The following is a 57,671-nucleotide window of genomic DNA, read 5'->3' as shown; positions in this document are numbered from 1 at the left end:
GTAACCACCCAGGGCAAAGGTGTGGAAGTGAAGTTCGGGAAGCCCGGCGAAGAGCAGATGGAACCGACCGTATTCGCATTGAAAGACTTCGCCGAATGCGTCAGGAACAAAAAGGAACCCGTTTCCAATGTCGAAACCGGTCGCGACGGGTCCATCGCTATTCATATGGGCAATGCAGCGGCGGATACGGAGAAGGTACAGTACTGGAAACCGGAATACTCGGTCTGATGCGTTGGGGGCGGCATAGACGAAACATTTCAATGGGGTTCATGTGCTTTATAACGAGTGCATTATCTCCCGTCAGAAGCCCTGAGGCCCATCGGATTGTCGGAGAGGCGCAAGGGACGACCTATGCCATTACCTATTATGCCGGGCAACAATTGGTTTCAAAAATGCAGATCGACAGCATTTTCAAAAGCCTCGACGCGTCTCTTTCGATCTACCAGCCGGGCTCGCTGATCAACCGGTTTAATGCGTCTCAGGAAGGCATCGAAATGGATCGGCACTTTGCACGCGTCATCGACAAGTCTAAACAGATTTACTACGAAACCGCCGGGCTTTTCGACGTTACCGTTTACCCGCTCGTACGGGCGTGGGGCTTTGGGGCAAAAGCCGCAGGGCCGATGCCCGACAGCGCTGCCATTCGCGAGTTGCTTAGATGCGTTGGGTCGGATAAATTACAGGTCCGCGGGACCAGACTTTTGAAAGCTATCCCTTGCGTACAGGTAGATGTGAACGGGATTGCGCAGGGCTATTCCGTGGATGTGATCGCCGGATTCCTGGAAGCGCATGGGATTGCGAATTACATGGTCGAAGTAGGAGGGGAAATCCGCACGAAAGGCCGTAAACTGCCTGGTAATGAGCCGATGAAAATCGGTATCGAAACGCCGTCGCTGACAGAATTCGATGCGCCGGTGATCCGCGAGGTGATCAGCATCGGCGATGGCGCCGTCACGACCTCGGGCAGTTACCGCAAGTTCAGGGACTCGGGCGGAATGCGGCTTTCCCACATCATCGATCCCAAAACAGGTTTCCCCGCCAGTCGCGAGATCATTAGCGCGACCGTAGTGGCACCCGAAGCGATCACCGCCGACGGCTTCGATAATGCGCTCCTCGCCGCCGGCGTCGACGGAGCGTTTGAAATACTCCGCGCCCACCCGGAAATAGAGGCTTACCTGATTTACAAGAAGCCGGATGGCACGGTTTGCGATACCGCTTCTGCGGGGTTTGGGAGGTTTTTGGGAGGCCAATGATCCGCGTTCGCTTTTCGAGAACGTTATCGGTATTATTTTCGGCTGTTATCATGGATACCTATTAAATTCATTGTAACATTGTTATAAATCAAAATTAAATACTGCCTGATGCTAAAAGTGCATCATAAATAACCTCGCAGCCGCATTGCGAGGAACGGGCTGCCATGTCTGGATTTTGATTTGCTTTCCTCTGAAAATCCATTTTCAATTCCTAACCATAATCTTATGTATGTAAAACTACCAACCCACCCGTGGGCCCGTATGCTCATCCTTTTGGCGTGGCTCAGCCCGTTTTGGCTCTATGGGCAAAATCTGAGGGATGTTACCGGCGTGATCTCCGACAGTCTGAACAAGCAGGGCCTGCCCGGCGTGACTGTCGTGGTAAAAGGCACTCAACGAGGTACTACCACTGATGCCGACGGCCGGTACGCCGTCCAGGCAGCAGCGTCGGATGTGCTGACATTCAGCTATGTAGGTTATGTAACGAAAGAAGTGGCGGTGGGCAACCAGTCGGTGATTGAAATAGCCCTGCAACCGAGCACGAATGCACTCGATGAACTCGTGGTGGTGGGGTATGGAACCATGAAGAAGAGTGACCTCACCGGCGCGGTGATCCGGATCGATTCGAAGACATTCAAAAACCAGCCGATGACCCAGCTCACCGATATGCTCACGGGAACCGTCGCTGGTTTCAATGCCAACCAGGCAACTTCGGCGGCTGGCGGAAGTTCGTTGCAGATTCGCGGACCGAAATCACTGACGGCCAATTCCAGCCCAATGGTAGTCATGGACGGGGTGATCTTCAATGGCAGCATCGCGGACATTAACCCTGCCGACATCGAAACGATAGACATTCTCAAAGATGCGAGCTCTGCCGCCGTTTTCGGGGCAAGGGCCGCGGGAGGGGTGATCCTGATCACAACCAAAAAAGGTGCGACGGGCAAGCCGGTGATCAACGTCTCGGCCAATGTAGGCACGGTGCAGACTGCGAATGATTTCAAACCGTTCGACAAGGACGGCTACCTCACTTTCCGCCGCGACCTGCTGCGGGCGACGAATCCCGACCGTCCTTCTTTTTACTATGACAATCCGGGTACGCTACCGGCAGGCGTTTCACTGGAACAATGGCGCACTGCGAGCAATAATCCGCAAGCCGACAACACCCAGGAATGGCTGAGCCGTCTACGTTTTTTTCCGATCGAAACCGAAAATTACCTCGCCGGGAAAACGGTCGACTGGTACAAGGAGGTGATCCGGACCGGTTTGCGCCAGAACTATGACGTCAGTATCGGCGGCGGCTCGCAAAACGTCACGTATTACTGGTCATTGGGTTATCAGAACAATGAAGGCATCTTGCGGGGCGATAAGTTTTCGACCATCCGCTCGCGCCTCAATGTCGATTTTAAAGTGACCGACTGGCTCAATGTGGGAGTCAACAGCCAGTTTGCCGACCGCGATGAAGGCACCGTTCCCGCGAACCTGCCACAGATGTTCATCATGAGCCCCTACGGCTCGATGTTCGATGAGGATGGCAATGCAATGTGGTATCCCAACAGCTTTGCCGTGGCCAATCCGCTGATCAATTATTATGGTCAGGAACGGATGAAGAAAGTAAATACGCTCTTTGCTTCCCTCTACGGAAAGATCAAGTTGCCATTTGGATTTGACTACAAAATATCTTTCCAGCCCCGCTACGAAGCTTCGAAGGACTACAATTTCTGGTCTTCCAATACGCTTGACGGCGGCTCCACGCGCTCGGGCGGGTATAGTACGCGTGCGGATGCGTCCACGTACGAGTACATTCTCGACAATCTTTTGCATTGGAACAAGCAGTTCGGCGTGCACCAGTTCGATGTGACGCTGCTTTACAGCGCCGAGCGGAACAGGGGTTGGTATTCCAGAATCGCAAACCAGGGTTTTGTACCGAATGAAAACCTGGGCTTCCACGGCTTGCAGTACGGCACCAGCCCGGCCATGGAAACGAACGATACCCAGATTACCGGCGACGCGGCCATGGCGAGGCTTAATTATACATTGTTCGATAAATACCTGATCACCGCGTCAGTCCGCCGCGACGGCTTCTCGGCATTCGGTACGAAGCAGCCGAGAGCAGTTTTTCCCGCCGCCGCGGTGGCCTGGAAAATCTCGGAAGAGAAGTTTTTCCATATTGATTTTGTGAGCCAGATGAAGCTCCGGTTGTCGTGGGGCGTGAACGGTAACCGGGATATCGGGGCATATTCGGCGCTTGCGCAGCTGCTTTCGGCCATGTATTACGATGGTACCAATGTGCAGGTAGGCGTTTATAACACTTCGCTCGCCAACCCGAACCTGGTTTGGGAGAAAACGAAGTCGATCAACATCGGTATGGACCTGAGTTTGTTTAAAAACCGCATCGACCTCAGCATGGAATACTATGATATGACGACGACAGACCTGCTAATGAAGCGTCTTTTGCCCGAGATCACCGGTTTTAAAGACATTACCACGAACCTGGGCTTGCTGGGCAACAAGGGTTTTGAAATGACGATCAACACGGTCAATACCGAGCAGGCGAATTTCTCGTGGCGCAGCGGGCTGGTATTTTCGTTTAACCGAAACAAAATCAAACGGTTATTCGGCGATTACAAGGAAGAAACGGTAGATGGTAAAACCGTCCGCACCGAACTTCCCGACTATTCCAACGAATGGTTTCCCGGCCAGCCCATCGATAGGGTGTGGAATTATAATGTGACGGGCATTTGGCAAACCGCAGAAAAGGATGCGGCGGCAGTTTACAAGCTGCAACCCGGGGATTTCAAAGCTGTGGATGTGGATGGTAACGGCAAATACGAGGCATTGATGGACAAGCAGTTTATCGGATACCGCCAGCCTCGTTTCCGGATTGGTCTGCGAAACGAGTTTACATTCTGGAAGAATTTCACTGCGAGCCTCTTCCTGCGAAGTGAACTGGGCCATATCGCTCCCTTCGCCGAAGGCCTGCGCACAGGCGGCTCCGACACCTATGACCGGCGCAATACCAACGATTTCCCTTACTGGACGCCCGAAAACCCGGGCAACGAATACGCGCGGCTCAACACCAATACCAATGTGTTCGGAGGGGGTATCAAGGTTTATAAGAAGCTGTCGTTCCTGCGCGTGCAGGACGTGAATGTGGGCTACTCATTGCCGGCCGATATTTCCAAAAAGCTGAAAGTGAATAGCGTGCGTGTGTTTGCGTCCGCACGTAACCTGCTCACTTTTACCAAGTGGCCGGGCTGGGACCCCGAAGCCTGGGATACCGACGGAAATAACGTTCCCATGCCCAGGAATTTCACAGTCGGACTCAACCTCTCATTGTAAACAGCCATTCATCTCAGCATTATGAAGAATTTCAAATACCTCATAGCATTTGCTTTGCTCATCAGCCAGTCGGCCTGCGACAAGGATTGGCTGAAACCGGAGCCGTTGTCGTTTTTCAGTCCGGAGAATGTATTTGTGGATAAAGCGGGCATGGAGGCGCTGCTGATTACCATGCGGAAAGACCTCAAAAACGAGAGTACCGGCACGATGCCGAACCTGACGATGGAATTTGCAGCCTCCGATCTGGCATCGCCCTGGTCGCAGCTCGATTTTTACAACCTCACGCCCAATACCGACCAGTACTACCGCTTCCTGACAATGTTTACGGTGATTTACTCCTCGATTAAAAACTGTAATGTGCTGATCACCCGGATCGACGACATTAAATGGGCGTCGGAGCAGGAGCGGAATGCGATCCTGGCCGAGGCGCTGTGGCACCGGGCTTACTGGTATTACCGCCTTGTGAATTCCTACGGAGACGTGCCGTTTCTCAGCGGAGAAATACAGGAGGCGAAGCTGGATTTTCAAACGCACAGCCGTTGGACAATTCTGGAAAAGATCAAAACAGATGTCGAGTTTGCGGCGGAATGGCTGCCTGTAACGGCCAAATCTGGCGTGATCACGAAAGGCGCGGCGAACCATTTGCTCACTAAAATCTACCTCGCGAACCTGGAATACGACAAGGCCATTGAGGCAGCCAATAAGGTGATCAACGGCCCATACGCATTAATGACCCAACGCTTCGGCCTCGACGCCACCAAAGGCTACCGGAACCTGATCTGGGACCTGCACCGTGCCAAGAATTTCAGTATTGCGCAGAACACCGAGACCATTCTGGCGTCCATCGATCGTTATGAGGCGCCGCCGGCAGCCCGTTCGGCAGGCCTGTATACGATGCGGCTCTACAATTGTCAGTGGTTCCAGCCGCAGGTGCTCGACAGCCAGGGCAAGCCGGGAATGGTCGCAAGCGGGCCTATGTACGATTCTTTGGGTAGGGGTAATGCAAATATCAGACTGACAGGCTTCTATCAGTATGATATCTGGTCGTACAAGGGTGCTAGCTGGCGCAACACGACCGACCTGCGCCGCGCGGATATCAACTGGGTGGATATTCACGAATTGAAATACAACAACCCGACCTCCGTCGATTTCGGTAAACCGATCAACACCAAATTCCTCGCCGCACAGGTGGATACTTTCAAACACGTGTACGCGATGCCGCATTACATTATGTACAACCCGCAGGATGACCCGAAAGCGACGCCGATGGGCGGCAATGGCGACTGGTATATTTTCAGGTTAGCCGAAACCTACCTGCTGCGGGCCGAAGCCTACCTTTGGAAAAACCAGCCCGCATTGGCTGCTGCCGATATCAATAAGGTACGCGAACGGGCGAAAGCATTACCGATTACAGCAGGCGAGGTGAGTATCGACTTCATCCTGCACGAGCGTGCGCGGGAGCTTTTTGCCGAAGAACCGCGGCATTCGGAGCTGGTGCGCATTTCCTACATCATGGCCAAAGCCGGCCTGAATGGGTACAGCCTCAGCAATTTCAGCGAAAAGAACTACTATTTCGACCGGGTGATGAAGTACAATAATACCTACGAAAAGAAGATCCAGCTCCTGGGCAATACGGCCAATATGGCACCATTCCATGCGCTGTGGCCGATTCCCTCGCTCGTGATTACGGCGAACACCAAAGGGGTGATCAACCAGAATGTCGGGTACGACGGGGCCAACCGGAATGTGCCGCCGCTGACGAAAATTGAGTAGGGGACTGATTTGCAGTAAAACATAAAACGGCCATCGCAATGTACGCGATGGCCGTTTTATGAATAATGGTCTTGCTAGAATAAGACTGGCTTTTTTGAAATGTAAACCGTGCCGCTTCGGTTGACCTGATCGCAATACTCGAATGTTTTTCCTTCGCTGCAAAGTGGTGCGGAACCGGTCACATACAGCCGCGATTTTTTATCAAAATACACGCTCACCAACTGGTGCCGTGCAGGGAGCGCGATTTTCCGGCCACTTTCGGATTTGATCCCGATCGTCTGCAGATATCCTTCTTCGTTCTGGATAAGGTCGATTTCGAACCGGATGCCGTTGCCGGAATAGGCGTAATTGATTGGTACTTTCCAATCGTCAAAATCCCGACGGGAGGTCGACCGTTCCCAGTTCAGCCCGCGGTTCATACTGAACCAGGTTGGCTGGATCCCGAATACATTATCGAAAACACTTGCGCCGGATCGCTGGCCTTCCAGTACGAAAAGCGTGTCTTCTTTTTCCAAAAACGCAAAAAGGCCTACACGTGCATTGTAGTTCCCTTTTGTCCAGCTTTTGCCTTTGTCAGTCGTCACGAAAATTTCAAAGCCGGTAGTGATCGTCAGCGTACCATCGATATCGCCGTGCACAGCCTTGATATCACGGTTATCCGGCGATCTGAGCATGTACCAGTCGGCATTTTCAAGCTGCGGCACGGGTGAGTCTTCTTTTTTACAGGAAAACAGCAGCAATAGGGCTGCGAATGCGAGTAGTAATTGTTTCATGGCTTATAGCAAGATGGTATTCAAATATTGTAAGACATCGGTTACAAGTTAAATCTAAATTCAATTCATTTTAAAATTGAATAGTAATTAATTGTAACCTTTTTACTTGAAAACCATCCTGCCTGGAAATTATTCCGAAGTAAGCCGCTGCAAATCCGAATGCGCTAATCGGTAATTTAATTGGGCCGCAAGCAAATCCGCCTCCGCCTTCGCCAACAGCGAACGCGTGTTGAGAATGTCCGCTTCAAGATTAAGTCCGGATGCCTGCTTGTCGGTTTGCACTTTCAGTTCTTCCGTCCGGTATTTCACAGCTTTCTCGGCAACGGCTATTAATGCAGTGGCCTGTGTAAGCTTGCGGTGGGTTTTGGCGACATCGTTTTTGACCTGGTTTTGGGTATTGCTCAGATTTTCACGGGCCTGCTGGCTCAGCAAATGCCGCTGGCGGATTACCTGCTTGTTGGCGACCAAATCCTGGATATTCCATTTGAACTGCGCACCCAGGAAAGGATTGTTGTTCGGAAAAAGCAGGTTGCCGGTCTGGTAGGAGTACCCTGCTACCAAACCGATGTCGGGCAGGTTACTTTGCTCGGCAGCACGAATAGCCTTTTTCGTTTTCAGTTCCGTCAGGCTAGCGATTTTAATATCGTTGTTGGCTGTGGCGGCATTGACCAAATAGCTATCCAATGTGCCTGTCGCCCCGGCAATGCTTGCATTGGCCACCGGCGCAAGCGTAATGCTGTCTGCTTCAATGCCCGTAAGCTGTTTCAAATCGGCCGTGTAGTCTTCCGTTTGAATGCGTAGTTTCAGCAAGTTTTGCTCCTCGTCGGCAATATTGGCTTGCAGTCCGGCCTTGTTTACATCAATGGTTTTGCCTGAAAGCAATGCACTTTCAACGTCATAGAGCCGCATTTGCGCCAGTTTGATCTTCGCATTGGCCTCGTCCTGCTGCTTTTGGGTGATCAGCAGACCATAGTACAACTTCTCGATCGCCTGCCGGATTTGCAGCGACGTTTTCGACTGCTCATGGCGTGCCAGCTCGGCGTCTGTTTGCGCCACTTCAATACCTGTTTTAATCTTTCCAAGCTGGGTAATAGGCTGGTAAAGCGTTACCCCGGCATTGAAATTATGATGCTTACCCAGGGGAAAAGTTTTCTCTTCGTTAGGCAACTGAATGGTTGTCCCGCCGAGCGGTAATGCGCCGAAAGAGCCCTGGTCGATCACCAGCTCGCCGAGGTTCGCATTGTATTGGTAGGCCGAGCTAACCGAAGCCACCGGGAAACGTTTAATGCGGTCTTCTGCGACTTTCGCTTCTTTTTCGGCGACTTGCAACTTCCTCACATTGAGCAGATGGTTGCTTTGCAATGCCATCTCGATAGCTTTTTCCAGCGTGAGCGGCTCCGCCTGCTGCTGCGCATACGAGGGTACCTGCGCAATTGCGAGGATCATGAATAGGGGAAAAAACAGCTTAGTTTTCATGGTGTTCAGCAACAGGTGTTACCATCAGGTCTTTTTTATCATGCGGTTTGATCATCGCGATGTACAGTACCGGCACGGTGAGCAGCGCCATGACCATCGACCATATCACGCCGACGGCGATCACGCTCGCGAGCGGGCTCCACATCGGCGAGCCGGAGAGGATCATCGGCAGTACACCTATGGCTGCGGCCATCGCAGTGAGGAATATCGGGCGTAAACGACGCTTGCCAGATTCGATAGCGGCTGTGCGGATGTCCATTCCGTGTCCGAGCAGCTCGTTGGTATGGTCCACCAGAATGATCGCATTCCGTACCACGATTCCCGAAAGGCTGATTAGTCCCACAAATGCCGTAAATCCGAAATTGTTATGGGTAATGTAAAGGCCTATCAACGCGCCGAACAGGCTGAGCGGGATCGTGAGCATGACGAGCGCGGCTTCTTTCAGGCTCCGGAACTGGAACAGCAGGATAAAGAATATCAGTACCAGGCTAATCGCCAGCACGACCATCATCTGACTGAATGTCTCGTTCTTGTTGAACTGCTCGCCGCCGTATTCGATACGGTAGCCGGCAGGCAACGGAATGTCGGCGATTTTATCCTTCACCTCCTTCACCAGGTCAGCCGGAAGTACATCGCCTTCGGTTTCGCTTAGGATGGTGAGTGTGCGTACGCCATTGCGGTGCATGATCTTGCCGGTTTGCCATTGCGGTTTCAAATCGGCGATCTGGCGGAGCGGTACATTGGCGTCGGTTACCGGCGAGGCCAGGTAAATGTTTTCCAGGTTATCGGACGACTGGCGGTTACGGGCGTCGAGACGGAAAACGATATCGAGCGGGTTGTTACCTTCATACATCGTCGAAACCGGTGCGCCATTGAAACCCGTGTACACCATTTGTGAAATGCTCCCGGTGGTGAAACCGAGCTTGTTGGCCTCGTCTTTCAGCTGAATGCTGATGCCGTAATAGTCCTCGCGGAAATCGGGGCGGACCATCGCGCTGCCTTTCGCGTTTTTAAGAATGTCCTGTACCTGCGTGCCGATCGCTTTCAGGCGGGAAACATCATCGCCCACAATGCGTACCTCCACGGGCGACTTGTAGGGCGAGCCCTGCTGCATCAGTTTCACCTGAGGGGAACCTTCGGGGATCAATGCGCCTACTTTTCCTTCCAGTTCATCAGCGAATTCTTCGGCAGTTTTATCGTCGGTGGTGTTAATCAGGATTTGGGCGTAATTGGTAACCGGCACCTCGGGTGAGAAGTTATAGTAAAATCTCGGCGCGCTCGTGCCTGTGAACGTCGCGTATGAGGTCACGCGCGGGTCGCCTTTGACGAGTTTTTCGGCTTTCAGGATTGCCTGGCCCGTTTGGTCGAGCTTGGTGCCGGTCGGCATCCACAATTCCACTACAAACTGGTTGCGCTCGGCGGCGGGAAAGAATTTTTGTTTGATTCCCTGATAAACAAATAAGGAAAGCGCTACTGTAACCAGGCTGACGCCGATAGTCAGTGCCGAATGCCTCACACACCATTCGAGCGCGGCATTGTAGCCGTTTTGCATGCGGTCGAGGAGGGTAATGCGCTTCTTTTTATCGGTTTCTTCTGCACTGTGGTCGTGCAGGCCTTTTTTGATAAAAGTATAACACAATAAAGGTGTCAGAATCATCGCTACGATGAACGAAGCTGCTAATGCGATGGCTACTGTTATCGGCAATGCGTGGATGAACTCGCCTACGGAGCCTGTCAGGATCACCATCGGCATGAACGACGCGATGATCGTTACGGTGGCTGCTAGTACCGGGATTACCAGATCGGTGGCGCTGCGCCAGGCGGCTGTCCAGCGGTCGATACCCTCATCGAGTAGTTCCACATAATTATCGGCGATCACGATGGCGTCGTCGACGACCATACCCAGCACGACGATCAACGCTGCAAGCGATACCTGGTGCAGCTCGATTCCAAATGCATTCAGCAATGCGAATGTAACGGCGATCGTCATCGGAATGGCCATCGCGGCTACGGCTGCAATGCGGATGGGCAGGAGCAGGATCACGACGATCACAACCGAGAAAATGGCCAGGAAAAATTCGCGGATGAAGTGTGTAATATTTTCATCTACCAGTTTCGGCTGGTTGACGATGGTCGTCAGTTTCACGTCGGTCGGCAACAGCTTTTCTACTTCGGCCAGTTTGGCCGTTACCTCCTCCCCGAACTTCACGATGTTGTTTCCTTCCTGCATCTGGATGGCGAGCATCATCGCATTGTTGCCGTTAACGGTAGTCTTGCTGGTCGGCTCGGCATATTCGCGGTTAACCTGCGCAATGTCGCCCAGCCGTATCAATTCCCCGGTATTGGAAGCGCCCACCACCTGGTTTGCGATTTCATTTTCGGTATTATAATAGCCCGAGGTGTATAGTGGCGTCTGGCTCGTTGCGGTTTTGATATCTCCGGTCGGACTGATCACATTCTGCGATTGCAAAACCTGCACCACCGAAGACAGTTTGACATTATACTGAGAAAGCTTTTCGGAGCTCGAAGTAACCGTAATCTGCTCTTTTTGCTCACCAATGCGCTTGATCTTTGAAACCGATTTGACCGTCCGGAGAACATCTTCCAGTTTCTGGGTATAATCTTTAAGCTGTGCGTAGGTAGCCTTATTGCTTTCGATCCCAATCACCAGCGCTTCGGTATCGCCGAAATCCGAGTTCACGATCGGGCCGCGAACGCCTTTGGGAAAATCGACTTGTTTGGCCACCAGCAACTGGTGTCTCAGCTTGCTCCAAAAGACGTCCGGGTTCTTTACATTTTCGCCCAATTCCACATTTACGACCACCATTCCGTCCTGGGAGGTCGAATAGGTTTTGTCTTTGCGGATCTCTTCGAATTGAAAAAGATATTGTTCCAGTTTTTTGGTAACCTGGTCTTCCACCTGAGCGGAGTTGGCGCCAGGGAAATAGGCCAGGACCAGGCCTTGCCGGACGGTGATCTTCGGGTCTTCGCGCCGGGGCATATTCAGCAGCGAGTAAACGCCCACCGCAAACACCAGCAGCAATACCGACAGCGTCACCTGCGGATATTTCAGGGATGATTTGACAAAGTTCATATCGCAGCTTATTGGGTGATGGAAATGGCGGTACCGTCGGTCAGCTTGTGTTGCCCGCCTGTTACGACGCGGTCGGTTTCGGTGATGCCGGACGTGATCTCGATCTGGTTGTCGGTGAGTTGACCGAGGCTAACCTTTCTTTTCAATGCGATCTTGCGGTCGGGATCGGCGACGAATACGTAGCTTTGGTTGTCAAGGTCGCGTAAAACAGCCTCGGTAGGCAGTACCAGCGCTTTTTTGGACTGGTTGGATGCCAGCGTCACTTCGGCGATCATGCCGGGGCGGATGAGGAGTTTGGGATTATCAAGGGCGATTTTAATGGTAAATGCCCGCGAGGCCGCATCGGCAGCGGAACCTACTTCGGTTACTTTGCCCGTAAATGTCTCGCTGAGCGACGAAACAAGCACTTTCGCCTGTTGTCCCAGTTTAATATTGTGCAATTCACTTTCGGGGATATACGCATTGACTTTCACTGTCCGGATGTCGGATACCACAAAGAGCGGCGTGCCTACACCGACGATCTCGCCTACCTCGGCCATTTTTTTAAGCATTACGCCGCTGATCGGCGCAAACAGCTTCGTATCGGCCAGGTTTTTGGCGTGCAGCTTCTCCTGGGCGCGCGCTTGCTGCAAGCCGAAACCAACTTTGGCAAAATCGCTTTCGCTGAGGCTGCGGCGGTCATGCATGACTTTCAGCCGGTCGTATTCGTCTTGTACCTGAGCTACCTGAACGTCGGCCAGTTCCTTGGCAATGCTGTAATTACCGGGATCGAGGCTCGACAGGAGCTGGCCTTGCTTCACAAGCTGGCCCTCGGCGGCGGCGATGTAGCTGATCTTTCCGCCTACCATAAAACCGAGGCGTACCGTTTTGTTGCCTTCGATGTTGCCGCTGACGGAAATCTGGTTGTTGGCAGAAATGTTCTGCGCCTGGCGGGTTACGACCGGGAGGGGCTTTTCAACTGATTTGGCCTGATCGGTGGCTTTGTTGCAGCCAGCCAGCGTAGCCATCGTGAGAATGAGATAGATAGGATTGCTTTTCATAGAATGGACGACCGTTAGGTTTAATATCCTGGCGCAAAATTGGCCCCGATTGATGGCAATGCTTTTGATCTAAATCAAAAAGTATCCCAAGATCGAAAAAATGTCAAACTTTTCCTGCCCTGATCCTGCTAAGGGTTTCCTGGGTAATGCCCAGGTAGGAGGCAATGTGCCCGAGCGGTACGCGGAGCATGATGTCCGGGAATTTTTCGAGCATGGAATTGTACCGTTCCTGAGCCGATTGAAACTGGATCGAATACAATTTGTCCGAAAATGTTTTCACCGCACCAATCATCACGAGCCGGCTCAGTTTCTGCAATGGCTGGAAGCCGTCGATGACTTTTTCAAGGTCCTGGTAAGGGATTGTGCGAATAGTGCTCTGTTCCAAAACCTCGGCACCATATGGCGAAGGGCTGTTGAAAAAGGCACTTTCTATCGAGACAAAGAAAGTCCCTTCCAGAATAAATGAGTGCGTGATATCCTTACCGTCTTTGATATAATAGGTGCGTACTACACCTTTTTCGATGTAAAATACCTTTTGGGAAAAATTGTTGGGGGACAATAGCCGGTATCCTTTCGGCAATTCTTCCTTCTTGAAAGCTTCCTGCACCTGGGCTTCCAATTCGGGGGATAATGTGATGTGTTGTCTCAGATAAAGAATCAGGTCCATGTAGTATGCAATTGGGCGGAAGCTGTTATGCGACGGTCCTAACATAGCTAATTCCTGCCAGATACCAGAGAGCGGTACCGGATTTAGGCCGGCCTTCGCCGGGTTTAAACTCAAACCCGCCTGATGTGTAGTGGGTTACACGGGCTGTCCGATGCATATTAGTTTTGAAATGTCAAACGATTACTACACATTTCTTTAACTTAATCAATTCCATGAAAACTTTCAGATTACTGACCATCCTATCCGTTTTAAGCGTCACAATCCTGACAGGTTGCAGCAAAAAGAGCGACGACGTGAACCCCGATCCGGCAACCGGCGCGGCTGGTTTTAAGGTAAAAGTGGATGGCAAGGAATATGCCCCGGATTTTTCCTACGCATTGGCCAGCTTTCCCGCCAACGATCTCTATTACGCGATTTACGGACTCGATAGCAAGACGAGCGATGTCGTGGCCATCGCATTGCCCAAAACGGTGAAGGAAGGTACATTCCCTATCAACTCGGTAAACTTTGCCGTGATGACATTCGACAAGCAGGATTTCTCGACCATCAACGGGGGTAGCGGCTCGATAACGATCACCAAGAGAACGGACACCAATGTCCAGGGCACTTTCAGCCTGACCGCCGTAGACGCGACAGGCACACTCAAACGCACACTGACGGACGGCAGCTTTAACGTGAACGTACGCTAGGCTGCCGTCATCTGTCAACGCTTCCGGCCCGGCCCATTTTTCCAACGATCAGCGCCATACTTATATATGACTACTTTTGCTCCTTTTAATCCGCCCGGGGACGCGGTAAGCCCCAAACCTGCACATATATCAGTGCACTTCATGGGCAGGACCATTACCATTGGCGCCGAGCACATCACCCTGCTCGAAGGCGAAGGGAATTACACCTACGTATACACATCAGCGGGAAGGAAATACCTGATCTGTAAAACGCTGAAATGGCTTGCGTGCAGGCTCGACGGCAATTTCGTCCGCGTCCACAAATCGTTTCTTGTGAATGCGGATTATGTGATCGGATGTGCGGAGGACGGTCGCGCCCTTAAAATGCGCTGCGGTAACGAGGCCGTCGTAAGCCGTCGGAAAACGAAGGAAATCATCGGCATTTTCGGCCGGCGCATGGAACGCATCAGCGCGTAAGCAGCCCCTGCTCGCGGATCATTTTCACCAATGCGTTTGAAATTTTCGCATGTCCCGAGGCCCGGATATGCCCGTCGACAGGATAATAGTCCTGTGCTTTGAGCAACTCGTAGGTGTGGAGGAAATACAAATGCTCGTCGCCGGTCCGTTTCGCCTCTGCTTCAAATGCGTGGATCATTTCGGGGCGCGTGTAGCGGCCGTCGATGTGCATGATCACGATGTTCCCTTTGTAGAACTTGCGGATCCTGGCGAGCGATTTGAAGAAATATTCGGTGTGCGCCTTCGTTTCGGCAGGGGTTTTGATATCCGGCGGTGTTATTACGGCCAGTTGACGACCTGTTGACCAGGCCGACAGAGCGCCGCCGAGTTCGTTGAACACCTGCACAGGGCTAGTCCAGATCCGTTTGAGCAAATCTTTCTCCCGGACAAGAAAGTAGGTGTAACGCATCGGATAATAGCCTTCGTTAATGCGGTTGAAGATCGCCGTATTTTCAAATGTTTGGGGTGTCAGAAGCTGGCCCTGGTTATCAGGCTCATTACGGGCTTCGTTTTCCTCCCGGTCGTTGTCGCAATATTGCAGCACGACGAGGTCAACGGAGTCCCTTTTGATTTTGGAGAAAAGCAGCATTTCGCGGTAGGTACCATATGAAGAAATACCTGCATTCAATGTTTTGACGCCCAGTTTCCGTCCTGTTAGGTCGGCGTAGGTCTGGTTTTGATCCACACCCCAGCCCATGGTAAAAGAATCGCCAAGGAAAACGAGCCTGGGATTGTCGAGCGAACTTTCGTCGTCGCGAACTCCGAAGCTGTTGACTTTAAATGCATTACTATATTCGAGGCTGGAATGTACCCCTTCGCTTCCGGGCCGCAATACATACCCCAGATCGGGTGAGTAACTGGCGAAATGGCGGTTGAACTGGATCACATCGCGGTAATTGATCCACTTTTCGAGCACGCCCACCTCATGGCGATCTGTGTCCTGATTAACCGCGATCGTGTGCCGGATGTAAAACCAGGACGCCATTTCCACGGTCAGCGGCACGAGCAGTGCCGTCCAGAAAGGTAGTTTGAACAAGCGGGTAATAGACCAGCAGAAGAAAACAAATGCAATGGGTACCAGTGCTTTAAAGAGCAGAATGGTCCAAACGAAGTGTGTGAAAAGTTGCCACCGGTAAACTGTAATGGCCAGGAGCAGATAGCCTGAAAAGACGGCGATCACCCCGGATTGTCTTTGCGTCATAGAATCACTGTAAGGATTTAGGTGCGGCAATTTAGCCGCTTACTCAAAATCTAGACACAAAAAATGGACGAATATTCATGTTTTTCTCTTATTTTTTTGAAAAATATTTATAAATAACTGATATTCTGGCTGATATAAATCAATGAATGTAAAAAACGGGTTACACTTTCGCATAACCCGTTTTGGTGTAGTAGTATTTCCTAAATTTATTTCAAAGCCTCGCGGATTGCGGCGCCTGCTTGAAGCAATGCTCCTTGTACGGCGGGAACGTTGGCCAGTGGGTTGAGCAGGCCGTAATCGTGGATTAACCCCTGATATCTGGCCAATGTTGTTTTAACGCCTGCGGCCTCGAGTTTACGTGCATATGCTTCACCTTCGTCGCGGAGAACGTCGTTTTCGGCGGTTTGCACGAGGGCGGGAGGAAGGCCCTGCAACTGTTCGGTGGTTGCCTGCAATGGCGAGGCGTAGCGGTGTTTTCTTTCTTCGGGATTGGTCGTGTAGTTATCCCAGAACCATTTCATCATGTTTTTGGTCAGGAAGCGGCCTTCCGCAAACTGGTTGTAAGAGCCTGTCTCGAAATTCGCGTCGGTCACCGGCCAGAGCAGCACCTGCAATTTGATTTCCGGGCCGTTGTTGTCTTTGGCTTTCAGGGCAGTTACAGCAGCCATGTCGCCGCCCACGCTGTTGCCTGCTACTACCAGCCTGCTGCCATCGACGTTGATCTCGTCGCCATGTTCGGCCACCCATTTGGTTGCTGCATATATTTCATTGATAGCCACCGGGTATTGCGCTTCGGGCGATGGTGTGTAGTTCACAAAAACCGCTGCTGCACCGGAGTAAACGACCAGGTCGCGGACAATGCGTTTGTGGGTTGGGAAGTCGCCCAACACCCAGCCGCCGCCGTGAATGAAGATAAAGACGGGCAGTTTTTCGGTAGTACCTGCTGGTTTGACAATATCGAGTTTAACGGTAAGACCGTCCTGTGTGATGGTTTTTTCGCTTGTTTCAATGCCGGACAAATCCACTTCTACCGAGTTTTGGGCTCCTACGAGCACGTTACGCGCATCGGCGGGGGAAAGTTGTTCCAGTGGAGTTCCACCTCCGGAGTTCAGGGCGTTGAGGAAAGTTTTTACATCTTCAAAAATGGCAGGGTCGTTGGCTGGGTCGATGATATTCAGAGTTTCCATGATCTTAAAAGGTTTTGAGATTAAATATTCGTTTTGTCTTGCTGTGCTTGATTTGATAGGACAAAACTAGGGGCGGCCGTGACCGGAAACATTAACCTGGGTTAAGAAAGGTGGAAAATGGCGAAAAAATTTTGACGGCGCCTTTTAGTTTAAAAAACGGAGCCTCGACAATCCTGTCCAGAAATATTCGCAGGCTTCCCGGATGAACGACAAGCATGTACGCCAGTCCAAAAAGCGCACCGTACAAATGTGCGTCGTGACCAATGTTACTACCGCCTTTTTTGCTTTGATAATAAGAGTAACCCAAATAACCGAAAGCGAAAAGGATAAAATATATCGGGATAATGAATTTCAGATAAATCACCGACCACGGCTGAAACAGAACCATGACAAACATGATCGCTGACACCGCACCACTAGCCCCGACGGCGGCGTACTGCGGATTGGCCTTGTTTTTCTGGTATGAAGGCAATGACGAAAATAGAATTGCCATGAGGTAGAACACGACAAATTCGGTGGGCGCGAGAATGCCCTTTTCGACTTCACTCCCGAATAAAAATAACGTGAGCATATTGAAAAGAAGGTGGCCGACGTCGGCGTGGATAAACGCGTGACTGACGAGCCTGTATGCTTGGGACTTGTCGTGCCGCATCTGGTAAGGCACCAGTGTGAGACGGTCGAAGCTCTCCCTGTTTGAAAAGCAAAGCAGGGAGAGAATGACGGTTAATGCAATTATACCTAATGTGATCAACTTTCTGGTGTAGGTTCAGTGTCGGAATTGCTTGACTCGGCTATTTCAGGCTCGGTCTGCGGTTTCTTTTTACCGAACAGACCTGCGATTTTGCTCCGGATAGCGCCGAAAAACACACCAATTCCCAGTAGTACAAGTTTGATGTTTTTAAGCAGCAGGGCTAGGATACCTGCTTTTGCGAGCAGTTTGCCCGCTACCAGGCCCCCAATCGTATACGCGGCCACCTCATCTACTTCGGGATCGAAGTCAATATAACGACTTCCCTCTTTGAATTTTGCGATGTGAATAATGTCGGGAATGTGTTGTTTGATGTCCGAAATCTGATTGATCGTGCCAACCGCGTTAAGGCTCAGAATCCCTCTGCGGCCGAGGATTCGTACATCATAGTTTAGTGTTGTATCGATAGCGTCGCCGAAAACAATTGACTTTGCCCAGTGCAGGATATTGTTTCCCTTGTCGTAGTAGGGCTTGGAGGCCCAGCCGATCATATGTATTGGACCAAATCCCTGTTTTTGACGCTCTTCGTTTTCCGCTGCTTCGCTTTCCTTCATTTCGTCCATCATTTCGTCGTAATCCATGTCGGCAGCGTCTTCGTCCTTGACAAACCCGGATTTTTCATAGGAAACAATGAACGCCCAAGCGGCAGGATCGGCGATGGAATAATCCTGCTTGACAACCATTCCAAGTAAATCGTCCCGCCGCGGATTACCCCAAAAGTCGAATACGACAAACTCTGCGTCTGATTTAGGCATAAACTTATAACCAGCCGGTATGGTAAGCTTTACTTCGGAGTTGACTTCTACGGAGCCTGTTTGATACTTTATTTGTTTGTCGCGCTCGATCACTTTTTGAAGTTCAGCCTGTACGGTAGCCTGAGAAGTGTCGGCAAGAGAAGAATCCGTCTGGGCTCTTAGTGATGATAAAGAGAGCAGGACGACAAAAAACACTGATAGAAATCTGATCATAGGAAGGATAAGTTGATAAGTATTTTGCGAAAATAATGGAAATTTCCGCGACTCCGAACTCCCATGTAACCGATTGAATAAAAAAATCAGGAGGATATTGCTACTCCAACCGCTTCACAATCCATGGCAGCGTCAGGCCCTGGCCTATTAATGTAAACAACACAACAGCCACCGAGATAAAGATGATCGCGTCGCGCATGGGAAATGGCGTGCCGTCTTGCAGGTGCGTGGGCAGACCGATTGCGATGGCGAGGGAGACGATGCCGCGCATGCCCGACCAACTGATAATGAGACTGTTTTTGAAATCGAGCAAGGCGTTTTCGCTGATCCTGCCTCGGCCGCTTTCGAAGCCTTTTTGCAGGTTGGCCCGTTGCCAGAAAACCCGGATCATCCGCAGGGCGAGGGCTATGATCGTGATAATGAAGGCATAGCCAATGTAGGGAAGGAGTTGGTCGCTGCTGATGTTCTTGATCACATAGGGGAATTGTAACCCTATCAGAATAAATATAAGGCCGTTGAGCAGGAAGATAATGATCTCCCAGATCGTTTTGGATTGCTGTTTGAGGCGGTCGGGAAATATTTTCTTGCTAAAATCGGCAATGCCCAGGCCGAGGATGACGACAGCGATCACGCCCGATACTTCGAGTTCTTCTGCCACCCGATAGGCCACGAACGGCATCAGGAGCATCATCCCGATCGTCGCCTGCGCATTGTGATGGATTCGCATAATGATGACGCCCAAAATGCGCCCTATCACCAACCCCACGATTGCGCCACCCAAAAGCAGGACCGCGAACTCGGCGGAGGCTTTCCAGAATATGAATGCCGAGCCGGTCACTGCGGCAACCGAAAACCGGTAAGCAACGAGCGCGGATGCGTCGTTGACCAGGCTTTCACCTTCCAGAATCGTATTGGTTTTGGAAGAAAGGCCCAGGCCTTTGGTAATGCTCATGGCAGCAACGGCGTCGGTAGCCGACAGAATAGAGCCGAGAACGAACGCCAGCGGCCAGGTCATACCGGGAATGAGGTAATAGGCGATGGCCGCGATACCGGATGCGGTGATGAATACCAGCGAAATGGCGAGCGTACTGATGGTGCTGATATTGGTCCTGAAATCCTGAAAATTGATATTGAACGCGGCGTCGTAGAGCAGCGGCGGCAGGAAGATCAGGAATACTACTTCCGGATTGAGTTCGATGACCGGTAGGGTAGGGATGAAACCGATGGCGATCCCCGCGGTAATCAGCAGGACAGGGTAGGGTATTTTGACACTGTCGGCCATGGCGGAAAGGCCGATCATGATGGTCATGATAAAGATAACGATACTGTAATTCTCCATAATACTGATATGCATATCCGGGCGTGTGATCAAATCTAAGGATGATTGTGAAAAATCAGGGTTTCCGCACGGAAAAATCGGGCGTGACGGTTTTGTTCTATTTTGAGGGACGGGTGGCTTCTAGTTTTGCCTTAAACAAAAACAAATAAAACCATGATAGCCATTACAGGAGCAAACGGAAACCTTGGGAAAGCCACCCTTTCCTTTTTATTGAAAAAGACATTACCCCGAAACATCGTCGCCATCGTGCGGGACGCCGAAAAGCTCGCCGAGTACGCGGGTTCGGGCATTCACATCCGTACGGCGGACTATGAAGACCAGGAATCACTGGAAAAGGCGCTGACCGGTGTGGACAGGCTTTTGCAGATCTCCGCTTCGGCCACAGGGGTGCGTGCATTGGCGCAGGAGACGCGGGTCGTGCATGCAGCGGCGAAATGCGGCGTACGGGAAATCGTTTACACGAGCACGCTTTTCCCGCATGAGTCGGCGCACTTCCACGCGGCGCATATTTGCCGGAATACCGAGGAACTGATCCGGCAGAGCAGCATGCGCTACGTGTTTTTCCGCAATAGTATGTACCACGAAACCATCCCGCTGTTTATCGGCGAAGCTATGGGCGACGGCCGGATCTTCTACCCGTCGGGCCATGGTCGTGTGAGCTTCGCGTCGCGCAAGGACATTGCCGAGGCGCTTTGCAATGTCCTCACCGGGCCTGCATTCGACAATACCACGCATGATATTACGGGCCCGGAAGCGTTCAGTTTTGCCGACATTGCATTGACATTAAAGGAAATAGCAGGTTACCAGGAGGCCGCGCATACAGACATTTCAGCGGAAGATTACCGTAAAGGATTACTCGGTTTCGGCCTGGGGGAAGATGAGGCGGGCTTTTATGCGAGCATGGCCGACAGCATCCGTGCCGGGGAGTTCGAAAAGACGCACCACTCGCTGGAAGGTTTCCTCGGTCGCAAACCGGTGGGTGTCCGGGCTTATCTGAAGGAATTGTTTTAAGAAAATCGGTAACTTGCTGTGTCAGCATATCAGCCATGAAATATCATCAGATCCAGCCACCGCCGCATTTGCAGGATTACGTCCGGTACTATTGGGCGTTGGAAAGCACCGGCCAGCCCGATGAGCAGGTTCATTTCGTCACCATCGCCGACGGTTCTCCGGGCATCGTTTTTCAGGAATTCGAGGGCGCGTCGTTTCAGGAGGGTAAACAACTGTCGCCTGTTTATATGTACGGGCAATCGACGGCGCATACCCGTATCGTTTCACCGGCCACTTTCAGCACAATAGGCGTTTACTTTTATCCGCATGCCTTGAAATCCGTATTCGGCATGGATTCCCACGAGCTGACCAACGATTGCCTCGATCTGGATTTGTTCCTGAATGGGAAGAGACTCATCGAGCGGTTGAGAAGCACCTCCGATGTAGAATTCAAGGCCAATATCCTTTCCGAATGCCTCTGGGAGCAGATTTGTCGCAATGATCACACCCTGCAAGCCGCCACGCGTTATGCCTTACAACGGATCATTCAATCGCAGGGCAATGTTTCGATGAAGGACCTGCGGCAGGAATTGCAGATATCGGAACGCACGCTGGAAAGGCGTTTTCAGGAAGGAATCGGGCTGTCGCCGATGCTGTTTGCGCGGATATGCCGCTTCCAGGCCTCGCTCAACCAGCTCCGCAGCCAGTCGTACGACAAACTTTCCGATATCGCCTTCGAGCAGGAATATGCCGACCAATCGCATTTTATCCGCAATTTCAAAGAGTTTACGGGTCTCACGCCGTTTCAGTTCAGGAAGAGCATTCAGGAGACGGTGGAGAATTTCCCGGTGTTGGTTCAGTCGTAGGCCATAAAAAAGTGGGCACCAAAGCCGGTGCCCACTTTTACACTACCACAACAATAGTCTATTTTTTGACGATTTTTTTAGTCAGCACTTTCTGGTCGGACACCACGCGGAGAATGTAGATTCCCGGCAAGGAATTTTTGATGTCCACCTCCATTTCAGACTGGTTTTTGAAAGATTTGTCGAACATCGCCCTCCCGTCGGTTCCGGTAACCTCCACTTTGCCCGAAGGAATGCCGTCGAGCTTCACGCGGAAGACGCCTGTGCCCGGATTGGGGTATACGGCATTTTCGGGGAGTTCGGTGTTTTCAGCTGACTGTGGCGTGGTCGGATAGGTTACCACGGTACGTTCCGTCGAAGCCGTACGAGCATTGTAGTCGTTCGTACAGCCTTCGAGGTAGGCACGAACTTCCGAGCCTGCCAGACCGGTGAAGCCGTCTTTGAGCAGTATTTCATTGCCGGCGTGGTAAATGGCCTTACCACCGTTACTGATCGTGTTTTTAGCCGTGATAGTAGCCGATGCCTGTTGCTGGTCAAGAGATGGATAATTCACGCCCGAAAGAATGGTTCTGTTGGCAACGCATTCCTGTAAACCCGAGATAATCACCGAAAACCATTGCCCGTTTTTGTACAGCGTATTTTTGTGGGATACTGTCAAAGTGTAGGTTTGACCTGCAACGGGGTTTGGAATCTCGATTTTCTCGATATTGTCGCGGATGTTATCACCCTGCAGGGCTGAGCCGTTGTAGTTGGTGCTGTCGAGTTTCCAGGGAAAATAGGTGCTGCTGTTGCCAGCCAGGCGAAGATCGAGGTCGTTTATCAATTTAATGGTCGGATCGTTATCGACGGTAACCGCCGTAGCGGCCGTGTCGGTCCAGCAAATCGTTGCCACCAGCGGTTCGGTTCCCGAGGCTACCAGCTCTCGCGAGAATGTAGTGCCGTTCCGCAACGAATCTTCCAGGATTGCAGATTTACCACCATTGTTGGTGATGACATTTGCCGCTTTTTCCACATCCAGGAAACCCCAGCCGAAGGTAATGTCAGGTCCTGGATTGCTTCCCGCTTCTGCGGCAGTGTGCAACATCAGGCCCTTAACCGTTGAACCCAGCATAAACTGGCTGTTCAGGTTGTTGTAATGCTGTTGCAGAAGAAGCAAGGCGCCAGTAACAGTGGGTGCAGCAAACGAAGTCCCGGTACCGCCGCCTGTTGTATTGATGAATGCGTTGTCGGCAGATGCCATGATACCACTGACACTTTCGCCATTGGCGGCAATATCAGGTTTAATGCGCCCATCATCGGATGGCCCTCTGCTCGAAAGTCCAGCTCTTACGACGGATCCGGGGCCAGTATATGCGGCCAACTGTGCAGTGCTTGCGACAGCGATGCTGTTTTTACCCGTGGCGTAGGGGTTAATTTGATCCGTCCCCGTTGGAATATTGGCATTCCCTGCGGCCCACACTGAAACATAGTAGGGGGCCAGGTACGAGAAGTTGTCAAAAGCTCTTGCGGTACTGCTATAATAGCTGCCCGAAGATAACCCGTAAGAGTGATTCGAAACAATAAGGCCATTTGCGATTTCGGTCGCAACCTCCGATTCGTCGCTTGCTCCATCATAAGCCCGAATATTCGCTTTGGGCGCGATTCCGGCCGCTTTTCCGTAGGTCCTCATCGGACTGTAAATGTCGGTTGCAGCAATCTGGCCTGCTACGAACGTAGCATGATTGGCAGCGCTGGAAGTGTTCAGGTTAACTGCTCTTCCTTCCAAAGAAATATGCGTGGCACGTACCGAACCGTCATCCCAGACGCCTGCCGTCATACCTTCTCCGTTTACGGATAAACCAAGTGATCCGCCGGTGTACAGACTTGGAGCTTTGACCGCTGCGTTACCATCGGAATCCAGAGGCGTCAGGTAAATTGGATTGCCGTTTTTGTCGACGTCCATTATGATTCGCTGCTGGTCGTCTACCTGGCCCGGCGTAGAAGGCTTGCCTGTATTCGGCTTTGATATTCTTTTCAACTTTTGCTCATATTCCCGCGCACTTTTTTCAGCTATTTGCTTTAACTCGCTGACGCGCGTTTTCTTCTTGATCTTTTCTTTTTCTTCGGCCGTTTGAGCGCAACAAATTCCGGCGGACATCAAAGCGATCAGGGAAAATATCCATATTTTCATAGTTCACTTTGAGTTTAATTGTGATTTGCTTTCTCTTTCAAGCTTTTGATTTCAGCCTCCTGAGCGTTCAGCTTTTTTTGAATGTCAATCAGGTAAAGCGTTAATTCCTCAATTTTCTCTTGCTGGATTTTAGCGATTTCTCCAAGGCTCAAACCCTCATTCTCAACTGTCTTGGCAGAAGGAACATTAGGCAAGTGGCCGTTTTCTTTGATGAATTTCTCGACAGAAGCTAAGCTTTTCAATTGATATTGAGGTTGGAAAACATAATCGGCCCAACCTGTCCGGATCCGCACTTCTTCCGTTAATATTCCACCTTTCACAAACAACTGATACGCGCTTACATCAGCGCCGCCAACCGAGGTAGGAAATGTGGATGTATTTACACCAACTTTGCCGTTAAATACCAATTGGCTTGTGGCAAAATCTCCTTTGATGAGCGGGCTTGTTGTATTTGAATTTGCAATGTATAATTTGTTGCTGCCCATTTCCGTATTTCCGGCGTTGTTCCCGAGAAACACGTTTCCATCTCCCGCAGTACCTGAAAAACCTGCGGAAGCGCCAACGATAACATTTCTTTGTCCGGTTAAATTGTTGTACCCCGCGTTGCCTCCCAGGAAGACGTTGGATTGGCCGGTCTGGTTGCTATAACCCGAGTGAAGTCCTAGAAATGTATTCCAAGTACCTGTTGTATTGAATTTTCCCGACAGGTTTCCGATAAATGTATTCATTCCGCCGCCGGTGTTGGAATATCCGGCATGATAACCCACAAAAGTATTGGAACCGCCTGTTGTTGAGCTGTATCCGCTATATGCCCCAAGGAACGTGTTGTAAGTGCCACTTGTGTTTGCGGTACCGCTGTATGCACCAAAAAAGGAATTTTTTGCGCTGGTTGTCGCAGCTCCCGCATTATAACCGACATAGGTTCCTTCACTTCCTCCCGTGCCCGCTCCCGAACCATCATAAGTAACAGTTCCCGAAAAGCTTTGTGTGCGTGCCGTACGCGATGAATCCTGCGAAACCGTTTGTGCATTAACTGAAATGGAGGTTACCGATAGCAAAAGGGCTGCCGCCATCAGCGACGATTGTACTGATTTTTTCATTGTACATGAATTGTGAATTTTCCCTACTCTGTTACAGGTTTTTCGGGGAACACCTTAATGTTGAAATAGCAAGACAGATCTGCACGGAAGGCAAATGCCTTTCGTCCGATTTGACAGAGATGAAAAAATGTTCAGTAAAATGTGAGGTGCTTAACGGTGCCGCAATATAGAATGGAGTTGCGGATATTTTACAAATTTTATATGAAAAAGAAGCGTCGATATTTTTCTACTACATTCGATGGTAATCGAGTATTAAGACCCATAGGATTTTATTGTAGAACGACTTTTACTTTAAGGATTGAAAGTAATTGTCGGTTCAATTAATATCCAGTTAAACCGAGCGGAAATCGGGTGGTGATCGGAAAGCGGCAACCCATTGCCTGTGCAGAATAATTCCTTTTCCAAAACATATTCGAACGGTTCCAATTTGATGGATGCGCTGCTTCGGAATAGTATTTTGTCGATCGTTTCAGTCGAATCAGTAATGGAAAGAATGTCATTAGGCGGCAACCCTTCCTTTCTTTTAGGAATGATATCGTTGCAATATAACCGTATCCATGTATCACTCAGCCCATTCTCCTTCAACAACCAATCCACATTATCCAGTCCGAAGCTGTAACGGCCGTTCAGATCACCCATCACCATCACAGCATTGCCCATTGAATGGAGCCGGATGTAAGTCGCTAGCTGCTCCATATTGTGGCGTCGCGCAAGGGCTGCACGCGGGTGGTTGTACGCATTGGCATGCACGTTATAAAAGTCGATGAAGCGGTTGCGGGCGATTTCAATGCGTGTATAGGTGAAACCTTTGGGCGTGAAACAGTCGGCGCCGGTGCAATCGGTCCACGGGATGCGGCGGAGATCTTTTACCGGGAATTTAGAAAGGGTGTTGAGGCCGTCACCGGTCATGACAGCCCCTTTGGTGGGCGTGCGGAAGGGATGGTTGTTGCCCCCGTTATATAGGTATTGGTTGTAATTGAAATCTTCCTGTACATGCGCGATATCGAAACGGTTGAGCAGGCGGCCAATGGTGGAGATGCTCTCTTTTCTCGGGGTGACGGCGCTGCAAATGACCTGCGGAAGACCGGCGATGTTGTACGTAATGACGGAAAAGCTGCCTGCGTGGAGGGAATCTGGGGGTAATTGCGGTTGGTGGTAACCCGATTTCTCGCTCTGCTCCCGGGTTGCAGGAGTGGCTTCGGAAAGAAAGAGAAAGATAAGCAGCCAGGAAGCGGATCTGAAAAACCTGTTTTTATCAAGAAACAAAGATGACCACATAACATGCCGGTTGGTATGCCCAAAGCTACCAGCCGCGTATGGTCAGGATAATTCCAAATTGTTAAGAATACGTTATTTTTCAACCGTAAGGTCTCTTTTGAGGTGCAATCGTAGGTTTCGCGCGCTAACTTCGCGGCAGTTTTATTTTTTAACACTGATAACCTGCTCAATGCCCCGTTGCTCAAACCTCCGGGATAACCATTCATGAAAGCTTTTTCCCGACTATCCATTGTTCTTTTTGCCCTTCTGCCCTGGGCAGTTTCCGCTCAGAATGGAAGCGATAATCCATTGTCGCGCGCGCATTCGCACAACGATTACATGCAGGCGGCGCCGTTCGCACTCGCGTACCAGCATCAGTTCGGTTCGGTGGAGGCCGATGTGCATTTTCGCAACGATACGCTTTTCGTCGCACACGATTCCAGGGATATCAGCGCTGACCGTACTTTCGACAAATTGTATTTGCAGCAGATCATTAAGCAAATCAGTAAAAATCAGGGAAGCATCTATAAAGATAAAAGCCGCGTGATGACCCTGCTGGTGGATCTCAAAACCAACTACCAAACTACTTTGCCGGCACTGGTGAAAGCACTCGCACCCCATGAGGCGCTGCTGGCCCCGAAAGGTTCCGTGAAAGTGGTAGTAAGCGGTAACACCCCCCCGGCGGACCAGTTTGAACAATACCCAGCCTACATTTTCTTCGATGGCCGTCCGGGCATCAGCTATACGGCTGTGCAAGCGGCTCGCCTGGGAATGATCAGCCAGGATTTTCACAAATATTCTCAGTGGAATGGAAAGGGCATTCCCGTAGAAAAAGACCGCAAGCTGCTCGTGGACGCGATCTCTCAGGCGCATTCAATCGGCAAGCCGTTCCGTTTCTGGGCGAGCCCCGATAATATCAATGCCTGGAAGGTACTGATGAACCTCGGTGCAGATTACATTAATACCGACCACGTGGCCGAACTGGGGACATTTCTGAGCGGCCGCAAGAATGCTGAATACAAGTCGGCAGAATTTTACAAGTCCTATCAGCCTACCTATAAAAACAATGACGCACTCGGCAAGGTGAAAAACATCATCTTGCTGATCGGCGACGGAATGGGGCTTGCGCAGATTTACTCCGGACTTACGGCGAATCGCGGTGAGCTCAATCTGGGCAAATTCCTGAATATAGGCTTTTCAAAAACGGCTTCTTCGGATAATTACATCACCGATTCCGCTGCGGGCGCTACGGCATTCGCTACCGGTAACAAAACGAGGAACCGGGCTATTGGCGTCGATTCCAACCTGGTCGCCGTGCCGTCCATTATCCGCCAGGTAAAAGCGACAGGCCGGAAGTCGGCGCTCATCTCGGCCGGCGACATTACCGATGCTACGCCGGCTGCCTTTTACGCGCACCGGCCGGAGCGGAGCATGATGGACGAGATCGCTACCGATTATCCGAAAGAGCCCGTCGATGTGCTGATTGGCGGCGGTTACAGCCATTTCGCCAAAACCAAAACGGCCGATTCGCTGAAAGCACGCGGTTTCCAGGTCTCGGATAACTGGAACGACCTTCCCCAAATGAATGCACCGTTCGTCTTGCTGGATGATAGACACACTGTATCTATGCTTAACGGCCGTGGCGATTTCCTCAAAGATTCTTTTCAAAAAGCACTTCAATCGCTGCAATCAAACCCGAAAGGCTTTTTCATGATGGCCGAAGGCGCGCAGGTAGATTACGGCGGTCACGCGAACATTGTGCCTTATGTTGTGACGGAAATGCTCGATTTTGACAAACTGGTAGGAGAGGCGTTACGCTTTGCCGATTCCAATGGCGAAACGCTCGTGATCGTCACCGCCGACCATGAGACCGGAGGCCTCACGCTCCTGGACGGCAACCTGAAAACCGGCTATGTAGACGGCCAGTTCAGTACCGGCGACCACACCGGCATTATGGTACCGGTATTCGCCTACGGCCCGCATTCGCTGGATTTCCGGGGAGTATATGAGAATACGGAGATTTACCGGAAGATGAGGAAGGTTTTGAAATAAGGAGGAAGGGGAAGAAAGGGAGGAAGGGGAAGAAAGGGAAATCCACTCCTCCCTTTCCTCCTTTCTCCCTTTCTTCCCTCTTCTCCCTTTTTAAAATATCAACATTTTATATCAGCATTTTCCTATTTGATCCGTTTTTGATGTTACATTTGTGCAAATCTGCCATGTATTCCATTGAAGATAGACGCGTTACATAATGAAACGGAGTTGCTGACTGATATTGCAGCAGGCAGCGAAAAGGCATTTGCCATCCTGTTTCACTGGTACCGCGACAAAGTTTACTCCGCCGCATTCCGGCTTACCCATTCCAGTTTTTTGGCTGAGGAAGTTGTTCAGGACGTGTTTTTGAAATTATGGGTAAAAAGAGAAGCATTGGCTGAAATCGCCGGTTTCGAGGACTATCTTTTCATCATGACCCGTAATCATGTGTTTTCTGCCCTCAAACGAATGGCGCGGCAGCAACAGCTTGTCGACGATCTCCAACTTGAACTGCCTGTTGCGGAAAACACGACTTACAACCGCATTCTCGACCTGGAAATCGCTGAAATCGTACATCAGGCGGTAGAGCTTTTGCCTGCGCAGCAAAAACAGGTTTACCTGATGAGTAAAGAGCAGGAATTGAAGCGGGATGAAATCGCTAAAAAGCTTCGTATTTCCTCAGAAACCGTGAAAACCCACCTCGCACGCGCACTACGCCACATCCGTGCGTACAGCAAATTAAGGCTTGAAATCCCGATTTCATGGCTGCTGTTTTTCCTGGTAAATTAATTTTAAAACTTTTTTTTATCGCATTGTCCCCCGAAATCGTCCGACAGAAGTCTTTACGGATGAAGGTCGGTAAAAGCCGTCCGTAATCCCGACTAGCTTATGCAAAACCGACGACTGGACGACTTGTTTTTCCGGTATTGTGAAAAAAAAATAACCGAAGACGAGCGGGAAGAGCTGATGGCTATGCTGCTTTCGGACGATAACCGTGAGCAGCTCAACGGCCTGATCGACCAGTTTATCCGTAGCGACGGGACGAGGCACACATTATCCGACGAAACGGCTGACGATATTCTGAGTTCGATATTTTCCGCAACGGGGCAGACCACCAGTCAGGAACCGGGCGATGACGATGAAACCGGACAGGAACCGCACACCAGCGACGGGCCCAGGCTTGGCGCGGGTATCTGGATCTTCAAGCTTGCTGCGGCGTCGGTGGTGCTGTTCGTGATGTATGGCGGCTATCGATGGATCAACCGGTCGAAGCCTCTGCCGCAAGTGGCGGTCATGCATAGCGTGTACGGGGATGACGTACCTGCGGGGGGTAATAAGGCAAGCCTTACACTTGCCGACGGCCGGACGTATGATCTGAATACGATCACCGAGGGCAACCTTTCGGTGCAGCCGGGTACCACCATCGACAAATCGAAAGGAGAAGTTATATATGGGAAAAATATGGCAAATAATGGCGCTGTGGCCTATAATGAGCTCAAAACGCCGCTTGGAGGGCAATATAAGATCGTACTGCCGGATGGTTCACGCGCGTGGCTCAATGCCGGGTCGAGCCTGAAATATCCTACTGCTTTCAAGGGTGACAAACGGGATGTAGAAATGAGCGGCGAAGTGTATTTTGAGATAGAACCTGACAAGGCCAGGCCTTTCCTCGTTCGGGTGACCGACCGCCATGCGAAAGGTAAGGATATGGAAATCACCGTTCTGGGTACCCATTTCAATATCAGCTCCTACGGCGATGAACCCACCATGCAGACAACATTGCTGGAAGGCTCCGTGCGGGTGGAAAAAGATGAGGTTACCAAAGTGCTCTCACCAGGCCAGCAGGCCCGTGTAGCGAAGGGGGAGGCGGCTCATGATATTGCTGTTAAAACGGTTGATACGGAGAGTGTTGTGGCCTGGAAGGAGGGGCGGTTCGAGTTCAATGGCAATATCCGCGAGATTATGCGGCAGATTTCACGGTGGTACGACCTGGATGTAAAATATGAGGGAAATGTGGAGCGAAAGTCATTTGCCGGGACGATCTCGCGCAAAAACAACGTGTCCGAAGTACTGAAAATGCTCGAAATGACCGGTGGCATCCAGTTCCGGATTGACGACAGGAAGATCACCGTGAAAAATACAGATTGAAATACCTTCAACTTAACCCTGCCTGACATGAACCTCCTAAATTCCTCCTGACGGACCAAACGGAAAGGATGATAAGGAAAAAGACCGGATGCGTTGCGACCGCACCCGGCCTGACCTGATGAATCCTGAGATCATTGGACAACGATACATTCACTTTTAACCAGGCATACAAAACTATGAAATTTGTATACAAGGGCAAAACTGTCCTGTGGGAAGCGTATATGCTTATCCGTTCTCATTGGGGGAGTTACGCCGCAAAACACCGAACCGACTTTGGCAAAGTCCTCCTGACGATGAAATTAACCGTGTTGATATTCCTGATTGGTACATTGCAGGTGCTGGCCGAAGATACCTTTGCCCAGCAGGTATCAATCAAAAAGAAGGATGCAACTTTACTGGAAGTGCTCAGGACCGTCAGGAAACAGACGGGCTACCTGTTCATCTGTGACCTGGAAATGCTCGACCAGGCCGAAAAAGTCAATATTAATGTGACGAATGCGCCCATGAGGGAGGTGCTGGACGCCTGCTTTGCCGGACAGCCATTGACCTATAATATTGTCGATAAGACGATCATCGTGAAGAAAAAACGTGAACCTGCTCGCAAAGCGAGGGAACAGGCAAGCATTAAGGAACCGTTTTCCTTCATGTCCGACCCGGTTTTGAAGGAGCGAATGACGGAGCTGATGCGTAAGAAAGTCAATCTGCAAACGATCTTCGACATCAGCGTTACCGGGAAAGTCACTGACGAAAAAGGGGAGCCGCTTGCGGGTGTGAACGTGATCCAGAAAGGCACCCAGCGCGGTACTTCCACCAATGAGCAGGGCGTTTTCAATATCGACATTACCGACGCAGATGCAGTTCTTACGTTCTCATTCGTAGGTTTCATGTCGCAGGAAGTGATCGTAGGCCGCCGGAGCCAGATCGATGTCACTTTGAAAGTGGATAACAAGGCTTTGGAAGAAGTAGTGGTGGTCGGTTATGGCACCCAAAAGCGCTCGGACCTGACGGGCTCGGTATCGTCTGTGAAGTCGGAAGATATCAAAAACCTGCCCGTACGCAGTGTGAACGAAGCATTGCAGGGGCGGGCGGCCGGCGTGCAGGTGACGCGTAATGACGGGGCGCCCGGCGGTTCGTCGGACATCGTGATCCGTGGTGTAGGATCTATCGGCGGAATGTCGCCGCTGTACATTGTGGATGGTATCCGGATGTCGGCGGGTAACAATTTCAACTTGCAGGATGTCGAATCGATTGAAATACTGAAAGATGCGAGTGCCGCTGCGATATACGGTGCGCAGGCAGCCGGCGGCGTGGTGCTAGTAACCACAAAGCGCGGCGTGGCGGGATCCGACAAAATGAATATCAATTTCAACGCCTATTATGGCGTGCGGAAACCCGTGAACCTGTATTCGATGCTGAATACGCCTGATTATGTCAAGGCCAAAGCGGCTTCCGGTGTCAATACCGGCGGTTGGGGTGATCCCAACACGCTGCCTGACAACGATTGGGCGGACCAGATCTACCGAAACGGCAGCGATCAGAGCTATTCGCTCTCGCTTTCGGGTGCGACGGCCAAAACCAATTATTACCTCTCGGCCAATTACCAGCGTGAAGGCGGTACGATCATCGATAACTGGTTTGAGCGATATGGTATCCGTTCTAATGCTGATTTCAAGATCAATAACCGGCTGAAAGTCGGGGAGACGTTGTATGGATGGAGTACCCGCGCTAACCCGGTGCAGACCAGTACATTCCCTTTTCGTTCGGCGCCGGTGATCCCGGTATATGATCCGACGAATCCCGTGGGCGGCTGGGCGAAGACCGGTACTTTCTTTACGGGCCCCAACCTCGTGGCGAACGAACTGATCAATCATGCGAAGAATAATCAGTACGCGTTGGAAGGAAACGTTTACCTCGATTGGGAAATCATCAAAGGGCTGAACTTCCGCTCCACCTTCGGCGCGTCGATTTATGCAGTGAACAACTATAAGTTCACCGAAGCCTACGATTTTGGTACCCTTAAAAACCTGAATGCATTCCTGAGCCGCGACCAGAACAATACGCGAAACTTTACAGGGAACTTTGTACTCACCTACGCCAGGACCTTCGGACGTCATGAGGTCAAGGCGATGGCGGGTTATGAAGCTTACCAATCGAATATGAGCAACCTGCACGGCGAGGCGCAGGGTTTCCAGGTGATTACCTATAACCTCGGCATGACTACCAACCCGAGTACTTACAAAGCCAGTGGTGGCGAATTCCCGCAAACGCGGCTTCTTTCCCAGTTCGGACGGATCAACTATACATTTGCCGACAAATATCTTTTCACCGCCAACGTCCGCCGGGATGGTTCCGACCGCTTCGGCCCGGCCAACAAATGGGGCGTGTTCCCTTCTTTCTCGGTAGGCTGGAAAGTGAGCGAGGAAGCTTTTGTGCGGGATAATTTTGCCCAAGTATCCAATCTGAAAATCCGTGCGAGCTATGGTAAACTGGGTAGTACGAGCAGCATCCCGCAATACACGTATCAGGCGTCGTTCGGTGGTGCCGGGGGCACGAATATCCTCGGCTTGCCCAATGGTGACCGCTCGAAAGGGTACGCGCTGACGGCCCAGTTACCCAACCAGAACATCAAATGGGAGCAGGTGAACCAGACGGACATTGGTCTCGACCTCGGTTTGTTCAAGAATGCATTGAACATCACCGCCGACTGGTACAGCCGCCAGACGCAGGACATGATCTACCAGGTACCCGTGCCGGTTTCGGCGGGTTTCTACGGCACGAGCGGCGTGTTCACCAACATCGGCCAGATGAGCAACAAAGGCATCGAGCTGGCGGTCGATTACCGGGGTAAGGTGAAAGATTTTACCTATTCGGTGAGCGCCAATGCGGCATTTAACAAAAACCTGGTGAAGCAGCTGAGCGGGACCAACAACAACCCGATCAACGACGGCGCTGCGGGCGATTACCTCGAAAGCACCGTCACGCGCACGCAGGCGGGCAAGCCGTTGAGCCAGTTTTATGGTTATGTTGTCGAGGGGCTTTTCCAGACCGATTCGGAAGTGGCGGCGCTGAACCAGAGCGCACAGGAAGCCGCCGCGGCTGCGGGTAAGCCTACCACGGGCGTGTTTTTCCAAAACGCAGGTACCGGTGCGGGTGACCTCAAATTCCGTGATGTGAACGGAGACGGGCGTATTACGATCGATGACAAAACTTACATCGGCAACCCATGGCCGAAAATTACCTACGGCTTTTCACTTAGCCTCGGTTGGAAAGGCATTGATTTACAGGCGATGTTCCAGGGAGTCCAGGGAGTAGATGTTTTTAATGGAAACAAATACTACACCCAGTTTTTCGTCGGCGACTACAATACGACCAACGACATTTTCAAGACATCGTTTTTCAATGGAAACGGCCTCACCGACCAGCCGCGCGTGGGTACCAAAGACGCCTCGGGCAACTACGTGCGCGACCCGAACTCGAATTATACCCGCATATCCTCATTTGTCGTGGAAAACGGCTCATTCCTGAAACTACGCAACCTGCAAGTAGGCTACACCCTGCCTTCGGCGCTTGTGAAACAATGGAAAATGAGCGGTTTACGGATTTACTTCCAGGCGCAGAACCTGCTGACGTTCACCGGCTATTCGGGCCTCGATCCCGAGGTGCTTGGCCGGAATGGCACCACAGCGAGGGGGCTCGACACGATTTACTCGTACCCGCGCACAAGACTGGTTTCCATGGGTATCGATCTGAATTTCTAACTGATTTTAACAGCTGGCAATGCTATGAAAATATTTCACAAATTTTTCCTGCTTTTTGTGCTTACAGGCCTGCTTTCGTGTAATGACGACTTTGTCGACCTCGAAAATCCGGGTGCCCTGGCACCTTCTAAATATCCCGGCTCGGTAACCGACCTCGAACAGCTGCTGACGGGCGTGTATGCGACCCAGCACGCTACGGGCTTATACGGGCATACCATGTTGGGTAAAAACCTCTGGCTCTGGGACCATACCCTCGACCTGAGCTGGCAGGGTACACCCACCTGGATTCAAATGGGACAGAATAATTCGCAACCCAACGACAGTTTTCTCTACGACACCTGGCGCGAACTCTGGCGGGGCGTGCAGCGGAGCAACACATTACTGGCTGCCATTGAAACCTATCGTCAAAAAGCGCCCAACGACGCCGCAGCCATCGATCTGATCAAGGGGCAGGCCCTGTTTCTGCGTGCGTGGTACTATTTCCACCTGGTGTCCTTCTGGGGCGAGGGCTTCAACGCGGCTACTGAAGGCGCTAAAATGGGCGTGCCGATCATTACCGAAGTCGCCTCCGGCCTCGACGAAACGCAGGTGCCCCGCAAGACGGTGAAAGAGGGCTGGGATTTTATCATCAGCGATCTCAAAGCTGCGGAAGGCCTTCTGAAAGGCACTAACTGGACGGGTGCTACCGATAAGTACAAGGTGTCGGGCTGGGCTGTGAAAGGTTTTTTGGGTAAAATATATGCTTACCAGGCCGATTGGGCCAATGCTAAAACTTACCTAGGCGACGTGGTGGCCAACAGCGGGAAATCACTTGTGTCGTTCGACGTGTACAAGGATATGTTCAATGGTAAAAATGAATTCACGTCCGAATCGCTTTTCGAACTGAACCTGAATGTAGATATGACCGCCCGCGGTGGCGACGACCAGTCCATGGGTTCAAGTATCGGGATGGTGATCGCGCCTACGTATGTGGGCGACAATGGCGGACAGGCCGCTTCGGCTTGGTCCAATGTATTCCCGCATGCCAAAAATATTGCCCGTTTCGGATTCAATGAAGGGCATTATTTCAAACCGGGTACCACCAGTGCGAACATTTCTAATGTGGATCCGGCCTATATTACCCGGTCGCAGGAAGCGAAGAAAAAACAGACCGTCGACCCGCGGCTTTGGGTTGCATGCTACCAGCCCTATGTGGATTCGATGGTTGTGAGCGGCAAAAAACGGCCGATTTCGCATTACCTCGATATTACCGAGCTGGATATGGAGGCTTGGAGCTTCCGCAAATTTACCAATCCTAGTGGTACCGAGGCGGAGATCAACATGTCGAATGGCGCCAACTTCCCGTGGCTGAGGCTGGCCGATATTTACCTGCTCTATGCCGAAACGCTTTCACATTCAGGGGATAATGCGGGTGCTTTGGAATATATCAATAAGGTGAAGCGAAGGGCCTACGGGTTGCCGGTCAATACACCTTCGGCGATGGACTACAAAAGCCTCACCGACCTGACCAAGGCCAGTGATGCGGTGCTGAAAAACGACCCGCTCAAATACGAACGATGGGCCGAACTTTTCGCCGAAGGCCATTGGTGGCTCGACGTCCGCCGCTGGCAGATCGGCGACAAGGAAGCGGCTTATTACCAGCGCATCCGGGGAGGAGCCATTCAGTGGGATCCCACCGACTACGCCCAGCCTATTCCGATCAACGAAATCACCGCCAACGTGAACATGCGACAGAATCCGGGGTATTGATATGATGATGCCAGTCTGACATTACTCAGACTGGCACCTGTCTGGCTTTCACCTAAACCCAACTTCATTCATGCATTCGAACCAACCAAACGTCGGTCCGCCGGGATATTTTGTGCGAATAGTGGTCGTTCTGACGATATTTATCTCCCTAGTCGCATTGGTCAGCCAACACACCCCCGACGACCGCAACACCGACTGGATTGCCTACGGCGGTAACAAGGCCGGAAACCGGTATTCGCCCCTGACGCAGATCAACCTGGGCAATGTCGGCAAGCTGAAAGTGGCCTGGGAATACGACGCCACCAAACCGACACCGGGGATTACCGCACCAAAAAGACCGATGGAAATCCAGTGCCAGCCCATCATTGTGAACGGCATATTGTACGGTACCACGCCGCATTTGAGCCTTTTTGCATTGAAAGCCGACACCGGCGAAGAGCTCTGGCGTTTCGACCCATTCACGGGCGGCTCGCCGCGGTTTCATGTGAACCGGGGAGTAATATTTTGGCAAGATGGTAGCGATAAAAGAATCCTGTATACAGCCGGGAACCACCTTTTTGCCGTTGATGCCACCAGTGGAAAACTCGTGGGAAGTTTTGGTGACGCAGGGAAAGTGGATTTGAGCGAAGGCGTGGCGGGCCGGCCGGGGCGTGAGAACGATAAATTGTCGGTGGACGCGACGTCGCCCGGGGTGATTTACAAAGATATTCTCGTGATAGGCTCGCGGGTCTCCGAGTATGGGGACGCCGCGCCAGGGCACATCCGCGCATTCGACGTGCGCACAGGAGAACTCAAATGGACCTTTCATACCGTGCCCGAACCGGGGGAGCCGGGCCATGATACCTGGCCGAAAGACGCCTGGAAGCGCATTGGCGGGGCCAATAATTGGGCGGGTATGGTGCTCGATGAAAAGCGCGGCGCTGTGTATTTCGGTACCGGATCTCCTTCCGTCGATTTCTACGGAGCTGACCGGGAAGGAAAGAATTTATATGCCAATTGCGTGATTTCGCTCAATGCGGAAACCGGGAAAATGAACTGGTATTACCAAACCGTCCACCACGACCTTTGGGACAGGGATATTTCCTGCCAGCCTAATCTTTTGACCGTAAAACACAAAGGCCTGGACGGCAAACTGAAAAAGATCGACGCGGTGGCGCAGGCGACGAAAGACGGCCTGCTTTTCCTGCTCGACCGCGATACCGGCAAGCCGCTATTCCCTGTCGAGGAACGCCCTGCATTGACCGATTACCATTTGCCTGGCGAGCATCCGTGGCCCACTCAGCCATTCCCGACGAAACCGGCGCCATTTGCACGGCAGAATTTTAAAGAAAGTGAGATTACCGACCGTACGCCGGAAGCACACGCATTTGTGAAGGAAAAATTCAGCAAGACCCGCTCCGGTAACAAATACATGCCGCCCAGCAGGGAAGGAAGCCTCTACCTGGGCATCGGAGGTGGCGGGGAGTGGGGTGGTAATGCTGCCGATCCGGAAGGTATTTTATACCAAAATGCCAACGAAATGGTATGGGACCTGAAAATGCTCGATTACAATGGCCCCAGGCAGGCAAACGCACCACCCGGCCAGGCGGTGTACATGCGGAATTGTGCCGCCTGCCACCGCGCCGACCGGCAAGGCAGCGGGCAGGAATACCCGAATCTCACGCAGGTGGGAATCAGGATGTCCAAAGAAGAAATAGGGAATATTATCAAAAGCGGCCGCGGGCGGATGCCTTCATTCCAGCATATTGCCGATAAGGAACGAGAAGAACTGGTGGGTTTTCTTTTAAATACAACACAAAAAACACCGGCATCCGAAAACCATAGTGCCAGCGAAGCGCCCACGGAAGCGAACTCGGCCTTCCCGTACATTCCGCCCTACATCAACAATGGCTGGACGCGCTTCTTCGACCCGGATGGTTATCCGGCCATTAAGCCACCCTGGGGTACGCTCAATGCCATCGACCTGAATACCGGCGAGTACCTCTGGCGGGTACCGCTCGGTGAGTTCCCGGAACTGACCCAAAAAGGTGTCCCGATCACCGGTACCGAAAACTATGGCGGCCCTATCGTGACGGCAGGCGGCCTTGTATTTATCGCAGGCACCAAAGACGAGAAAATCCGCGCGTTTGACCGCAAAACCGGCAAAACAGTTTGGGAATACCAACTACCCGCCGGCGGTTTCGCAACACCGGCCACCTTTATGGTCAATGGAAAGCAATATGTAGTAATAGCCGCAGGCGGAGCCAAAAACGGCCACAAACCCGGTGGAAAATACATCGCATTCGCATTACCATAATGCTTTTAATCCATCAATCACCAAAAAACAATCACTGACTATTCCTAATCCGCTGACTATCAAAACCTCTGATCAATCCTGACACCCCCTGACCAAACCTGACAACTTCCTGACCAACCTGACCATCTCATTAACCATCATTCCTAATCCAAAAAACTAATGAAAAACAATACTTCCGGGCCTGCCCAAAATCGCCGTGACGCTTTGAAAATATTGGGAGCCGGCTCCGCTGCAAGTTTGCTGGGCGTGCTTGGCGCGGCGGACAGCGCACATGCACGCGAGCATTACACGCAACCCGCGTACGCAAAGGGCATGGCGCCGGTAAAAATCAAGAGCGTGAAAGCCATCGCCACAGCGCCGCAAGGCTCCAACCTCATCGTCGTGAAAGTGGAAACGACCGAACCGGGCCTTTACGGACTGGGCTGCGCGACGTTCACCCAGCGTGCTTTTGCGGTAGTGACGGCTATCGATACCTATCTCAATGAATTCTGCGTGGGAAAGGATGTAGATAATATCGAAGACATGTGGCATTCGACGTATGTGAGTTCCTATTGGCGCAACGGCCCGGTGCTGAACAATGCATTGAGCGGTTTGGACGAGGCACTTTGGGACATTAAGGGCAAGCTTGCCGGCATGCCGGTGTATCAGCTGCTGGGTGGCAAAGCACGGTTCGCGATCCCATGCTACACTCACGCCAACGGCAACACGTCCGAGGCCGTTGCCGATGACGTCCAGCGCATTATGGACCGCGGTTTCAAATACATCCGCATTCAGCAGGGCGGATATGGCGCTGTGGGGGCCACCGAGCAAAAGCCGGATTTCAAGGCGGCCGGTTTCGGCGGGGCTACGGATAATTATATGAATGAAAGGGCCTATCTGAAATCGGTACCCAAGCTTTTTGAAGCGGTACGCAAGCGTTGCGGAGAAGACATTGAGCTCCTGCACGACATCCACGAGCGCGTGCAGCCGATGGATGCGATCAATATGATTAAGGCATTGGAAGAATACCGGCCGTTCTTCATCGAAGACCCGTTCTCGCCGGAAAACATGGGCTGGTTCCGTCAATTGCGCCAAAGCACGACGGTACCAATCGCCATGGGCGAGCTGTTCAACAACGTGAACGAGTTCCGCGATCCGATGGCTAACCAATGGTTCGATTATATCCGTTGCCACGTCTCGCAGATCGGCGGCATTACCCCGGCTATGAAGGTGGCGCGGCTGGGTGAGTGGTTCAATATCAAAACGGCTTGGCACGGTCCGGGAGACGTTTCGCCCGTGGGTCACGCGGCGCATGCGCACGTGGATCTGGCGGTGTGGAATTTCGGTATCCAGGAAGCGGTGAGTTTCAATGACAAAACCCAGGCGATTTTCAGAGGGTGCCCTACCATGAAGGACGGGTACATGTCGGTGAATGAGGTGCCGGGGCTGGGCGTGGATATTGATGAAAAAGAAGCGGCCAAGTACCCGATCACGAGCAAATCCAACTGGCAGGTTCGTAAATTTGACGGTACGAGCATCCGGCCGTAGGAATGTAACAGCAAATGAAACGCGAGTCTCTATTTAAATTGATCATCTTGTTAATGCCCTTTCTGGTGCTGCTTGTGCTGGAAGGGGCATTGCGGTTGTTCGGCTATGGCCACGATTTAAGCGTTTTCAAAGAGGATCCGGCCCGGAAAGGTTATCTGGTGCTCAATCCGCATGCTTCAAAACGCTATTTTGCCAACCAGAAAAATGCGACCTACGGCAATGCGGAGCCATTTACCATAAAAAAGAAACCGGGTACCCTGCGCCTGTTCGTACTGGGCGAATCGACGACAATCGGGTATCCCTATATGAACAACGGCTCGTTTCACCGCTGGCTGCAATACAGGCTGTCGCAAACCTATCCCGAACGTGATTTTGAAATCATTAACCTTTCCTTAACCGCTGTAAATTCCTTTACAGTGCTCGAGTTTGGGAAGACCGCGCTCGAATACGAGCCGGACGCTGTGCTGGTATACACAGGCCATAACGAATATTATGGAGCGATGGGCGTTGCCGTTACCAAAGGAATAGGGCATAGCCGCATGCTGGCGCGCCTGCTGATGAAGCTGCGCTGCCTGAGATTAACCCAGCTGATCGCTTCGGCAACCGATCAAATTTCGGAGATGATTTCAGGCAAAAAGATTGATTTACGGGAAAACCTTATGAAACGAATGACGGCGGAACAGCAGATGGCATTCGGTTCGGAAGATTACCGGGCCGGGCTCGATCAGTTCAGGGCCAATATGGATGAGCTGGCGGCACTGACGAGCGCCCGGGGCGTGCCTTTGCTGATCAGCAACCTGGTTAGCAATGAAAAGGATTTGAAACCCTTCATCAGCATTCCAGACAAGCAAAACAAGTCTGCCGATACGTATTACCGAAGCGGGATTCAGTTATACCAGCAAGCAAACTACAAGGATGCCAAGAAGGCATTTGTACAAGCCAAGGAGCTGGACGCATTGCGTTTCCGGGCGCCCGAGGCATTGAACAAGATCATTAATGACATCGCGCACGCACATAAGGGCGTCACGCTTGTGGATACCCGCGATCTTTTTGAAAAGCATTCTGTCGGTGGCATCCTGGGGAATGAAACGTTATTGGAACACGTGCATCCCAATTTGCCGGGTTATGCTTTGCTTTCGGAAGCATTTTATCAAGCTCTCAAAAAAATAGAGTTGCTGGCGAATTCGCCCCGCGAAATGGATTTTGAAACACTGAAAAAACAAATTCCCATCACGCTCGTCGATTCGCTGAAAGGGGAGTACGAAATGATGATCCTGAAAGAAGGCTGGCCGTTCAACATTCCGATGCCGGCTGAGGACAAGCGTGAAAAAACGGAGGAGGAAAAGCTGGCGGGGGCACTGGTAGTGAAGCAAATCACCTGGCGGGATGCCATGCTTCGGCTGCAACAGCATTATGCCGCTGCGAAAGACACGGCTCAAATGCTCAGAGTTGCCGAAGCGCTGGTGCTGGACGACCCTCTGAATGCAGTGTATCTCGATAATGCAGGAAAGCTGAGCATCGCATTGAATTTGAATGAACAGGCGGTGCGTTACCTTTCGAAAGCGTTCAGGATGGAGAATAGTTTCGAACGCGCGCGGCTGCTTTTTGTTATACTTCTTAAAATGGACAAACCGGCGGAAGCATTACCCTATGTGGCCTATGCAGCGGCTCATAATACCTCCCGATTTAATTTGAATGCGCTGCACGCGTTCGTCCGGCAACAGGCCGAAGCAGAGAAAAAGCAATAGCCGGTGCAAATCTCACCGCCGTGCAAATCTCATGATTTGTATCCGCTATTCGCAGGCCTCCGGCCGATCCAAACTGCAAGGCTGATTGCGTTATGGACCAGCCGGAGGCCTGCGAATACGAGGCATGAAGGTTTACCTTCGCGCCATGCTTAGTGCAAGGTGCTGAAAAACGATATCTCGCCGTCGGTTTTGACCATCAACACGTCGGCTTCTTTGCCTTTGGAAACGGTGACAAAGTAGTGATCGGCATCGTCGAACTGGGTACCGTAAAGCAGCATATTGGTGTCGTTGTTCTCGTTGTCTTTATATTCTACAACTGCACCGATCGCATAGTTTTTAAACTGTTTCTGGATCTCTTTTTGCGCTTTGGCCGGAATGTCAGTGAATTTTTTGTCGGCAGTGGTACCTACCAAAACGAAGTGGCTGTCATAAAAGGCGGTTTGTTTCTGGCCGTCTTTGGTGAATGTAACCTCGTCGAATAGCGGGCCTCTAACCCATTTGGCGTCGGCTACCTGCCCGAAATCGGCATAGAAGCTGTCTTTGGAACGTGAGCTTACTTCCTGCCGGGCTTCGGCGCGTTTTTCGGCGCGGTGTTCTTTTTTAACTTCTTTGGCAAGGGTCTGTGCCTGAGCTCCTGTGATGGCCAGCGCGGCGATGATTGCGGACGTGATGAAAGTTTTCATTGTGATGCTATGTTTTTGGTGATTGATCGTTTGAATGATCCAAAACTACCGGGTGCTGCCAACCTGGGAAATAGTGCATAGGCAGAAGGGCGGAAACTGTCGGTGAAAAGGGCAAAAGTGTCTTTGTGATTTCTTTTCTTTACATTGGTTTTGCATTCTTTTTAACCTAAATCAACCCGTTAGTTATGAATTGCCTGGTGATCGACGATAACATCATTGCCCGCACCACATTGAAGCAGCTTGTGAAACACGACAAAGAACTGGTTCTCGTAGGTGAATGCGACAATGCAATGGATGCTTACCGCAAGATCATGGACGAACCGGTAGATCTCCTCTTGCTCGACATTGAAATGGACGGGATGACGGGTATTGAACTGGTTAGAAGTCTGGGCAACAAAAATCCTCTCATCATTTTTACGACTTCGAAAAAGGAGTACGCCGCGGAAGCGTTCGAACTGAATGTGGCCGATTACATTACAAAGCCCGTAACGCCTGCCCGCTTCCTGCAGGCTATCGAAAAGGCCAGGGAGATTTTCAGGAGCAAGCGCCAGGAGGTCAGAATGGAGGACGACAGCTTTCTGTTTATCAGGGATTCGAATATCGTCCGCCGCCTGAAAATCAGTGATATATTATATGCAGAGGCGATGGGGGATTATGTCAAGTTGTACACCCTCGAAAAGTTTTATTCGGTACATACTTCGTTGAAGGACGTGGAAGCCAAACTTCCCGAATCCAAATTCCTGCGCGTGCACCGGTCATTCATTATCCAGGTAGGAAAAATAGATACGATCGAAGGTGGCACACTTATTATTAACAGGAAAATGGTACCCGTGGCCGATACCTACCGCGCGGCGTTGAACCGGCGGTTGAATGTGCTGTGATTTTGAAAAACTGATTCTATGAGAGTCCGCACACTCGTTATATACATTACTATCGGGTTCATCGCTGCCGTGCTGGCGCTGGTGGCGGTGCAGTACATGACACGGCGCAATTTGGAAGAGCTGATCACGGCAAACGAAAACCTGCTCGACGAATACCGTATGAGCAGCGGGCTTTCACATCAGGCGGACAGCACGAGCCGTGCGGTGCTCGCGCGGAAAATGGATATTGTAGACCAAAGCGGACAGCGGGTGCTCCGTTGGAACCTGTATGTGACGATTGGTGTACTGGCGTTGCTTACGGCCGTTTTCGCAATTATTATTGGCCGGATGAAGAAACAGGCGGAGCTGATCGGCCAGCTTAATACTAGCGAACGGAAACTGAAAGAAGCGGTGCTGATCAAAGAGAATTTCCTGGCCAATATGAGCCACGAGATCCGGACGCCCCTGAATGCGATATTAGGTTATACCAATCTGCTCCAAAAGAAAAAACTGGATGCGGATACCCGCTTGCATATCAGCACGGTACAGCAATCTGGCGAAACGCTGCTGGCCATCGTGAACGACATTCTCGACCTGTCCAAAATAGAATCCGGGATGATGCGGATCGAACAGGTGCCATTCGCTCCCGAAGCATTGGTGCATTCGGTGGGTACGATGTTCCACCACCGCTCGGCCGAAAAACAGGTGCCGTTCATGGTATCAGTCGACCCGGCGATCCCCGCAACGATTACCGGCGACCCGACAAGGCTCACGCAGATCCTGGTCAATCTGGTGAGCAATGCATTTAAATTCACAGAAAAAGGCGAAATAAACCTGCACGTCACAACCAGCGGCAGTGATGGCGATCGGGTGGACCTCACTTTCGAGGTGACGGATACCGGTATAGGGATAGAAAGCGACCGGCTCGAAACGATTTTTGAGCGTTTCCGGCAGGCCGAGGACTCCACGACCCGACAATTTGGCGGCACCGGCCTGGGATTATCCATCGTACGCGACCTCGTGCATTTGCAGGACGGGAACATTAGCGTAACGAGCAAGCCCGGCGAGGGTACGTCGGTGAAGGTGACGATTCCCTACCGGATCGCGACGTCCAGTGAATCGGCGTCGGCAGACGTTCCAGTGGGCGACGCGCACCCGCAAAGACCGGGGCTTCGCGTATTGATCACCGAAGACCACATCATCAATCAGGGGCTAATGATGCGCCTGATGGAAGAACGGGGGATAGTCGGTCGGGTTGCGGTAAATGGATATGAGGCCGTTGAAATACTTCGTAATGAGCCGTTTGATCTCGTATTTATGGATATTCAAATGCCTGGAATGGATGGTTACACAGCCACGCGCATCATACGTGAAGAACTAAAACTGACCATTCCCGTCATCGCCATGACAGCCCACGCCATGGAAGGGGAAAAAGAAAAGTGCATCCGCCTCGGAATGGACGACCATATCGCCAAGCCGGTGCGGGAAAGTGAGCTGGACAGGATATTGGCCGGCTATGCCAAACCTTCTGCGGGTGACGACTCACTTGCATTCAAAGTAATCGACCTTGATTACATGAGGGAGATCAGTAATGGAGATGCCGCATATGAAAAACTGGTCACTGAACAGTTCCTGCATTTGATGCCCCGTGAGCTGGAAGCATTGTCGGCCGCAGCCGGAAGGCACGACCCCGGTGAGATCCGCCGCATTGCCCACGGAATCAAGACAACCATCTCGATTATGGGCCTGAATGCGCTATTGGACGAGCCGCTGGATATCCTGGAAAGCGGAACTGCCGGTACCAGGGAAATGGCCGGTCCCGTGGAGCAGGTACTAGCCATTTGTAAGGAAGCGCTGGGAGAGGCCGGGATATTCTACCGGCGGTTTCAGAAGGATTAAAGAGATTTTGGAAATAGTGCCGGAATGCTTTGCTTCATATGTCAACATCGATGTGGAACCCACAAAACGGATGCTGATCCTCGGTTACAGGCTTTTCAGCAGGTAGTTTCCGGCTACCCGATGGTAGAACCGCCACGCCGTTGCGTTTTAATACATATCATTTCCTGAATCCTGCATGAAGCCGCAACTCGCACAGGTACGCTGGTACCGGATTATCCCCGTTGTTTTTGTCACATACAGCCTCGCATACCTGGATCGCGCCAATTTTGGTTTCGCAGTAGCAGGCGGAATGGCCGATGACCTGCACATCGACCCGAATACTTCGACATTACTAAGCTCGCTGTTTTTCCTGGGCTACTTCTTTTTCCAGATCCCGGGCGCGCATTATGCCGCCACGCGCACGGCCAAAAAGCTAATATTCATTTCGTTGATCCTCTGGGGCGCGCTGGCCGCGGCTACGGGGATGGTCAACAACGCCACGGCGCTGATCGTCATCCGCTTCATGCTGGGCGTGGTGGAAAGCGCGGTCATGCCGGCGATGCTGATCCTGCTCAGCCAATGGTTTACAAAAGAGGAACGCTCCCGCGCGAACACGTTTCTGATACTGGGCAATCCGGTGACGGTGCTCTGGATGTCGGTACTGTCGGGCTACCTGATCGATTCGATGGGCTGGCGGTGGATGTTCATTATCCAGGGTGCGCCGGGGATCGTTTGGGCGTTCATCTGGTGGAGACTCATCGACGAGCGGCCGATGGAAGCGAAATGGCTGACGGAGGAAGAAAAAAGGGCTGTTGAAGAAAAACTAAAAGCCGAGCAGGCGGGTATTAAACCGGTCAAAAACTATGCTGAGGCGTTTAAATCGAAGAAAGTAATCTTGCTTTGCCTGCAATACCTGCTTTGGAGCGTCGGCGTTTACGGTTTTGTAATGTGGTTGCCGTCGATCATCAAGGCCGCCCCGAATATGAATATGGTTACCACGGGCTGGCTGGCGGCGGTGCCTTATGTGTTTGCTGTGATCGGGATGCTGGCCGCGTCGTATTTTTCGGACAAAACGGGCAACAGGAAGGTGTTCATCTGGCCATTTCTGCTCATTGCGGCCGTGTGCCTGTATACGGCGGTGTGGATCGGTACTGATCATTTCTGGATCGCCTACGCATTGCTGGTGGTTGCCGGCGGCGCATTGTACACGCCTTACGGACCGTTTTTCGCAGCGATTGCGGAGATATTGCCTAAGAATGTCATCGGCGGGGCCATCGGGCTGATCAACAGTCTGGGCGCGCTGGGCTCGTTTGCAGGCTCTTATCTGGTGGGGTATCTCAATAGCGAGACGGGTAATTTCAATGCCTCCTATACATTGATGGCTGTGGCGCTCGTGCTGGCCACGGTGATTACAATCGTCGTCATTCCGGCGCCGAACGTCGCGCAGCCCGTGGTGGCGGAGGTCTGACTTTCGATTTTTGTGTAACGGGCGGTTAAGTTCAGCGGCTTTGGGTCTTTGTATGCTATGAAAGTACTCTGCCAAACACTTAACCAAAAGTAAATGAGCAATTCTAGACTGCCGGGCCTTCCGGTTTGTGTTTTCCTGTTAATATTAACCCTCGTCTACGGACCCATCTTTGCCCAGAACAAAAGCCCGAATGCATTCACGCTCAAAGACGGCGACCGGGTAGTTTTCCTGGGAAATTCTATTTTTGAGAACGATTTCCAATACGGTTATCTGGAACTGGCGCTCACTACCCGTTTTGCCGACAAGGGCATTACCTTCCGTAACCTCGGCTGGACGGGCGACAACGTCTGGGGCGAAGCGCGCAGCACTTACACCAACCCGCCGACGCCCTACGAGCATTTGATGGAAGACATTACCAAAGCGGCCCCGACCGTCGTTTTCCTCGCATACGGAGGCGTGGAAGCGCAGGAAGGCCAGGCCGGCGTGGCGCATTTCAAGGATGGTCTAAATAAATTGATTGACAAAATAGAAGCATTAGGTTCCCAAACCGTGTTGCTTTCCACGATCCCGGTCGTTTCTTCCGATACCGCTCAGCACATCGATTCCCGCAATGCAGACCTTGAATTGTATTCCAAAGCGATTTCCGACGTAGCCACGCAGCGTGGCAAGCGGTTTATCGACATTTACACACCCGTACTCAATACGAGCAAAAAGGCCGATATCATCGAAAATACCGTGCATTTGAACGAAACCGGCTACTACTACCTCGCCGATGTGCTCGAAAAAGCATTGGGAATGTCGAACGACCACGAGACGTCCACGATCACCATCAGCAAGCCGACGCCATATTCTCCCAATGTTAAGATCTTGACAGACAGCAAGGATAACAATGTGCTCGCACGGTTTGTGGCTGCCGATAAATACCTGCCATTGCCGTTTCCACAGGCCAGCAGCTGGGTGGGCAACGATGCCAATGTGGTCCGGATCGTTGGTTTGAAAAAAGGATACTACACGCTCACAGCAGGCAACGAGCAGGTCGCTACTGCTTCGGCGAAAGAGTGGGAGAAAGGCGTGGAGATCAAACAGGGGCCGCAATTTGAACAATCGGCGCGCATCAGGGAGATGATTATCCGCAAAAATGAGCTGCATTTCTTCCAGTACCGCCCATTGAACCAGACCTACATCACCGGTTTCCGCAAATACGAGCAAGGCCGCCACGTGAAAGGGCTTGAAGAGCAGAATATCCTTATCAAATGGCTCGAAGGACAGATTATCCTCAACAGCGAGCCGAAAGAGATCGTGTATGAATTGAGGAAGCTGGAATAGGGGACTTCGGCTGTCGGCTATCGGCAGTCGGCTCTTGGCAGCCGGTTTCTGTCGTCGTGACACAACAAGGTGCAGCGCCGAAAGGCTTGTAACAAAGCCGAAAGCTGACGGCCGAAGTCCTTTAAAGAAATTTAAAAGAGGTGCAGCGCACCGAAAGACTTGTAACGCCGAAAGCCGATAGCCGACGGCCGAAGTCCATTAAAGAAATGTAAAACAAGGTGCAGCGCACCGAAAGACTTGTAACGCCGAAAGCTGATAGCCGACGGCCGACAGCCCAATATGAAAAAACTACTCTACGGAGCATTGCTCCTTCCCATGATGCTGCTGACCTCCTCGACCGAGCCCGCGCAGCATCCCTTTAACCTTGACCCTGACGTTGAAAAGGAGTTGAAATCCTTTAAACTGGCCGAGGGTTTCGAGGTAACGCTCTTCGCCTCCGACCCGATGGTCGCCAAGCCGATTCAGATGAACTGGGACACTGAGGGCCGCCTCTGGGTGGTGAGCAGCACGGTGTACCCGCATTTGAAAACCGGCGAATCGGCGAACGACAAGATCTTTATTTTGGAAGACACGGATGGCGACGGCAAAGCCGATAAATCGACCGTTTTCGCCGAAGGATTAATACAACCAACCGGCATCCTCCCGGGCGACGGCGGCTGCTACGTGGCCAACTCGACGGAAATCCTACATTTCGCGGATACCGACGGCGACGGCAAGGCCGATAAAAAGCGCCGCATTCTGGCAGGGTTCGGAACGGGCGATACCCACCATTTGATCCACACTTTCCGCTGGGGGCCTGAGGGACGGATGTATTTCAACCAGTCGATCTACATTTACAGCCACGTGGAGACGCCTTTCGGCATCAAACGTCTCGAAGGCGGTGGTGTGTGGCAGCTTAATACGCGCAACCTGGATATGGACGTGTACGCACGCGGGCTCGTGAACCCGTGGGGCTTGCAATTCGACCGCTGGGGTCAGTCGTTTTTGACTGATGGTGCTGGTGGTGAGGGTATTAACTATGCGTTTCCGGGTGCTACATTCGTGACCGCGCCTGGCGCAGCGCGCCTTTTGCGCGGTTTGAATCCCGGTCAGCCGAAACATAGCGGGCTAGACGTAGTATCTGGCGGGCATTTGCCCGACGCTTGGCAGGGCCGGATGATCACCAACGATTTCCGCGCCAACCGCATTAACAGCTTCAAACTGGAAGAGCAGGGTAGTGGTTATGTGTCGAAACAAACCGACGATTTGATGTGGTCGGACAATGTGGCTTTTCGTCCGGTTGATATTAATGTTGGTCCGGATGGCGCCATTTACGTCGCCGACTGGTACAACCCCATTATCCAGCACGGCGAAGTCGATTTTCACGACCCGCGCCGTGACCAGCAGCATGGCCGTATCTGGCGCATTGTCGCCAAGAACCGGCCGTTGGTGAAAAAGCCGCAATTGGCGAAAGCCAGCATAACAGAGTTACTTGAATCATTGAAATTACCCGAAGACTGGACGCGCCTGCAAGCCAAGCAGGTGCTGAAAGCCCGTGGTACCAAGGAGGTTTTACCTGCTTTGGAAAAATGGGTAGCTGCTTTGGATAAAAATGACGCGAAATACGAGCATAACCTGCTGGAAGCATTATGGTTATACCAAACCCTTGAAACGGTAAACGAACCGGTGTTGCTCAATTTGCTGAATGCAAAAAGCCACAATGTACGTGCGGCGGCCTTGCGTGCATTGGCGCTCTGGTACCCGAAAGTTTCGAATACTCCGGCAATATTGGCCAAAGCGGTTGGCGATTCGCATCCGCAGGTACGCCTCGAAGCGGTAATCGCATTACGTAAGACGAAGACGCCGGAAGCCGCGAAAACCGCATTGACGGTGCTGGATGCGCAGATGGACGAGTTCCTGGATTTTGCATTATGGCAGACCGTCCGTGAGCTGGAACCAGTGTGGGTATCGAAGCTGAAAACGGACCCTAATCTGCTTGGCGACGCGAAAAAGACTGCCTATGCATTGAAATCGGCCACCAGCGCCGATGCCGCCGCATTGCTGACGGGTTTATACCAAAAAGGCCAGGTGCCGGAAGAGTATCAAAAAGACGTCCTCGCATCGATCGCGCGACTCGGTCAGCCTGCCGACCTGAATATGCTCCTCGACCTCGCAGTTCAGCCTAATAACAAAAATGCAGCCGCACAGCTCGCCGCATTGGAGGAAGCCGGAAGCCAGCGCAAGGTTATCCCGAACAAAAATACCGAGCGCATTGCTTCGCCGATCGGCAACGACGACGAAGCTGTCAGCCTCAGCGCCATCCGCCTGATCGGTCTTTGGAAAATATCGTCGTTGAACGACCGGTTGACCAGTCTTATCCAGAGTGGCAACCCGGCTACCAAAAAAGCCGCACTCGGTGCATTGGGTGCCATCGACAAACCGAAGGCCCTGCAACTGGTAACCGAGTTGACCGGCCCGAAAAACACGCCGGAAGTACGCATTATTGCGGCTTCGCAACTGGCTGCGCTGGACGAAAAAGAAGGTGCGCGGGTAAGTGCTGAACTCATGCGCTCGCTGCCTGCGGATACAGATGTTTCAGAGCTCTTCCTCGCATTCATCCCATCCAACTCAGGCGCCGCGGCATTGGCCGAGGCCATCGCTGCGAAGAAAATTCCCGAAGCATTTGCGAAGCGCGGCCGTGTGCTCGTGCAGCAGCGTGCCGGCTGGACACGCCAGCTTATCGACGAAATCGCTGCATTGAAAAAGGCGCTCGAAGATTCCGGAGGCGCAATGCCTGCACCGAAAATGCCGCAGGACCTGGATGACAAAACGATTGAAGGCCTCGCCAAGCTCGCCCGCGAAAAAGGCGATGCAGCGAAAGGAGAGCTCATTTTTCGCAAGGCTGAATCGAGTTGCACCACCTGCCATGCGATTGGCGGCGCGGGTGGTCTGATAGGGCCTGATTTGAGCAGTCTGGGTACGAGCTCGCCTGCTGAAACGATCATCCGTTCGATCATCAACCCAAGCGCTTCGATCAAGGAAGGTTACGACTTGAAACGCGTCGTGAAAAAGGACGGCTCCGAACTGATGGGGTACCTCGCTTCCGACGGCGCCAACGAAATCGTGATCCGCGATGTGACGGGCAAAGAAGTTTCCATTGCCAAAAGCCAGGTGCAGGTCATGGAGAAAGTACCAGGTTCGCTGATGCCTCCGGGCCTTACCGCCAGCCTGGACCGAGATCAGTTTGTAAATCTGGTCGCTTTCCTGACCAAGCTCGGTGAACCGGGCGACTTCCGGGTGCCTGCGACTCGTTACGTGCGCAGGTGGGAGGCGATCGAGCTAAGCAAAGATCTGGCTAGCAAGTTTTCCATGGACGGCGGTGCGGTGATCGCAGGGAAAGGTGCCAGGATCAGCACCACGCCGATTTACAGCAAAGTCTCCGGCGAACTACCCGTAGGTGAACTGGCCGAGATGAAAAACGGTGCGGGCAAGCCATTCAGCATCCTGCGTTTCGATATTGAAGCATTGACCAAAGGCAACGTAACCTTTGCATTGAATGAAACCAGCGGCATTACAGCTTACAGCGGCAACAAGCCACTGAAAATCACGAATGGCACCATGACGGCAGATTTCAGTCAGGGCATCCAGCCGATCACCCTCGTAATTGACCGTAGCATCGTGAAGGATGGTGGACTAAAAGTGGAATTGAAAGATGTCGCTGGCGGGGCGCAGACGCGGTTGAAGGTAGGGAGGTAAATGTTCTTTAAGTTTCTTTTAAGAATGGCCGATGCTTTCACAAGCATCGGCCATTTATTTTTTCCAAACCTTAATTCTCTTTCTCATTTCAGCGATCAACTCGATATTGTTTTGGTAAAAAAGATTCTTCGTCATCAGTCGCTCAACCTTCTTTACCGCATCCAGTGCACAGATTTTCTCCGATTCTACCAATTGATCCAGAATCCAAAGAATACCATGATATTCGATACCGAGCCGTTTCGCATAATTACGTACCGCTCTGTCACTGCTTAACACAATCGCGCCCAGTTTTCGAGCCGTAAATAATACAGTCTTATCATTTTCCGACAGTGCTTTTGGAAAAGTTAAAGACAGGATTTCCCTACGTTCATCTTCCTCGATGGAATGAATAGTCAATTTAGAACGTCGTTCAAATCCATGTAAAATGGCGGCCTGTTCACTAAGGACCTCATTGACAACATCAACAGTAGTATGCATTTCACATGGCAGCTCGAAAAATTGTTCAGTTAACCCGAGATCATGGAGCTCAATAAAAATGCATGCATCTGTGACAGCGATTGTCATGCCACAGTCATGCATAATTCATGGAACTCGGCTAATCTCATATTTTTCAATGCCGCTGCTTTGGACAATGATATCTGCTCTTCGGCGATAGCCCGGAAAAGAAGTTGGTCAAAACGATAGGAGCATTCCACCCCTTCGTAGGCAACTGGCTCCCGGCTTTTCCAGCCCATGTCTTCAATCATTTTGAAAAATTGCCGGGCAAAATACTCGCTTACGATTTCGCATTCGACTGCACGCCGGACGATTGCCTGCATTGATATCCCGTACTGCTTTTTAAGTGCCCCCAACTCCTGCATGGATAACCTGTTTCGGTGCGCTCCCAATTTTTCTTTCAAAACGGTTTCTGGCATTAAAACAGCCCCTGCAAATTGATGGCAAAGGATTTCCTTCTGCTTTTCATTGATATCCCCAAATTGCAAGAGCAAATGCCCCAATTCATGTAGCAAAGTAAAGCGGATACGATCCGGCTTGCCACGCAGATTTTTGTTGTATGCAACCACAGGAAGGCTGTCATTCACCCAAGTCTGCATCCCATTAAAATGAGTGTCAATGTCGATCTCTACCACTTTTACATGCATATCTTCAAGAAATCCAGCGATGTTGACTACCGCGCTGTTCCCAAGGCCCCATTGCTCCCGCACCCTGCCGGCAGCTCTACACACGTCTTCAAAGGAGGCTACAACGCCAAAATCTTTCAACGGATTTACAAAATGGTTTTCCAACCCCAAAATCTCCTCCAATTCCAGGTATCGGGATAGATATTCACGAGCTTGCTCGATGATCCGATTTTCGTCCCGTGCCGACAAGTTTTGCAACTTGCGGTACTCCAACGCTCCCAATTCGATCCGGGTATCCCGGAAAAAATAATCCGGCCGCACCCCCATGATTTCACACAGAAGTCCTATCATCTCGCTGTTGGGCGTGACTTCTCCTTTTTCATAGCGGTGTAAGGCCTGTCTGGTTATTTTGTTTTCCAGCCGAACGGCGAGATCCTGCAACGATAGACCTGTTCGTAGCCTTGCAGATTTGAACCGGGTACCAAAAAGCGGATTCATAGCATTTATATTTTTGATGGTTGACAAAATTATAAATTTAACATAGAATGTCAACCAGCTCTCAACCGCCATTTATCCTTCGGTGCCTTTTTTAATCTTCCGGTGTTACGTAATATTAAAATTCGACTCACTTTAATGTTAGCACGGAAAATGGCGTTAGGGCGGGCATTTACTTCTGGAATTGATCCATCGGAGCACACCCAAGCAGTAAATCTTCCCGTGCCTTTGTTTTAAATACTATTTACATCTATTCCCAAATTACAATCATGCTCAAAAAATTACTGGCCCTGGCTCTTGTGATCGGAAGCGCGGTTACAGCGCATGCACAGCAGTTCAAGGCGTTGCTTTTTACTAAAACTGCTGGTTTTCACCATGTTTCCATTCACGAAGGCGTGACAGGGATTAGAAACCTGGCGTCGAGGCATAATTTCTCGGTCGATTGGCAGGAGAATGCCGACGTTTTTAACGACAAAAGTCTGGCTAATTACTCGGTAGTGATTTTCCTGAATACGACCGGCGATATCCTGAACGATGCCCAACAGGCGGCGCTTGAAAAGTTCATCAAGAGTGGAAAAGGCTGGGTAGGCATCCACGCCGCGGCTGATACGGAATACGACTGGCCCTGGTATGGCAAGTTGGTAGGTGCGTATTTCAAAACCCACCCCGCGCAACAAACGGCTTTTCTGGACGTGAAAGACAGCAACTTCCCCGGCCTGGAACGTTTTCCAAAGCGCCTGCTATGGACCGACGAATGGTATGAATACAAAAAACCATTGAACGCCGACGACCTGAAAGTGCTCATAACGATCGACGAAAAAACCTACGATCCTAAAACCAGCCAAGGCACCGGCATGGGCGACCACCCAATGGCCTGGTACCACAACTACGACGGCGGCCGCGCATTCTACACGGGCCTGGGCCACATTGGATTGGTGTATTCGGATCAATCTTTTTTGGATCACCTGTATGGTGGCATCTATTGGGCAGCGACAGGAAAAGGGTTGAAATAGCCAGAACTGGGATGGCCGCACAAACAGGCCACAGAGTGGCCACCCGTTTGTAGCCCAAGTCGGTCCAAATAACGTTTCAGCTCCGTTGGAGCTTCCTGATGCATGATGGCAAAGGAAGCTCCTACGGAGCTGAAACCATTTTAATTCAACCCGGTTGCTTCAAACAGGGAACCGCGCTGCGGTTTATTTTTCAGAGAACAGTTTTATTGTGTAGTCAAGTAATGCGTTGTCGCCGATTTTTCCGTGGCCGGGAATTACCACTTTCACATCGGGATATTTTGCTTTGATTGTCGTTACGGTAGCCGACCAAGCTTGCACATTGGCGTCCGCGAGGTTGCCTTTTGTCGCGTCGACTTCCTTGATAAGGCAGCCGCCGAACATGACCTTTTCGTCGGGGAAGTAGCCGATGATGTTGTCGCGCGTATGCCCTTCTCCGTAAAACGCCGCCAAGACCTTCTTTTTGCCCACTTTCAGGTCGAGCCGATCGTCGAAACCTTTTTGGGGAACGGGGAATTTACGCTCCTTGTCGAATGCAATCGTCCTATTCGTCGCGTATGACGGAATTCCGTGCTCGTGAAATGCCTTTAAGCCTCCTACGCAATCCTCATGAAAGTGTGTCGCGATGACAGCTTTTACTTTGCAATGCAGGCTATCTTCGACCCAGCGTATGACCTTTTCAGAAGTGGCATCATCCACGGGCGTGTCAAAGATCACCGCTTCGCCTTCGTCGAAAACGATCAGGCCATTGCAAGGTACCTTTCCAAAGCTCTCCGTTTGCAGATAAGTAATGTGATTGTAGGCATGGTCGCTGACCTTCTGTATGATAAGGTCGCCGGTTTTAAAACTTTTGTCGGGCGTTTGCGCGTGCGAGAACGTGGATAGGCACACGAACAGGCAGGCGAGAAACTGTTTTTTCATGGTTGGCAGGTGAATAGAAGTGAATGGGAAATGTGGGTGGCAAGATAAGGGAAATTGTTATATTGGGCACATAAGAATCCACGGTAAGAATTTAACTTAAATGGCAATCGGGAAAACAGAATTTTTAAAACGTGCCGCGAAGGCGTTGGTCGGGTTGATTGACAATCCATTAAATCTGGTTTCGACTAACAACAACTACTATGTCAACAAACAATTCGGGATTATTTTGGAGAAGCCCGATACCTGGGGGTTTGTTTCGGTAAATGAATATGGCCGCCTGTTCGACGAGCAGATCATCGACGAGGAGTGGCTTGACAAAGAGGAGGTTGGCGAGGTTCTCGGTGAGCCGGCATTTCTCATTACCAAATACTGGCCGGATTCCCCAGAAAATGAAGGGAAATTTTCGCCTACGATTGGAGCATTTATCACGCACAGGTCTGAGCTCGACTTTGAATTCGATTCCTTTGAGGAGTTGATTGAATTATCCGGCGAAGGAACTGCCGCTATTTTGAAGGACTTTCGCGAATATGAAATCGAAGGACCTATCCAGATTTCGGGGCGAAAAGCATATATCAGGCATTCCAGCTATCTTTTCGAGCATGTGAAACTTAACCAGGATGTTTTGACAAGATTGACCGTGCTGATCATCGAGCACAATGATTATTATTACTACATTAACATGCACGACTCGGATGAGGTCGGTGAAAATGCCCATCCTGAATTCCAGACCTTCATGAAATCAATTGTTCTTATCTGATTTATCACCACCTCCTGCCTTATGCAAACACTCGGAACCGTCCTCGTCGCCCTCGTCGCGCTGGAACATCTTTACATTCTCTACATCGAAATGTTTGCCTGGGAAACCAAGGGCAAGGAAACGTTCAAAGGCTCCCTCGCGCCGGAGCTTTTCAAGCCTACTAAGACACTTGCAGCTAACCAGGGCCTTTACAACGGTTTCCTCGCCGCTGGCCTCATCTGGTCGCTGTGCATTGCCGAACACCACTGGTCATTCCATGTTGCTATTTTCTTTCTTACCTGCATCATAGTGGCGGGGATTTATGGAGCTGTGACGGCTAGCAGGAAGATATTTTATGTGCAGGCCTTACCGGCTATTGTGGCGCTGGTGGTGTTGCATTTTTAAGGTATCGATAGCCTCAGGGATATTTTAATGCTGGGAATTTGCTTTGATGTAGTTGCGGTCAGGGTATAATTTTCAGATTGAAAACAAATAAAGCTTCCTTACCGCGGGCGATCTGGAAGTGCGTCCAAATAATCACGATCGTGTTGATCACCAGCAATGCGCTGATGAAGTATAATGGGAACATTGGCGCTCTCAGCTGCCCGAAGATGGAGGAAAACATGCTGATAAAAGCAATCCCGTAGGTAACCACCGTCCAGGCAATTTGAAAAATGACAACCCGTTTCCCAAACTCGGCTACACCAGCAACAGAATTTCTTTTGTAAATCCACAAAGCAAGCGGTAACAGCACGTTGCCGAATGGAAATAACCACATCGACAAGGCAGAAAGGTTCAGAAATTTGAGTACGCCGGTGTCTTCGTGGACGGGTGGAGACGTGGTGGCTTCGCTTTCTGATAACGTTTCGATAGGTGCGGCGAGCGCCTGAGCGATCAGCCGCAACGTTTCGCCGCGCGGAACCGCATTCCCGGCTTCGATCCGTTGCAAAGTCCGCAGATTAATTCCGGCCATTTCGGCCAGCGCTTCCTGGGAAAGTCCTTTGCTTTTCCGCAAGGCGCGTATCTTTTCAGAGGTAGTTTGTTTGTTCATTGCGAAGTTATTTCGAGTAAATTTAGGGTTTTACAGGCATTGTTGATAGCGGCATTCCTACGACATTTAGCCGAAATGCACGGATAAACGCTCATGTCATGCCGGCTGCCCGCGACCCGGTGCGCTCCGGCTGACAGGAGCGGTGTGCCAGCTTATTATTTAAGAACAGATAAGCCCGGTCGCTAACGACAGTGGTAAATCATTAGATTATACCTGCATAGGCCTTTCTTTGAGTTAAAAACTAACACACTATACCGTGAAATCTTACTACGTCTACATCCTCCGATGCGCCGATGATAGTTACTATACCGGCGTTACAAACGATTTGGAACGGCGCCTGGCAGAACACCAATCCGGCAATAACTCGCTGTCATATACATCCACAAGGCGTCCTGTCGAAATTGTTTTTTGGCACGAATTCAATGACATTCATCAAGCGATAGCGTTTGAAAAGCAGGTCAAAGGTTGGAGCAGAAAGAAAAAAGAAGCGATCATCGCCGATCGTTGGGAGGACCTGAAAACACTTGCGAAATGCCAGAACGCAAGCCGCCATGATCGGGATCGTGAATGAGAGGTATCAACGTCGCAAATGTCCTGCTGAGCGCACTTTAAATCTTGATGCGCAACGTCCATGTCATGCTGAGCGCAGTCGAAGCATGGCGGCACAATGCCCTTGAAGCATGTTACCGTAAAGCCCGCCTTCGACTG

General features: G+C 51.4%; 43 protein-coding genes (1 of these 43 running past the window's edge). 25 read left to right on the top strand and 18 right to left on the bottom strand.

All coding sequences use genetic code 11. The annotated features are described in order from the left end of the window. From AAHB90_RS26740 to AAHB90_RS26725, 4 genes are all read left to right on the top strand, one after another. Positions 1-228, top strand: partial view of a Gfo/Idh/MocA family protein gene (locus AAHB90_RS26740; RefSeq protein ID WP_342088299.1) — the end only. The gene continues 993 nt to the left of window position 1, outside the view; 228 of the gene's 1,221 nt are visible here — the last part of the coding sequence; its start codon lies beyond the left edge, outside the window; its stop codon occupies positions 226-228. Between the two features lie 41 nt (positions 229-269). After that, positions 270-1,253 carry an FAD:protein FMN transferase gene (locus AAHB90_RS26735; RefSeq protein ID WP_342088298.1) on the top strand — a complete coding sequence of 328 codons (984 nt, stop codon included), beginning with the start codon at positions 270-272 and terminating at the stop codon, positions 1,251-1,253. 225 nt (positions 1,254-1,478) lie between these two features. Next, the gene (locus AAHB90_RS26730; RefSeq protein WP_342088297.1) at positions 1,479-4,592 is read left to right on the top strand and encodes a SusC/RagA family TonB-linked outer membrane protein; all 3,114 of its coding nucleotides are present in this window, start codon (positions 1,479-1,481) and stop codon (positions 4,590-4,592) included. Between the two features lie 21 nt (positions 4,593-4,613). Continuing rightward, entirely contained in the window at positions 4,614-6,365 is a 1,752-nt protein-coding gene (locus AAHB90_RS26725; protein ID WP_342088296.1) for a RagB/SusD family nutrient uptake outer membrane protein, read from the top strand. A gap of 74 nt (positions 6,366-6,439) precedes the next feature. Here AAHB90_RS26725 and AAHB90_RS26720 read toward each other — a convergent pair whose 3' ends face one another. The 5 genes from AAHB90_RS26720 to AAHB90_RS26700 form a co-directional block, all read right to left on the bottom strand. Then, positions 6,440-7,138 carry a hypothetical protein gene (locus tag AAHB90_RS26720; RefSeq protein WP_342088295.1) on the bottom strand — a complete coding sequence of 233 codons (699 nt, stop codon included), beginning with the start codon at positions 7,136-7,138 and terminating at the stop codon, positions 6,440-6,442. A gap of 129 nt (positions 7,139-7,267) precedes the next feature. Then, entirely contained in the window at positions 7,268-8,614 is a 1,347-nt protein-coding gene (locus AAHB90_RS26715) for a TolC family protein (RefSeq protein ID WP_342088294.1), read from the bottom strand. After that, positions 8,604-11,708 carry an efflux RND transporter permease subunit gene (locus AAHB90_RS26710; protein ID WP_342088293.1) on the bottom strand — a complete coding sequence of 1,035 codons (3,105 nt, stop codon included), beginning with the start codon at positions 11,706-11,708 and terminating at the stop codon, positions 8,604-8,606. The genes AAHB90_RS26715 and AAHB90_RS26710 overlap by 11 nt, the downstream gene beginning before the upstream one ends. Before the next feature lie 8 nt (positions 11,709-11,716). Further along, the gene (locus AAHB90_RS26705; RefSeq protein ID WP_342088292.1) at positions 11,717-12,748 is read right to left on the bottom strand and encodes an efflux RND transporter periplasmic adaptor subunit; all 1,032 of its coding nucleotides are present in this window, start codon (positions 12,746-12,748) and stop codon (positions 11,717-11,719) included. Between the two features lie 103 nt (positions 12,749-12,851). Next, positions 12,852-13,415, bottom strand: a complete 564-nt coding sequence (locus tag AAHB90_RS26700; protein ID WP_342088291.1) for a Crp/Fnr family transcriptional regulator — start codon at positions 13,413-13,415, stop codon at positions 12,852-12,854. A 212-nt stretch (positions 13,416-13,627) separates the two neighbouring features. Between AAHB90_RS26700 and AAHB90_RS26695 the strand changes: the two genes are divergently transcribed. Both AAHB90_RS26695 and AAHB90_RS26690 read left to right on the top strand, forming a co-directional pair. Beyond that, on the top strand, positions 13,628-14,104 hold the full coding sequence (locus tag AAHB90_RS26695) for a DUF6252 family protein (RefSeq protein WP_342088290.1): 477 nt from the start codon (positions 13,628-13,630) through the stop codon (positions 14,102-14,104). Between the two features lie 141 nt (positions 14,105-14,245). Beyond that, on the top strand, positions 14,246-14,560 hold the full coding sequence (locus AAHB90_RS26690; RefSeq protein WP_342088289.1) for a LytR/AlgR family response regulator transcription factor: 315 nt from the start codon (positions 14,246-14,248) through the stop codon (positions 14,558-14,560). Here AAHB90_RS26690 and AAHB90_RS26685 read toward each other — a convergent pair. From AAHB90_RS26685 to AAHB90_RS26665, 5 genes are all read right to left on the bottom strand, one after another. Further along, positions 14,550-15,800 (bottom strand): SGNH/GDSL hydrolase family protein, encoded by a 1,251-nt coding sequence (locus AAHB90_RS26685; protein WP_342088288.1) that lies wholly within the window; start codon positions 15,798-15,800, stop codon positions 14,550-14,552. The two genes, AAHB90_RS26690 and AAHB90_RS26685, sit on opposite strands and share 11 nt — an antisense overlap. A gap of 206 nt (positions 15,801-16,006) precedes the next feature. Further along, entirely contained in the window at positions 16,007-16,987 is a 981-nt protein-coding gene (locus AAHB90_RS26680; RefSeq protein WP_342088287.1) for an alpha/beta hydrolase, read from the bottom strand. 91 nt (positions 16,988-17,078) lie between these two features. Continuing rightward, on the bottom strand, positions 17,079-17,738 hold the full coding sequence (locus tag AAHB90_RS26675; RefSeq protein ID WP_342088286.1) for a rhomboid family intramembrane serine protease: 660 nt from the start codon (positions 17,736-17,738) through the stop codon (positions 17,079-17,081). After that, the gene (locus AAHB90_RS26670; RefSeq protein ID WP_342088285.1) at positions 17,735-18,703 is read right to left on the bottom strand and encodes a DUF2167 domain-containing protein; all 969 of its coding nucleotides are present in this window, start codon (positions 18,701-18,703) and stop codon (positions 17,735-17,737) included. Before AAHB90_RS26670 ends, AAHB90_RS26675 begins: the two co-directional genes overlap by 4 nt. A 100-nt stretch (positions 18,704-18,803) precedes the next feature. Beyond that, positions 18,804-20,057, bottom strand: coding sequence for a Na+/H+ antiporter (locus tag AAHB90_RS26665; protein WP_342088284.1), 1,254 nt, complete (start codon positions 20,055-20,057; stop codon positions 18,804-18,806). Positions 20,058-20,195: 138 nt separating this feature from the next. On the opposite strand from AAHB90_RS26665, the gene AAHB90_RS26660 reads away from it, so the two are divergent. Both AAHB90_RS26660 and AAHB90_RS26655 read left to right on the top strand, forming a co-directional pair. Next, positions 20,196-21,053, top strand: a complete 858-nt coding sequence (locus AAHB90_RS26660) for an NAD(P)H-binding protein (protein WP_342088283.1) — start codon at positions 20,196-20,198, stop codon at positions 21,051-21,053. Between the two features lie 35 nt (positions 21,054-21,088). Then, positions 21,089-21,898, top strand: coding sequence for an AraC family transcriptional regulator (locus AAHB90_RS26655; protein ID WP_342088282.1), 810 nt, complete (start codon positions 21,089-21,091; stop codon positions 21,896-21,898). A gap of 58 nt (positions 21,899-21,956) precedes the next feature. On the opposite strand, the gene AAHB90_RS26650 is transcribed toward AAHB90_RS26655, so the two are convergent. From AAHB90_RS26650 to AAHB90_RS26640, 3 genes are all read right to left on the bottom strand, one after another. Next, entirely contained in the window at positions 21,957-24,065 is a 2,109-nt protein-coding gene (locus AAHB90_RS26650; protein WP_342088281.1) for a S8 family peptidase, read from the bottom strand. Positions 24,066-24,079: 14 nt separating this feature from the next. After that, positions 24,080-25,165, bottom strand: a complete 1,086-nt coding sequence (locus AAHB90_RS26645; RefSeq protein ID WP_342088280.1) for a hypothetical protein — start codon at positions 25,163-25,165, stop codon at positions 24,080-24,082. A gap of 291 nt (positions 25,166-25,456) precedes the next feature. Continuing rightward, the gene (locus AAHB90_RS26640; protein ID WP_342088279.1) at positions 25,457-26,443 is read right to left on the bottom strand and encodes an endonuclease; all 987 of its coding nucleotides are present in this window, start codon (positions 26,441-26,443) and stop codon (positions 25,457-25,459) included. Positions 26,444-26,647: 204 nt separating this feature from the next. Here AAHB90_RS26640 and AAHB90_RS26635 point away from each other — a divergent pair, with 204 nt between their 5' ends. The 8 genes from AAHB90_RS26635 (at position 26,648) to AAHB90_RS26600 (ending at position 41,679) form a co-directional block, all read left to right on the top strand. Next, entirely contained in the window at positions 26,648-28,474 is a 1,827-nt protein-coding gene (locus AAHB90_RS26635) for an alkaline phosphatase (RefSeq protein WP_342088278.1), read from the top strand. A gap of 174 nt (positions 28,475-28,648) precedes the next feature. Then, complete coding sequence (locus AAHB90_RS26630; protein WP_342088277.1) at positions 28,649-29,242, top strand: RNA polymerase sigma factor; 594 nt, start codon at positions 28,649-28,651, stop codon at positions 29,240-29,242. 99 nt (positions 29,243-29,341) lie between these two features. After that, entirely contained in the window at positions 29,342-30,601 is a 1,260-nt protein-coding gene (locus AAHB90_RS26625) for a FecR family protein (RefSeq protein ID WP_342088276.1), read from the top strand. A gap of 176 nt (positions 30,602-30,777) precedes the next feature. After that, the gene (locus tag AAHB90_RS26620) at positions 30,778-34,359 is read left to right on the top strand and encodes a TonB-dependent receptor (protein WP_342088275.1); all 3,582 of its coding nucleotides are present in this window, start codon (positions 30,778-30,780) and stop codon (positions 34,357-34,359) included. A 24-nt stretch (positions 34,360-34,383) separates the two neighbouring features. After that, entirely contained in the window at positions 34,384-36,108 is a 1,725-nt protein-coding gene (locus AAHB90_RS26615; protein WP_342088274.1) for a RagB/SusD family nutrient uptake outer membrane protein, read from the top strand. 70 nt (positions 36,109-36,178) lie between these two features. Further along, complete coding sequence (locus AAHB90_RS26610; protein WP_342088273.1) at positions 36,179-38,404, top strand: outer membrane protein assembly factor BamB family protein; 2,226 nt, start codon at positions 36,179-36,181, stop codon at positions 38,402-38,404. A 159-nt stretch (positions 38,405-38,563) separates the two neighbouring features. After that, a complete protein-coding gene (locus AAHB90_RS26605) occupies positions 38,564-39,931 on the top strand; it encodes an enolase C-terminal domain-like protein (protein ID WP_342088272.1) in 1,368 nt (455 codons plus the stop codon). A gap of 14 nt (positions 39,932-39,945) precedes the next feature. Then, a complete protein-coding gene (locus tag AAHB90_RS26600) occupies positions 39,946-41,679 on the top strand; it encodes a hypothetical protein (protein ID WP_342088271.1) in 1,734 nt (577 codons plus the stop codon). Positions 41,680-41,828: 149 nt separating this feature from the next. Here the strand turns inward: AAHB90_RS26600 and AAHB90_RS26595 are convergent, their stop codons facing one another. Beyond that, entirely contained in the window at positions 41,829-42,362 is a 534-nt protein-coding gene (locus tag AAHB90_RS26595; protein WP_342088270.1) for a hypothetical protein, read from the bottom strand. A 185-nt stretch (positions 42,363-42,547) separates the two neighbouring features. Here AAHB90_RS26595 and AAHB90_RS26590 point away from each other — a divergent pair, with 185 nt between their 5' ends. The 5 genes from AAHB90_RS26590 (at position 42,548) to AAHB90_RS26570 (ending at position 51,629) form a co-directional block, all read left to right on the top strand. Next, the gene (locus AAHB90_RS26590; RefSeq protein WP_342088269.1) at positions 42,548-43,243 is read left to right on the top strand and encodes a LytR/AlgR family response regulator transcription factor; all 696 of its coding nucleotides are present in this window, start codon (positions 42,548-42,550) and stop codon (positions 43,241-43,243) included. 18 nt (positions 43,244-43,261) lie between these two features. Beyond that, positions 43,262-45,121, top strand: coding sequence for a hybrid sensor histidine kinase/response regulator (locus AAHB90_RS26585; RefSeq protein ID WP_342088268.1), 1,860 nt, complete (start codon positions 43,262-43,264; stop codon positions 45,119-45,121). 175 nt (positions 45,122-45,296) lie between these two features. Continuing rightward, positions 45,297-46,568: an MFS transporter gene (locus AAHB90_RS26580; protein WP_342088267.1), complete on the top strand. Its 1,272-nt coding sequence runs from the start codon at positions 45,297-45,299 to the stop codon at positions 46,566-46,568. A gap of 93 nt (positions 46,569-46,661) precedes the next feature. Continuing rightward, a complete protein-coding gene (locus AAHB90_RS26575) occupies positions 46,662-47,894 on the top strand; it encodes a GDSL-type esterase/lipase family protein (RefSeq protein ID WP_342088266.1) in 1,233 nt (410 codons plus the stop codon). A 279-nt stretch (positions 47,895-48,173) separates the two neighbouring features. Beyond that, a complete protein-coding gene (locus AAHB90_RS26570; protein WP_342088265.1) occupies positions 48,174-51,629 on the top strand; it encodes a PVC-type heme-binding CxxCH protein in 3,456 nt (1,151 codons plus the stop codon). A gap of 54 nt (positions 51,630-51,683) precedes the next feature. Here AAHB90_RS26570 and AAHB90_RS26565 read toward each other — a convergent pair whose 3' ends face one another. Beyond that, positions 51,684-52,193: a hypothetical protein gene (locus AAHB90_RS26565; RefSeq protein ID WP_342088264.1), complete on the bottom strand. Its 510-nt coding sequence runs from the start codon at positions 52,191-52,193 to the stop codon at positions 51,684-51,686. Next, positions 52,190-53,248 (bottom strand): helix-turn-helix domain-containing protein, encoded by a 1,059-nt coding sequence (locus tag AAHB90_RS26560; protein WP_342088263.1) that lies wholly within the window; start codon positions 53,246-53,248, stop codon positions 52,190-52,192. Before AAHB90_RS26560 ends, AAHB90_RS26565 begins: the two co-directional genes overlap by 4 nt. Before the next feature lie 266 nt (positions 53,249-53,514). Here AAHB90_RS26560 and AAHB90_RS26555 point away from each other — a divergent pair, with 266 nt between their 5' ends. Next, entirely contained in the window at positions 53,515-54,258 is a 744-nt protein-coding gene (locus AAHB90_RS26555) for a ThuA domain-containing protein (protein WP_342088262.1), read from the top strand. Between the two features lie 183 nt (positions 54,259-54,441). On the opposite strand, the gene bla is transcribed toward AAHB90_RS26555, so the two are convergent. Then, positions 54,442-55,176, bottom strand: coding sequence for a subclass B1 metallo-beta-lactamase (bla, locus tag AAHB90_RS26550; protein WP_342088261.1), 735 nt, complete (start codon positions 55,174-55,176; stop codon positions 54,442-54,444). Positions 55,177-55,276: 100 nt separating this feature from the next. On the opposite strand from bla, the gene AAHB90_RS26545 reads away from it, so the two are divergent. Together AAHB90_RS26545 and AAHB90_RS26540 are read left to right on the top strand one after the other, a co-directional pair. Next, positions 55,277-55,933, top strand: a complete 657-nt coding sequence (locus tag AAHB90_RS26545) for a hypothetical protein (protein WP_342088260.1) — start codon at positions 55,277-55,279, stop codon at positions 55,931-55,933. 21 nt (positions 55,934-55,954) lie between these two features. Then, complete coding sequence (locus tag AAHB90_RS26540; RefSeq protein ID WP_342088259.1) at positions 55,955-56,317, top strand: DUF1304 domain-containing protein; 363 nt, start codon at positions 55,955-55,957, stop codon at positions 56,315-56,317. Between the two features lie 58 nt (positions 56,318-56,375). On the opposite strand, the gene AAHB90_RS26535 is transcribed toward AAHB90_RS26540, so the two are convergent. Next, positions 56,376-56,963: a helix-turn-helix domain-containing protein gene (locus AAHB90_RS26535; protein WP_342088258.1), complete on the bottom strand. Its 588-nt coding sequence runs from the start codon at positions 56,961-56,963 to the stop codon at positions 56,376-56,378. A 256-nt stretch (positions 56,964-57,219) separates the two neighbouring features. Here AAHB90_RS26535 and AAHB90_RS26530 point away from each other — a divergent pair, with 256 nt between their 5' ends. After that, entirely contained in the window at positions 57,220-57,534 is a 315-nt protein-coding gene (locus tag AAHB90_RS26530; protein ID WP_342088257.1) for a GIY-YIG nuclease family protein, read from the top strand. The last annotated feature ends 137 nt before the right edge of the window (positions 57,535-57,671 follow it).

Origin of the sequence: Dyadobacter sp. OTU695, from assembly GCF_038440355.1 — a bacterium.
GTDB lineage: Bacteria > Bacteroidota > Bacteroidia > Cytophagales > Spirosomataceae > Dyadobacter.
This window is presented reverse-complemented; position numbering and strand designations above follow the sequence as displayed.

Bases quoted from the DNA above. Each gene is read 5' to 3' on its own strand.
- AAHB90_RS26735 (WP_342088298.1), top strand. From the start codon at position 270: ATGTGCTTTATAACGAGTGCATTATCTCCCGTCAGAAGCCCTGAGGCC.
- AAHB90_RS26730 (WP_342088297.1), top strand. From the start codon at position 1,479: ATGTATGTAAAACTACCAACCCACCCGTGGGCCCGTATGCTCATCCTT.
- AAHB90_RS26725 (WP_342088296.1), top strand. From the start codon at position 4,614: ATGAAGAATTTCAAATACCTCATAGCATTTGCTTTGCTCATCAGCCAG.
- AAHB90_RS26720 (WP_342088295.1), bottom strand. From the start codon at position 7,138: ATGAAACAATTACTACTCGCATTCGCAGCCCTATTGCTGCTGTTTTCC.
- AAHB90_RS26715 (WP_342088294.1), bottom strand. From the start codon at position 8,614: ATGAAAACTAAGCTGTTTTTTCCCCTATTCATGATCCTCGCAATTGCG.
- AAHB90_RS26710 (WP_342088293.1), bottom strand. From the start codon at position 11,708: ATGAACTTTGTCAAATCATCCCTGAAATATCCGCAGGTGACGCTGTCG.
- AAHB90_RS26705 (WP_342088292.1), bottom strand. From the start codon at position 12,748: ATGAAAAGCAATCCTATCTATCTCATTCTCACGATGGCTACGCTGGCT.
- AAHB90_RS26700 (WP_342088291.1), bottom strand. From the start codon at position 13,415: ATGGACCTGATTCTTTATCTGAGACAACACATCACATTATCCCCCGAA.
- AAHB90_RS26695 (WP_342088290.1), top strand. From the start codon at position 13,628: ATGAAAACTTTCAGATTACTGACCATCCTATCCGTTTTAAGCGTCACA.
- AAHB90_RS26690 (WP_342088289.1), top strand. From the start codon at position 14,246: ATGGGCAGGACCATTACCATTGGCGCCGAGCACATCACCCTGCTCGAA.
- AAHB90_RS26685 (WP_342088288.1), bottom strand. From the start codon at position 15,800: ATGACGCAAAGACAATCCGGGGTGATCGCCGTCTTTTCAGGCTATCTG.
- AAHB90_RS26680 (WP_342088287.1), bottom strand. From the start codon at position 16,987: ATGGAAACTCTGAATATCATCGACCCAGCCAACGACCCTGCCATTTTT.
- AAHB90_RS26670 (WP_342088285.1), bottom strand. From the start codon at position 18,703: ATGATCAGATTTCTATCAGTGTTTTTTGTCGTCCTGCTCTCTTTATCA.
- AAHB90_RS26665 (WP_342088284.1), bottom strand. From the start codon at position 20,057: ATGCATATCAGTATTATGGAGAATTACAGTATCGTTATCTTTATCATG.
- AAHB90_RS26660 (WP_342088283.1), top strand. From the start codon at position 20,196: ATGATAGCCATTACAGGAGCAAACGGAAACCTTGGGAAAGCCACCCTT.
- AAHB90_RS26655 (WP_342088282.1), top strand. From the start codon at position 21,089: ATGAAATATCATCAGATCCAGCCACCGCCGCATTTGCAGGATTACGTC.
- AAHB90_RS26650 (WP_342088281.1), bottom strand. From the start codon at position 24,065: ATGAAAATATGGATATTTTCCCTGATCGCTTTGATGTCCGCCGGAATT.
- AAHB90_RS26645 (WP_342088280.1), bottom strand. From the start codon at position 25,165: ATGAAAAAATCAGTACAATCGTCGCTGATGGCGGCAGCCCTTTTGCTA.
- AAHB90_RS26640 (WP_342088279.1), bottom strand. From the start codon at position 26,443: ATGTGGTCATCTTTGTTTCTTGATAAAAACAGGTTTTTCAGATCCGCT.
- AAHB90_RS26635 (WP_342088278.1), top strand. From the start codon at position 26,648: ATGAAAGCTTTTTCCCGACTATCCATTGTTCTTTTTGCCCTTCTGCCC.
- AAHB90_RS26625 (WP_342088276.1), top strand. From the start codon at position 29,342: ATGCAAAACCGACGACTGGACGACTTGTTTTTCCGGTATTGTGAAAAA.
- AAHB90_RS26620 (WP_342088275.1), top strand. From the start codon at position 30,778: ATGAAATTTGTATACAAGGGCAAAACTGTCCTGTGGGAAGCGTATATG.
- AAHB90_RS26615 (WP_342088274.1), top strand. From the start codon at position 34,384: ATGAAAATATTTCACAAATTTTTCCTGCTTTTTGTGCTTACAGGCCTG.
- AAHB90_RS26610 (WP_342088273.1), top strand. From the start codon at position 36,179: ATGCATTCGAACCAACCAAACGTCGGTCCGCCGGGATATTTTGTGCGA.
- AAHB90_RS26605 (WP_342088272.1), top strand. From the start codon at position 38,564: ATGAAAAACAATACTTCCGGGCCTGCCCAAAATCGCCGTGACGCTTTG.
- AAHB90_RS26600 (WP_342088271.1), top strand. From the start codon at position 39,946: ATGAAACGCGAGTCTCTATTTAAATTGATCATCTTGTTAATGCCCTTT.
- AAHB90_RS26595 (WP_342088270.1), bottom strand. From the start codon at position 42,362: ATGAAAACTTTCATCACGTCCGCAATCATCGCCGCGCTGGCCATCACA.
- AAHB90_RS26590 (WP_342088269.1), top strand. From the start codon at position 42,548: ATGAATTGCCTGGTGATCGACGATAACATCATTGCCCGCACCACATTG.
- AAHB90_RS26585 (WP_342088268.1), top strand. From the start codon at position 43,262: ATGAGAGTCCGCACACTCGTTATATACATTACTATCGGGTTCATCGCT.
- AAHB90_RS26580 (WP_342088267.1), top strand. From the start codon at position 45,297: ATGAAGCCGCAACTCGCACAGGTACGCTGGTACCGGATTATCCCCGTT.
- AAHB90_RS26575 (WP_342088266.1), top strand. From the start codon at position 46,662: ATGAGCAATTCTAGACTGCCGGGCCTTCCGGTTTGTGTTTTCCTGTTA.
- AAHB90_RS26570 (WP_342088265.1), top strand. From the start codon at position 48,174: ATGAAAAAACTACTCTACGGAGCATTGCTCCTTCCCATGATGCTGCTG.
- AAHB90_RS26565 (WP_342088264.1), bottom strand. From the start codon at position 52,193: ATGACAATCGCTGTCACAGATGCATGCATTTTTATTGAGCTCCATGAT.
- AAHB90_RS26560 (WP_342088263.1), bottom strand. From the start codon at position 53,248: ATGAATCCGCTTTTTGGTACCCGGTTCAAATCTGCAAGGCTACGAACA.
- AAHB90_RS26555 (WP_342088262.1), top strand. From the start codon at position 53,515: ATGCTCAAAAAATTACTGGCCCTGGCTCTTGTGATCGGAAGCGCGGTT.
- bla (WP_342088261.1), bottom strand. From the start codon at position 55,176: ATGAAAAAACAGTTTCTCGCCTGCCTGTTCGTGTGCCTATCCACGTTC.
- AAHB90_RS26545 (WP_342088260.1), top strand. From the start codon at position 55,277: ATGGCAATCGGGAAAACAGAATTTTTAAAACGTGCCGCGAAGGCGTTG.
- AAHB90_RS26540 (WP_342088259.1), top strand. From the start codon at position 55,955: ATGCAAACACTCGGAACCGTCCTCGTCGCCCTCGTCGCGCTGGAACAT.
- AAHB90_RS26535 (WP_342088258.1), bottom strand. From the start codon at position 56,963: ATGAACAAACAAACTACCTCTGAAAAGATACGCGCCTTGCGGAAAAGC.